This window comes from Treponema sp. OMZ 798 (assembly GCF_024181385.1).
GTDB lineage: Bacteria > Spirochaetota > Spirochaetia > Treponematales > Treponemataceae > Treponema_B.
Window position 1 is genome coordinate 1,557,003 of the sequence record NZ_CP051305.1, and the last position, 57,671, is coordinate 1,614,673.

Here is a 57,671-nt window from a genome sequence, read left to right on the forward strand (position 1 = left end):
CCGATAAAAAAACTTTACATTCTTCAATATCATACATTTTTGAAAAGTTAATTTTACAATTATAGTAATTATAAAAGGCATCAAACATCTTCTTACCGATAGATTTGTTATATATATTGGACCAAATCAAATCTTCAGTAATACTAAAACCTGATGTTAAATTTTTAAATTCCATAAGTCCGGAATTATTGTACTCACTATAAATCGAAGATATATCCAAATCCAATTTTTCAAAATCATTTTTTAAAACAGGATAAAATAAAAATGATTCGAGTAAAAACAATAAAGCGTCATCGGTATAATCTATATATTTTAGTAAAAGCTCTTGTCCGTTTTTTATTTGCCCCATATAAATTAAAGAACGGGCATACCAAGATTTACATAAGGGCTCTAATTTATCAAAATATAAATTTGCAAAATCAGACGCTGTCTTAAAATTTTCTGCAGCCTTACTAAATTCTCCTATTTGCAAATATACACGTCCTTTCATAAAAAGATATGGAATTTTCCAATCTTGTTCAAAATATTCATCAACAGCAGCGGCTAAACGGTCTAAAAAAGTTATAGATTGTTTTAAATTATTTTGTAAAAAATAAACAATACTAATATTAAACAATGCATCACAGATAAAAGATGTATCATGAGAGTGTTCGGCATTGTCAAGAGCATAAGAAAAATAAGTAATAGCATCGGATATTTTATTTTCCGTTAAATTAAAAAAAGCAAGTAATGAAAAAGCTCTATACTCTCCCGACTCCAATTTATTTTCTTGAAAAAAACCGATTGCAGTTTTTAGATATGCATAAGACTTTGCCGTACTGTCATCTATATTTGCAATAATCGAATTTTGATAATATTTTAATGCATCATAAAAAGTCTCATTTTTATATTTTTTTAAATCTAAACCTTCAATAGAAGAATCCGAATAATTGTGAAATATTGAAGCAAGTAAAAAATCGTGCTTACATTTAAAATTTAAAGAATCAAATATTTTTTCAGCCTCAGAATTTGCATTTAGAATTCCTTTTTTATATTTAGCCCATAAATATTCCGCTATATTCGAATCAGCCGTATTTTTGCCGGGATTAATACGTCTTTCAATAATTTCGGGTAAGCCATAGGGAACGGCATAGATATTATTTTCAACCAAAATAATTCCTATTGAATACATCCAAGCATAAATATCATCAAAAAAATTCTTGCTCTTATTCAATGAAAGCAAAAAATCGGTAATTTCATCGTAAAAAAAGTATTTACCTGAAGAAAGAATAATATATATCAACTGTAATAAATCATCAGGAATATTATATATTGAAGGCAGGGAAGAATCCAAAGCTTCTATTTCTATATATTTATTAACTGCATATATTTTTTCTGCTTCTTCCAAATTTTTTTTATCGTTTATATTATCGATTAAAACTTTTACATATTTTCCGCCATTTTGTTTTTTTATATAATTTTTCAAGTATATTGCAGCATTTGTTAAAAAGGCATCAACAAAATACTGAGGCATATTTTTAGAAAACCTGTGTTTTTTTAGATAGATATAAACATTTTTTGTGGCTAAAAAAGAAGCTCTATCTTCATTACTCATAGCCTTTAAACAATCATTATCTAAAGGATTAGCCAAAATAAAATTATATAAGGCCCAAAAATAATTATCATTCCTATGCAGTATTATTGAAGCATTTTTTTCAATATTTTTATTATAGATTAAATTAATATTTTCAAAAAAATTAAATACATTACATAATAAAAGAGAAGAGTCCGTTTCATCAAAATCAATATATTTTGAAAGCTTATCGGATGCAGCTTTTGAAGCAAACATCCCCGTTTCAGGTATTAATTGCTTTTTATATTGCAATAAGGATTCTAATAAAGTCTCATTTGAAACATCTTCCTCGTAATAATCTGTAATACATCTCACTTCCGATATTTTATTTTTATATGAAACTAATATTTTATTTATATTATATAAAAAACGTGCAGTAGAAAAGGCATAAGCAATTGATTTTTTTTTAAATAAAAAGTAAAAACTGCCTTGAGTCTGCATAAATTCCGCTCCGTTTGATAAAGCTTCTTCTTTTATCAGGTTAATAAAATCGGTAAGGATTTTTAAATTAATTTTACGCAGTTGTCTTTCATATATTATTTCTAAAAAAACACTTAACATGTCCCAGCCCTTGATTTATAAGTAATAATATCATCGATATATTTTTCTTCCATTTTTATATTTTCTTTTTCCCATATCTCACGTTTTTTTTCTTTTAGTTTTGAAATTACTTTGCGTTTTGATGCCGCTTCAATATAAATCTTTCTTTTTTCTTCAATAATTTGCTCTGCAACAACTAATTTTTCCAGCAACTCATCCTTTTTTTTATCCAAAAGGATGGTATAATTTTGGGCATTATGAAGATCCGTTATATCTATTTTATCGGACTCAGGATTAAATTCGGCTCCGGTTTTTACTTTTAACTTAGCAATCTGTTTTAGCTCAATATCTATGTAGTCCTTATGAGCAATAGCATGAGCCAAGTCAATCTCTGCCTGATGTTCATAAAATTCGCGTAAGTTTAAAAGTTTTTCAAGCCGAAACTCAAACCTTTTCATTACTTAACCTCTCGATCCGGTTTATACAATGCAGAGGCTTCAGAACTTTGAGCATATTTTTTTATTGCTCCGACACCCAACCCGGCTTCATCAAATTCTTCGGGAGGAATATCTATACCCGTAATATCCGAAAGTTTTTGTAAGGTATCTTTCAGTTTTGCAGGATCATCCACCTCTTGAGTTAAAAACTCATAAATACGAGGATAGTGGTCGATAGCGTCATCGATTGCGGTGCTGCTTCCTTTTTGATAAGCACCGAGATTTATCATATCTTCGGATTCGGTATAGTCTTTCAGTAAGGTCCGCATACGTTTTGACGCAATTTTTGTATTTTGTCCCGATACTCTGTTTGATAATCTGGAAATGCTTTTTAAAACATTGACGGCAGGGTATTGTCCTCTTTCGGCAAGGTTTCTATCCAATACAATATGACCGTCTAAAATACCTCGGACGGCATCCGAAATGGGCTCATTCATATCGTCGCCTTCTACTAAGACGGTATAAAATCCCGTGATGGAACCTTTTTCGGAAGTACCGCTTCTTTCAAGCAGTTTAGGCAGAGAACTAAAAACACTTGGGGTATAGCCGCGGGTTGCAGGAGGTTCACCTATGGCAAGCCCTATTTCTCTTTGAGCCATAGCAAACCGTGTTACCGAATCAAAAAGAAGCATAACATCTTTTCCTTGATCGCGGAAATATTCTGCAATTGCCGTAGCGGTATATGCGCCTCTTATTCTTGCAAGAGCACTTTGATCCGAGGTTGCACTTACAATTACCGAATGTTTTAAACCTTCAGGACCCAGATCATGTTCAATAAAGTCTAAAACTTCCCTGCCCCGCTCTCCTATAAGAGCAATGACATTTACATCGGCATTTGTGTTTCGCGCTATCATTCCCAGCAGGGTAGATTTTCCTATTCCGGTTCCGGCAAAAATACCCAAACGCTGACCGCGCCCCACAGCCAAAAGGCTGTCGATAGCACGGATGCCTGTAACGATTCTTTGTCTTATGGGCTTACGGGTCATAGCATCCGGAGGAGGGGCTACAACAGGATATCTTTTAGCGGAATAGGGTTCAGGTTTGCCGTCAGCCGACTTACATAAGGCATCAACGACACGGCCCAATAAAACATCGCCTACAGGTACTGATAGGATTTCGCCGCTTGCAATAACAAGATCGCCTATTTTTACACCTTGAACATCGGTATAACTCATCAACTGAACAATAGTTCCGTTTAAGCCCACAACCTCAGCCTTTAATCCATCAGGATTATCATCGGTAATAATCTGGCAAAGCTCCCCTACGGAAGCCACAGGGCCTTCACTTTCAATTAATTTATCGTGAACGCGGACAACGTGTCCTGTAAATTTTATCGGATCGGTTTCTGAGATAGCGTTGGTATATTTATCAAAAAGATCTACCATATCGGTACCCTAAATATTTCCGGTTTTTATCTTTGTTTTAATAGGCGATATTTCCAAAATCTTTTGTTCAAGTTCGTTAAGCTGACTTGCAATGCGTGCATCCACTGCACCGAAATCGGTTTCGATGATACAGCCGCCTTGATCAACTGTGGAATCTTCAACCACCGTAATATTTTTAATATTTTCTGCAGCGGATATAAAGTTTTGAGTATGCTCTGTAGTCATTTTAACATCAGCAAGATTTACTCGGATGACTACATCGCCTCTTCCTTTAACTTTACGCAAGGCATGGACAACATTGGAAACCACAACATTCCTTTGGTTTTCGGAAATAACCTTAACAACCTTTCTTGTCATCAAAAGAACAAGATCCACTATTTGCTGTTCGGTTTCCGAAAGAATTTCTTGGCGCCTATCCATTGTCTTATTTATTATCGTATGAAGACGATCGGTCAGGCGCTGCACTTCAAGATTTCCTTCTTTAAAACCTTCTTCACGGCCGCGGTTAAAACCCTCTTTATATGCATCACGATTTACGGAATCTTTGTTTTTCTCGGAATCGGCTATTATATCTCGGGCTTTTTGCTCGGCTTCGGCTATAATATCCTCGGCTTCTTTTTTTGCATTTTGCGCTATAACTTGAGCCTCATCAGTCTGCCTTTTTACTTCATCAAAGGCAGCATTTTGTGCACCTTGAATAATCTTATCGGCTTCAGCTTTAGCATCGGAAAGCATTCTTTCTTTTTGCTTTTCCCATTCGAGTCTAAAATCTTCAGCTTCTTTTTTTAAGTCTTCAATGGTAGGCCCTTGGTAAACTTCTACCTCTTCTTCAATAATTTCTTCAGGCTCTTCTTGAAAAGTTTTATTCAGCTGTAAAAATACTACATCGTTGTTGTTTTTATTTACCTCAAAGCCTCTAAAAATAGTCTTAGCCATAAGCAATTCTCCGTTTTATTTTATACCAATTCATCCTCTTCGGATCTGGCGATAACAATTTCACCCTTATCCTCCAAGTGCCTGATAATCGAAACAATCTTTTGCTGAGCTTCTTCAACATCTTTAACACGTATCGGGCCCATGTATTCCATTTCATCGCGGAGCATGGCACCGGCGCGCTTGGACATGTTTCTGAATATCTTATCTTGAACCTCGGCATCAACCTGTTTAAGAGCCTTAGCCATTTCATCGTTATTAACTTCGCGCAGAACCTTACTGATGGATCTATCGTCAAGCATAACAATGTCTTCGAATACGAACATCTTCTTCTTGATTTCTTCAGCCAAATCGGGATCTTCATCTTCGAGAGATTCGATAATCGATTTTTCCGAAGAGCGGTCAACAAGGTTAAGAATCTCAACGATACTGTCGACGCCTCCGGCTGCCGTATAATCTTCACTTGAAACCGTAGAAAGTTTCTTTTCCAAAACGCGTTCAACTTCACGGAGAACATCGGGGGAAGTAGTATCCATGGTTGCGACACGTCTTGCAACATCACTTTGAATTTCATCGGGAAGATTTTGCAAAATCACCGATGCCTTTTGCGGCTCAAGGTAGGCAAGAATCAAAGCTATCGTCTGAGGATGCTCTTGCTGAATAAAGTTAAGCAAGTGAGCAGGGTCAGTACGCCTTATAAAATCGAAGGGACGAACTTGAAGAGAACTCGTGAGCCTATTAATTATTTCGATAGCTTTTTGACTTCCGAATGTTTTTTCCAAAACATCCCTTGCATAATCTATACCGCCCGTTGTTATAAAGTTTTGGGCGGTCATTAGATCCTGAAACTCTTGGAGAACGGCATCCTTTAATTCCGCCTCTACTGTTTCGGTTCTTGCAATTTCAAAAACTATTTTTTCGACTTCATCTTCACGAAGCCTTTCCATTATTTTAGCGGAGATTTCACCTCCCAGAGATACTAAAAATATAGCAGCCTTTTGTCTTCCGGTAAGAGAATTAATGTCCTTACCTTTTTTTGCACTGCCTCTTTCTTTTGCAGGTGTTACAGCCATATTATTCCTCCATGAGCCAAGTTCTAATTAAGAGAGCAACATCTTCAGGATGTTCCCTAGCCATATTGATGGCATTTTCTTGAAGCTCCTGCCTTCTTCGCTCTTCAACAGTCATTGAAACATCGGCATCAGCCATCTGCTGATCATACAACATTCTTTCACGCTCCAGCTGTGCTTGACGCAAAAGCTCTTCTTCGCGGAGCCTTTTTCTTCTTTCAAGCTCACGACTTATAATTCTATACAAGATAAAGAGCAATAATATTAGTGCTATACCGGCGAGAGAAAGTAAGAATATAGTTTGTCTTTGCAGTGACTTAAAATATTCTTTATCTTCAAGTTCAAACTGTGAAGACCTGTCTACCATAACATTTAAAACGCTCACAGAATCTTTGCGGCTTGCATCAAATCCTATGGCATCTTTAATTATTTTTTCGGCCTGTTTTATTTCTTCAGGAGAAAGAGGTTTATATTCTCTTTCAATCATCCCGTTCTTAATAATATATTTTCCGTTAACATCCTTTTGCTTTACCCAAAGACCGTCTATGTTTACGGATACGGTTCTTCTTCCCATCTTAGGAAGAAAGTTCTCTTTTATCTGACTTGAGCTTACAAGATGATTTTCTTTTGTAATCGTCTGAGTTGAGCGGCCGACCAAATTTCTTGTATCCTGATAAGAAGGCGGCGTTTGTCCTTCCGTTCCCGTAGGTCCTTGAGGATTGATTCCGCTTCCTTCCCAAATCGTAGTTGCATTTTCGGAGCTTACCGTAACCGATTTTACAACTTCCGAGTCGTCATAAGAAGTTTCAGGATTATCCGGTTTAATAACTATAGGACGTATTTCGGTTGTGTCGGCAGAACGTTCAGACATATCCATGTCAATTTTAACGTTTATATCCCTAACTCTGTCTTCACCGTATATTTTTTGTAAAGGTATCAATATATTTTCACCGTATTGTCTTTCAAGTTTAGATATAAACTTTTGCTGCTTTTCAATTAAAGTTAATCGATCGGCATCTTTCATACCTTCAAAATCGTTTAAAGTAATACCTGAAGTATCTCTTATAGTTATATCTTCATCTTTTAATCCGGGAACCGCAAGCCTCAACATCTTTTGAATACCCTCTACTTTTTTGCGGTTATTGGAAATATCGCTTCCCGGTGCAGGAGAAATTACGACCGTTGCCGTTGCAGGAAGCTGCTCCGATTCAAACAAGGCTTTTTCCGGTATGCGGACAACAACATTTGCATCATCAATATCGTCTAAAGCTTTTAAGTGTCTTCTAACTTCTTCGGTAATGGCACGGCGTAAATCAATCTCACGGTCAAAATCGGTGCGGGAATATCTTTCCACATCGAAGAAAGCCCAAGGACTTGTATTGGTAGGTATCAAGTCTTCACGCATCAATATGGCCCTCATTCTTCGCGCAGTTGTTTCATCTGCAACAGAGATTATACCATCGGAAGAGATTGTAGTTTTTACGTTTTCTTCATTAATGCGCAAGATAATTCGATCCCGCAGATCAACATCGGTTATCGCCATGTCTATTACCGGCACCGAGGTCGGCTTTGAAGACCATCTACTGAGAACGACAACCAGCACCAGAGCAATAACAACTACCCCGATGATGATGCCTTTTTGGAGCTTTGTCCATTTTCCCCAAAGCGTCCCAAACTTTGTTTTTAGATTGTTAAATTTTTCGTTCATGTTTCCCCCCATGTACTGAACGAGCTTTGCAATACTTTAAGGTTAAAGTCTTGCGAGGCTATCTTTTATCTCGTTGTGGTAATATCATTCCAACTTTTTACCAAACGGTCGATTATAGTTTGTGCTAATTTAAGCGACAAACTCGCTTCGGCCATTCCCATCGTTATATCATGAACATCGACCGATTCGGGATCGACAATCATCTGCTCTCCCAATTTATCCATGTTTGTTTGCTTTGCATTCATGCTGTCAAAGGCTTTTAAAATTGTCTGCTCAAAACTTGAAGCTTCTTTATTTACGGCAAGCTCAATCATGTCCGTATTCGAAACCATCTTGGCTCTAAAATTATCGGTAACAACGGCATTAATTTTCGGAACATCTAAAAGGCCGGGTACCGAATTTACATTTGCAACATTTACAGCGTTTACCATTTTTTCCTCCCATCCTCATTTTATCGTGCAATATCCAAGGCTCGTTGGAACATATCCTTTGCACCGTTTACAACAGCAAGGTTTGCTTCATAAGCTCTTGAAGCCGAAATCAAATCAACCATTTCGGTAACTATGTTTACATTGGGATACTCTACATATCCTTCCTTGGGGCCGTACTTTAAGGCCTTAGGATGGCTTGGATCATAAACCCAGCGGGTATCGGAAGTATCTTTTTCTATCGAAAGAACCTTAACTCCCTCGCCTACACCTCTTTCTACATTTTGAGGAGTAAAAGGAGTCTGCCAGTCGATACCGCTTTTCTTTTGACCGACTATTACACGGCTTCTTTTAAAGGGGCCGCCTTCTTGAGTTTCCAAGCTGGAAGCGTTTGCAATATTATTTGATATTACATCTGTTCTAAGACGCTCTACTCCCATTCCGGTAGCTGCAATATTTATACTTGTGAACAATCCCATACTTTTTCCTCCGCTTCCTTATTTTACTTTAAAACCGATTGTACCTGATTGTACTGAAATCCTGCCATCATACTTAAAAGCTGATACTGCATTTGAACCTTCAATACCTTCATGGCCTCATCTTCCGGATTTACATTATTTCCGTTTGCCTTTTCGGAACTCAAATAATCCAAAACACGTACAGGCTCAACCGTTCGATAATCTATAGGCTCATTTGATTTTATGTGCAAGGGATGAGTTGTTGCAAGCTGAAAAGCACCTTTTGCATTTTTTTCGGAATCGAAGGCTCTCTTTAACTCTGATTCAAAATTTACCTCAGTCCGTTTAAAATTAGGAACATCCGCATTTGCAAGGTTGTTCGATGTAACGGTATAGCGCAAAGAGCTTACATCCAAGGCTCTGTGAAGTATATCCGTTGTTCTTAAAAAACTATTAAAACCCATAGTTCACTCCTAAGCATATTTTCGGCAAATTTTAAATACCCCTTAACCATATTATAGAATATATCGGGATAAATCCTGATCCTGTACTATATCCTTTAATCTTTCATCCACATAAGACACATCGATTCTTACGGTTTCACCGCTCATCTCGCTTGCATTAAACGAAATATCTTCCAAAAGCATCTCCATAATCGTATGCAGCCGCCTTGCTCCGATGTTTTCGTTTTTGCTGTTTACATCGGCAGCCAAAAAACTCATTCTATCAATGGCTTCATCCAAAAATTCTATTTTTACGCCTTCGGTTTCCAAAAGTTCCGCATATTGCTTTGTCAAAGCATTTTTAGGTTCAAGGAGAATCCGTTTAAAATCTTCTGCATGAAGGGCTTCAAGCTCTACACGCAAGGGAAAGCGCCCCTGAAACTCCGGAATTAAATCGCTCGGCTTCGATACGCTGAAAGCACCGGCCGCTATAAAAAGAATGTGACGGGTATCTACTACTCCGTATTTTGTAGAAACCTTAGAGCCTTCAACGATTGGAAGAATGTCGCGCTGAACACCTTCTCTTGAAACATCCGGCCCTCCTCCGCGATCGGAGCGGGAAGCGACCTTATCTATTTCGTCGATAAAGATAATTCCCATCTGCTCGACTCTTTGCTTTGCCTCATCCGTAACCTTATCGTGATCGACCATGCGGTCAAGCTGTTCGGTCATTATAATCTCGCGGGCTTCTTTTATGCTTACATTTTTGCGTTTTGATTTTGCGCCTCCCATAATCATATTCGAAATATTCGACATTGCAGATTCGATATCTTCCATATTTGATCCGCCTGCAAAAAATTCGAATGTAGGCATTCCGACCGATGGAGAAACCGTAACCTCAACCATCTTATCTTCGAGCTTACCCTCACGGAGCATTACTCGGAATTTTTCGCGAGTACCGCTCATATCGTTTTCATGCTGAGCCTTATCATCTTCGGCAGGAGCTGCAGAGCTCATACTCGGAATGGCTATCGGTGTCCCGGCGGAGGCATGAGAACTCTCTTGTGCAGGAACGGCAGCGGCCGGTGCAGCAGATTTCTTTTTATTTGAACCGGGTAAAAGCAAATCCAATAAGGATTCTTCCGTGTTTTTTTCTGCCTGTTCTTTTAGTTTTTCCTGCATTTCGCTTTTCACCATTGTGTAGCCCACAGCCATTAGATCCCTGATCATGGATTCGACATCGCGGCCGACATAGCCTACCTCGGTATATTTTGTAGCTTCAACTTTCAAAAAGGGAGCTCCCGACAATTTTGCAAGCCGCCTTGCAATTTCGGTTTTACCCACACCTGTAGGCCCTATCATCAAAATATTTTTAGGAGCTATTTCATCCCTTATTTCTTCCGGCAATTTTAGACGGCGCATTCTGTTACGGAGAGCAATAGCAACGGCCCTCTTTGCCTTGTTTTGTCCTATGATGTATTTATCCAATTCCGCAACAGTTTGCTTAGGCGTCAGCTCTTTTAATTCTTCGTTCATTATATTTCCTCCATAACTATTTTTCCGTTTGTGTAGATGCAGATTTTTCCTGCAATCTGTAAACTCTTTTCTGCAATTTCACGGGCGGAAAGATTTGTGTTTTGCATCAAAGCCAAAGCCGAAGCATAGGCATAGTTTCCTCCGGAGCCTATTGCAAGTACATCTTCTTCAGGCTCTATGACATCTCCGTTACCCGAAATTAAAAGAGTAGTCTTTGCATCGGCGACAAGCAGGAGGGCCTGTAAATTTTTAAGCATCTTATCGGTACGCCAATCCTTTGCAAGCTCTACGGCAGCACGAGTCAGATCGCCTGAAAATTCTTTTACCCGTATTTCGAATTTTTCTAAAAGAGTAAAGGCATCAGCCGTTGCTCCGGCAAAGCCCGTTATAATTTTTCCGTCATAAATTTTTCTTACCTTTCGGGCATTCCCCTTCATAACGGTTTCGCCCATAGTTACCTGCCCGTCTCCGGCCATAACAATTTTTCCGTCTCTACGTACAGCAAGCACTGTCGTACTTCGTATCTTTTTATCCATTTTAAAACTCCTATAAAACTTAGTAGATAAACAGTAAGGCTGAATTTCTGCCGAACTGTTTATCAAACCTCCTATGAATGAGGATGAGCAGTCTTATATAAATTTTGAAGCTGCTCAGCCGTAATATGCGTATATCTTTGCGTAGTGGAAACACTTTCGTGTCCAAGCAATTCCTGTACAACCCTTATATCCGCACCTCTTGTAATTAGAGTAGATGCAAAGCTATGCCTAAAAGCATGGGGTGAAAGATGTTTTAATTCGGGAGATAGTTCAACATATCTGTTTATTATATACCGAATTCCTTTACTTGTTAAGGGCTGAGCTTTTTGATTTATAAAAAGAGCATCCCTTATTTTTCCCTTGTTACCTTTTTGAGCTTGCAGCTTCTGTTTTTCAAGAAGTTCAGCTCTTTCTTCTAAATATGCCTTTAAATAATCCCTTGCAAATTCTGCAAAAAACACCTTTCTTTCTTTTTTTCCTTTTCCAAAAACGATGGCATAAGAAAGAGTTTTATCCAAATCTTTTATATCAAGTCCGGCTAATTCAGAAACACGGCAGCCTGTAGAATAAAGAGAAGCGAATAAGGCAGCATCCCTTGCCTCCCAAAGAATATCCGAATTTGAAGGCAGTTTACAAAATTCTTTAGCCTGTTTAGGAAACATGAACACGGGAAGTTTTTGAGCAAGTTTTAAATTCCTAACAGACGATATGGGATTTGTTGTTGTCAGATTAAACCTTAAAGCATATTTGTAAAAACCTCTGAGCGTAGACATCATCCTGTTGATTGAAGCCGGAGCAATTTTTTTATCTGCAAGTTCTGCGATAAAAATTCTAACATCTGAAGCTTTTAATTCAAAAACATCCAGCTCAAGTTCCTTTAACCATTCTTCAAAAATAATCAAATCGTTTTTATAAGAATCTATTGTTGCTTTTGTAAATTGCCTGACTCCCCCGCTGTAAGTGAGGTAGTTTTCAAATACTTCATTCATTAGTCCTATCTACCTCCACATCTTCTACACCTTCAACTACGCTGTGTAAATAATCGCAATCAGGATTAATACAGGCCTTATAGTTCCCGTTTTTCTTATCATATTTTTCTACCATAAACCATCCGCATTTAGGGCAGGATGCATTTATGGGTTTAAAGTGTGAAATAAAATCGCATTCAGGGAAATGAGTACATCCGTAAAATTCCTTCCCCCTCTTTTTTGATTTACGGGCGATTATGTCACCGCCGCAGCCTTCACGCGGACACTTTGCCAATGGAATCGATTTTGTATTTTTACATTCGGGAAAAGCACTGCAAGCCAAAAATACTCCGAAGCGGCCTAGCTTTTTTACCATCTTGTTTCCGCATTTTTCACAGACAATGTCGGTAACCTCATCCAAGGAGCCCTTAATGCTTTCTACATTTTCCAATGCAGTATCTACTTTTTCTTTAAAAGAGCCGTAAAAACTTTCCATCAGCTTAGGCCATTCTATTTTATTTTCTGCAACTTCGTCCAAGCGGTTTTCCATTCCGGCAGTAAAATTAACGTCGATTATTTCGGAAAAATTTTCTACCAAAAGACTGTTTATAATTCTTCCCAATTGAGTCGGAACAAGCTGCTTATTTGCTCTAGTTACATAATAGCGGTCAAGCAAAACCGAAATAATAGGAGCATAGGTTGAAGGGCGGCCGATTCCTTTTTCTTCAAGCATCTTTACTATACTTGCATCAGTATAACGGGCAGGGCCTTGAGTAAAATGCTGTTCAGGTCTTAATGTTTCAATGCTGATCGCATCCCCGGCCTTCATTGCGGGGAGAGATGTTCCTTTTTCATCTTTTGAAATCAAGGTCTTTGTAACGGTGTAAAAACCTTTTTCGGTTATCTTTGTAGAAGCTGCACGGAAAATTGCGTTCCCCACTTTTATTTCGTAACTCGATGTTTTTGTTTTTGCATTTTTCATTTGGCTTGAAACAAAGCGTTCCCAAATCAAAGAATAAAGTCTTAACTGATCTCGAGTTAAAAATTCTTTTAAATAAGAAGGAGTGTACTCAACATAGGTAGGGCGTATCGCTTCGTGTGCATCTTGAGCTTTTTTCCCTGCTGCATATACATTCGGCTCATCAGGTAATTCTTTAGGATGATTTTCGCTTATCCACTTACGCACGGCATCGATAGCGATATCCGATATTCTAACAGAGTCAGTACGCATATAGGTAATCAAACCTACACGGGTAGAACCGACTGCGACGCCTTCATAAAGCTGCTGGGCTACCTGCATTGTTTTTTTGGAAGTAAAACCTATTCGGTTTGCCGCAACCTGCTGTAATGTAGAAGTTGTAAATGGAGGACGCGGCTTGATGCTTTTTTCCGTAATTTTAATATCGTCGACAAGTGCCGGTAATGAACCCAACTCTTTTATAATTGCATCAACTTCTTTTTGATTTTTTAATTCGGGTTTATTTTCGTTGTACTTTACAAGCTGAGCTTCAAAAGAAGTTTTATTGTATTTAAAATCTCCGTCAAGAGTCCAATACTCATCAGGTATAAAATTTTCAACTTCTTCTTCCCTCTCGCAGATTAAGCGGAGAGCAACAGATTGAACGCGGCCTGCCGATAGGCCGTTTTTTACTTTTTGCCAAAGAAGAGGAGATAAGTTATATCCTACAAGCCTATCTAAAACCCTTCTCGATTTTTGAGCATTTACCTTTCCCATATCGATATCCATAGGATTTTTTACGGCTTCTTGAATTGCATTGGGAGTAATTTCATTAAAAACAATTCTTTTTATAGGTGAAGAACATTCTTCAAGCAAGGCCTCATGTAAATGAAAGGCTATCGCTTCTCCTTCACGGTCATTATCACTTGCAAGAAAGACACCTGAAGATTTTTTTGCTTCTTTTTTTAGTTCTTTTAAAATTTTAGCCCGTCCCCTAACCGTGATATACTCAGGCGTAAAATTATTTTCTATATCTATTGCCAATCTGGACTTAGGCAAATCTATCAGATGCCCCATTGAGGCTCTGACTATATAATCGTTACCTAAATATTTTTCGATAGTCTTAGCCTTTGCAGGAGACTCTACTATAACCAAGCAATGCTGTTTTGTTTTTTTTGCAGTACGTTTAGTTTTCTTTGTTTCATCCAATGTTTTTTCCATAAATCAACACCTCATAATCTATAAATTGGTAAACAGCATATTTTGCTGATCTTTTTTTAAATGACTTTCTGTAGGATATTGCCAATCATGCATAATATCATCTATACATTTTATAGCAAAGGCACCTTGTTCGTAAAGACTAAGACACCCCTCATTTTGTAAAGAATGTAAAATAGGCTCACATACATAAACATCCCTGCCCTGCTCTAAGGCAAAATCTGCGGTAATAAGAGCCCCCGATTTTTTCGGAGCTTCAACAATTAAAACGGAACGCGAAAGCCCCGAAATAATTCTATTGCGTTCGGGAAAACGGTAAGAAAGGGGCTCTGTTCCCGGAGCATATTCACTTAAAATACAGCCGTCCGATTCTAAAATACTTGCAGCAAGTTTTTTATTTGAGCGGGGATAAATCATTTCAGGCCCGCAAGCCAAAACAGCTACAGTTTTTCCCATACCTTCAAGACAGCCCCTGTGAGAAAAAGCATCTATACCGAAGGCTAATCCAGACACTACAGGAATATTTTTTTCGCCGGCTTCTTTTCCCAAATTTAAGGCTTGCGCAATTCCTTCTCCCGTAGGCCGTCTGGTTCCTACCATTGCAAGCATGGGCTGTTCGGGAGACAGAAGATTTCCGCGATAAAAAACCGTAAATGGATGATCGGGAATTTCTCTAAGCTGCGGAGGGAATCCTGAATCATAGAAATAAAGCATTCTCACATCATATGAATTCATAATTTTTATACTTGAATCCGTAAGAGAATTAAGTAAATCCTTATCCCATTTTTTAGGTCTTACTTGCCGGCCGATAATTTCGGAAATATCTTTTATCGAAAGCGATACAAGAGAAGATAAGGAGTCAAGCTTTTCGGAAAGAAGAAGTTTTTCTTTTCCTTTAAGAAAATAACAATGAGATAATCCTATATACAATCTTTCTTTTTCGGATATATTCATTCTTTTATTTTCCTCCCGAGCTCCTAATCTCCCTAATATTAGTTTCCGCCTTTGCTTTTTTTTCTGCACTGCTTGAAATTTCGATAATGCGCTCATAAACTGCAATAGCTTTTTCATTTTCACCCGTCATATAATAAGCAGCACCGAGTAAAAATAAATGATCTATAGGCTTCTTTTCCCACTCGGCAATTTTTTCTAAAATGGGAATCGCATCTGCAGGTCTGTTTAATTCGAATATATACAATACCGACAAAGCATAAACAGCTTTTGAATGTTTAGGATCTATTTCAAGTGCACGGGTATAGGCGGAAACGGCAAGAGAAAAATATCTTTTTTTCTCTATATCGGTTCCCGTCAATTCAAAATCCAAAGAATTCTTTGCCGTTAAACTTGCAGCAAGCCCGGCTTGATAAAATAAATTTTGATTCTCGGGATAGTACTCTAAAGCTGTTTGAAAAGCCTTTAATGCTTTTTTATACATTTTTTGATCCATATATCTTGATCCGAGTATTTTATACCAAATGCCTATTCTTCCTTCTGCAATAATTATATCGTCAACTCTTTTTTCATACTTCTTTATGGCATCCTTTAATTCGGCCTCCGTATTCGGATTACTTACTCCCTCTTCCAGCTCCTGCAGTCTGCGGATACTTGTAACCTTATTACAGCCTACCAATATAAGAATTAACAACAAAGTAATTATTACAAGAAAAAAACTTTTTTTCATTTTATACCTCTTTCTAACTTTTTAGTATCAAAAAATTTATTATGATACATTTGCAAAGATTTATCCTCGATATGCGTATAAACTTGAGTGGTAGAAATATCGGAATGCCCCAAAAGACATTGTACGGATCTCAAATCAGCCCCTCCGGCAAGCAAGTGAGTGGCATAAGAATGCCTTAAAGTATGTACCTTTGTTTCAATACCGGAAAAATTCGAAAGTTCATTTATTCTTTTCCAAATTCCCTTTCTGGTTAAAACAGCTCCCCTGTTATTTAAAAATACGGAACCGGAAGTCAAAGTATTTTCAGGATGTTTAGGCTTTACTAATTCGGTACGGGCTTCAAGTATATATTGTTTCAACCAATACTTTGCAGCCCTTCCAAAAGGAACAATTCTTTCTTTGTTGCCTTTTCCCGTAACCTTAATTAAATCTTCATCATAAAAAATATCTTCCAGTTTTAAATTAACAATTTCACTTACTCTAAGACCTGCCGAATAAATAAGCTCAAATAGAGCCCTGTCTCTAATATTATTAGGCGAATCCAAAGGAATTGCAGCAAAAAGACTGTCGACCTCATCGGGAGATAAAACTCTGGGTAAGGTTTTTTCTCTTTTAGGTCTTTCAATACCTTCACTCGGATTATCTTTTCTAACTCCTTCAATAATCAAAAATCGAAAAAAGGAATTAAGAGCTGCAATATCCTTGGCTATGGTTTTAGCCATAATTCCGGATTCGGATCTATGCAAAATAAAATTAATACAGTCGACTTCAGACGCATTTTCAATTAAGGCATCGGACATATACTCTTGAAATAATTGCAAAGTATTAATATAAGTTTGAGCTGTTGTCTTAGAATGAGATTCTGCTGAAATTAAAAATCCGTAAAAAGCCCTAAGCTGTATCTTTGTCAGTTTATTTTCCCCCTTATCTTAAAATATTTTGATTCCTATAATATGCAGGAGTTTCCAAATCACTTTCCATCGGCGGAACAATAGAACTAAAAGAAGGCTTTCTTTCTGCAACATAGATCTCTTCATAGTTTTTTTCGGAAGCGCTCTCACTTCTATTTCTTAATCCAAGTCCTGAAAGAGTAGGAGGCGTTGTTTTATTTACCTTAGTCCACTCCCTAGATGTCATAAAAGAATCATCTGTGAAGACCAAGTTTTCTGCATTGTCACGAATAGGCTTACGGTTAGATGCTGCATCATCAATAGGAAACTTATCGTTTGATCTAAAACCAGTTGCAATCAGAGTAACAACAACTTTGTTTTCTACAGAAGGATCTATGGTTGTACCGAAAAAAGTAGCAACATCAGGATCAGCTCCGGCATTAATTATATTCATGATTTCTTCAAGCTCATGCATGGTTAGTTTTTCGCTTCCGCAAATATTTACCAAAAGCTTTTTGGCACCTTCAACCCTGGCTTCTTCAAGTAAAGGATTGTTAAGTGCATTTGTTGCCGCATCCACCGCCCTATTTTGTCCTTCACCTATACCTACACCCATATGAGCATTACCCTGCTCCTTCATTACAGCCTTTACATCCGCTAAATCAACATTAATTTCTCCATGCTGATAAATTAAATCGGAGATGCCTTGAACAGCCTGACGCAAAACATCATCAGCCTTTTTAAAAGCTTCCACAACAGGTGTTGAAGGATCTACCATGTTTAATAAGTGTTGATTCGGAATAGTAATTACTGTGTCTACGGATTCTCTTAATTTCTTAATTCCTTCCTCTGCAAGACTCATTCTTTTACGGCCTTCAAATGCAAAAGGTTTTGTAACTACTGCAACAGTTAATATTCCTTGTTCTTTGGCAATTTCGGCAATAACGGGAGCTGAACCGGTACCTGTACCTCCGCCCATACCTGCCGTTATAAAAAGCATATCCGCATCTTTGATTGCATTTGCAATTATTTCGCGATCTTCGATAGCAGCCTGCTCCCCGATTCCGGGATCTCCTCCTGAACCCAACCCCTTAGTGATCTTTGTTCCTATAGGTAATTTTAATGGAGCATTTGAATGACTTAAAGCCTGCAAGTCGGTATTTGCAACTATAAAGTCAACGTACCTCATACTGCTGGACATCATCCTGTTTACGGCATTTGAACCGCCTCCTCCTGCACCTATAACCTTGATTATAGCCGGAGTACCTGCATCAACAACTTCATCATTTACCTTGTCTTCCATTACTTCATATAACATACCAATAACCCTCCCGTATGCAATTTTAAAATAGTTCTTTTATAAAATTTTTTATTTTTGAAAAAACAAGTCCCGAATTTTCTTTTCTTGAACTTGAAACCAACCCTAACTTATTTTGATCATCCAATCTATGCAATATTAATCCCAAAACTGTAGCGAACTCCGGGCTTCTATATTGCCCTACAACTCCTCCTATAGTTGAAGGAATTCCAAGTCTGGCAGATTGCATACCGAATATTTCATCCGCTAATTCCGTTGTGCCGTTTAACAAGGCTCCGCCTCCGCATATTACAACAGAACCGCCGAGGCGGGAACCTTGCATAAGACTATCCACCTTATTTTTTACCATTACAAAAATTTCAGCCATGCGGGCTTGCAATATTTCGCAGATCTCACTTCTATAAATTTCTTCAGGTCCTCTTCCTCCAAAAGCCGGAATCAAAACCTGTTCATCATGTTCAACAAAGGGCATCCAACAACATCCGCTTGATATTTTTATTTTTTCTGCCATATCAAAGGGAATACTTTTTACTATTGCAAGATCGTTGGTAACCTGTATTCCTCCGACAGGTAAGGAGGCCGTAATTACAGGCCCTCCGTTTTGCATAACAACTATGTCGGTAGTACCCGCTCCAATATCTATTAAAATAGAACCAAGCTCTTGTTCATCATTTGTCATAACAGCTCTTACATCTGCCAAACCGTTATGCATTAAACCGTCTATATTTAAATTAGCTCTTTGAACACAGTTGGGTATATTTTTCATAGATGTAGCTACACCTGTTATTAAATGAACCTCGGCTTCAAGTCTGGTACCTATCATATTTAACGGATCTTTAATTCCACGCTGCTTGTCTACCGTATAGGACTGAGGAACCACATGAATTATTTCTCTGTCTCCTGTGAACTCAACAGCCTGTGCAGAATTAATTACGGCATCTATATCGGAGCGGTCAATTTCCTTATTATTTTTACCCTTATCTCTTATAGGGAAAACTCCTCTAGAATTAATTCCCTCTATGTGAACTCCGCCCAATCCGACGGTGCAATTAAAAATATCTATACCGGACATAACCTCAGCTTCATCGACAGCCTTATTTATACCCTGAACGGTATTCTCTATATTAGTGATAATACCCCTATGCATACCTGTCGATTCACTCATACCGATACCCGTAATCTGTAAATGACCTTCTTCATTTTTTTCGGCAACAACAACGCGAATGTTTTTACTACCGATATCCAAACCTACGATTATATCATCACTCATCTTTAGCCTCTCTTTTTATATAAACGGCATTAGCACCACGCAGATCAATTCCAACAATATTTTTTTCTAAATTTATATCCTTAAGTACATCAAGAATAAGAATCATATATTGTAAAGATTCTTCAGTCAAAAATTTATTGGTTATAACCGATAATCTGCTTTTTACAGGATAAAGAATCAAATCATAACCTCCATATTTTTTAGGCTGAATTTTTATTTCGGATATTTCATTTAATAAAACAGGATGTTTTTTTTGTAAAATATCCAATTGAACAAAAAGCTGAGAAAGTTTTTCGTTAATCTGCATTCCTTCACGAGGATTTTTAAATGTTAGTCCCGTAATAATCGGCAAATTTGATTGAATTATAGGAGAACCTATCCTAAAAACAACACCATAGCCGTCAATTTCCATTGGAACTGTTCTTCCTTCAACTTCCGTAAAAGCCAAGGCAACAGCCTTTCTTTCAACTATCTTAATTAAAACCTTATCGGGGAATTTTTTTTCTACGGTAGCCGATGCAATTCCGGGATATGATACAAGTTTTTTAGAAACCTCGGAAGAATTTACCGAGAGCCATTTGGTATTATTGCCGATTCCTGCGAGTTTTTTTACTTCTATAGAACTTAAATCGGAACAACCGGAAATATTTATTGCCGCTATAGAACTATAGGGCAAAATTATTGCATAATAGACAGCTTCACCCAATAAAAGCAAAACAAAACTGATAATAAGAAATCTAATTGCCGCCGATTTAAGCTTTGATGATTTATTATCATTAATAGCCTTCTCTTTAACATATGCATCATTCAAATATTCATCTTTTTTCCAAGTATACAAAATATCAGCCATCTATTTCTCCTTTTTATTTACATATCCTGATGCATTTAAAATTAGCCCGCATAAAGAAAACGTAACTACCAATGATGAACCGCCCGATGAAAAAAAAGGAAGCGGTATTCCGGTTGCAGGAAGCAGTTTTGAAACAACAGCACAATTTAAAAGAGATTGAGATACGATGCAGCTTACAGCTCCAAAAGAAACATAAGCACCGAATCTGCTCTTACAACCAAAAGCTATTCTATATCCGAAAATTGCAAAAAAGGCAAGCAAGGCAATATAAAACACTACACCGATAAATCCCATTTCTTCAGCCCAAACTACAAATATAAAATCGGAATATATTTCAGGTACGCTTGCTATTTTACGTAATCCGTTACCCAATCCTTGTCCCCAAACGCCTCCGCTTGTTAAAGCATTAAGGGCGGCCTGTATTTGAAAACTTGAATCTAAAGGACTTCTTGAAGGATCCAAAAACGACAAAACTCTTTCCATTCTATATTCTTTTGTTATAATCATTAAAACAAAGATTGGAGCAAAACTTAAAAAACCTTTAATAAACCACAATATCGGCACACCCGCTATGAAGAACATTAAGCCGCCGATAAAAAATATAAACATTGAAGAAGAAAAATCATTTTCCAAATAAACCAAAAGAGCAAATACGGATATTATTATAAAAGGCGTAATAATCGAAACTAAAGGCTGATCATAGTTACCGTTTTTTTTGTCGAAAAAATTGGCTAAGAATAAAATCAATGAAAGTTTTAAAAGCTCCGAAGGTTGAAACATAAAACCTGCAATATTTACCCATCTGGAAGCACCGTTTCTTTCTTCTCCGATTCCGGGAATAAAAGGAAGCAGACAAAAAATAAAAGTTACAAGCATAATAAAAGGAAGCATTTTTCTTATTGTAGAAAAATCTACAAAGAGAAAAAAGGTCATGGCAATGATGCCTGCAATAAAATGCTTTATCTGTTTACTGACAAAATAAAGATGATTATCAAAAAAACGTTGAGCATAATGAATAGAACCTGAATACAAGGTTGCAAAGCCTACACCGAAAAGGAGAAGAACAGACATTGCAAAAACAAAATCATACTTTTCGGAGTGAATATTTTTCTTTGCAATAATATGTTTCACCATTTAAACCTCCCTCTCTTTTAAAACAGATTCCAATCTTTCAAGCTCCATTGATCTTGAACCCTTTAATAAAACAAAATCATCTTTAGATAAATTTTCTTTAAGCCGTTCTTTTAAGGCATCAAATTGATTTGTTTTAAACTTATATATTTTTTTTGAAGAGGAAAGTTTTAAATCTTCAAAAGCGGAAAAAATATCATCTCCAAAAAAATATAAATTATCTGCATCGGAATTCAAAGCAGCTTCAATAATTTTTTTGTGTTCATACTCTGACTCTGCGCCGAGCTCAAGCATTGAAGCCAAGACATAATGTTTTGCATATTCGGTATTTATAGAGTCGCAAAACTCTATTGAGCTTTTCATCGAATGGGGATTTGCATTATAGCAATCTAAAAAATAGGTTACAAAGCCGTGCAAAACCTGCGATCTACCAAACAGGGGCCGCACGGCTTCTAAACCCGATTTAATTTCCTTAGCCGAAAAACCTTTCTTTTCCGCCAAGGCTATACATAAAAGAGCATTTTTTACATTATAAACTCCGGGTAATGGAAATAAAATTTCTTCTCCTTTATAAAAAATTTTAGAACCTGATACACCGGCATCTTCAATCCTTTGAACCAATGAAGAATCATTATCTGAAACCGTAAAAACAGAACCGTGAGAAACATTTTTTAAAAATTCCTTAAACTCACAATCAGGAATAAAGCCCAGAGCATCATCATTAAAATATGAAAAAATTTCTTTTTTTTCCTCAGCTATAGCCTGTTTTGTGCCGAGAATACCGATATGGGCAGTTCCTATATTTGTAATTATAGCGGCGTTTGGTAAAAGAACACTTGCTATTTCGGCTATTTCACCTCTGCGGTTCATACCGAGCTCGAATATACCGGCCTCATGTTCGGGACGAACCTCAAAAACGGAAAGAGGCAAACCAGTTTCGGAATTTAAATTACCCTTTGTCGAAACGGTATTATATTTTTGAGAATATATCGAAGATAAAATTTCTTTTGTAGTTGTTTTACCGCTCGATCCCGTAATACCTATCTTATAAAGATTAGGAAATTTCGATAAATAATATCTTGCAGCATCCTGTAGAGCTTTTAAATTATTATTTACGGCAATACACGAAGCATTGTAGATTTTGCACAGGGACAGCAATGCAGTTTTATTTTCATTAAGATGTTCAAAGTCAACGGCAAAAAATTTAGCACCATTCTTTAAAGCAGACTCTATATAAATATGTCCATCCTGCTTTTCACCGCGTAAAGGAATAAAGAGAGAATTGTCTTTTACATTTCGGCTGTCTATAACTACCGACGAAAACGCATTCGAGGAATCGGATTTATAAACAAGCTTTCCATCGGTGCTTCTAAGCAATTCCTCAAGGGTCATAAGAGAATAATCTAAATCTTTGTTCTCTTTTTCTCTATCCATCCTTATTCTCCTTTGAAATTGAAATCCTCAAAATTTCAGCCGACAAAGCCTTCCTCATTTTTAACTCTTCAACAGCAATCCTTTCGATACGTTCAGGCTTAGATAAAATTGAAATACCGGAAATCTTCTTTTTATTTTCCTCAATAATTTTAGACTGCTCTTTATTATAGTCAGTCAAATCTTTTTCGATGCTTGTATAACGCGAAGATTGTAAAACCACCGCAAATAAAAAAAGAGGAATAAACAATGTTAAGACCACAGCAAGTATTTTTTTCATTTTAATTCTCCCGATAATCAATTTTACGCACAACCCTAAGGCGGGCACTTCTCGACGGAGGATTCAGCCTTATTTCCTCATCAGAAGCCTTAACAGCCTTTTTTGTTAAAACTTCAGCCCTAGGCTTGCCCCCGCACTTACATATCGGCATATTTTCAGGACAGGTACAGTTTTTCCCCAAGTCTTTAAAATACATCTTTACAATTCTATCCTCAAGAGAATGAAAAGTAATAACACCAAGCTTACCATTAGGAGCAAGGACAGAAAAAGCAAGCTCCAAAAGGCGGGGCAATCTTTCCAACTCTCCATTGACTGCAATCCTAAGAGCCTGAAAGGTTTTTGTCGCAGGATGAATCTTTCCGTGCCTGTAGTTTTGAGGAACAGCCTTATAAATACAATCAGCCAGTTCCTTTGCATTGGTAAAACTCGAAACCTTTCTTTGTTCAAGTATTCGGGAAGCTATCTTCCTTGAGTAACGCTCTTCACCGTAATTAAAAATTAAATCCGCCAAATCTTTTTCATTATAAGAATTGACAATATCCGCAGCGCTTACACTAAGGTCAGGATTTAACCGCATATCCAAGGGTTCAGCCGAAGAAAAAGAAAACCCCCTTCCCGACTTTATATAGTGGAACATGGATATACCCAGATCCAAAAGAATTAAATCGGGGGGAGCAGAGTCTTTTGGGTAATTTTTAAAAAAATCATCAGACCAGCCTAAGTGAAACAGGACACGCTCAGCGAAGGGCTTCAGCCTTTCCTTTGCCCGTTCTTGAATAGAAGCATCGGCATCAACACCTACAGCATTAAGTTGAGGATATCTTTTTAAAAAAGCTTCAGTATGCCCGCCCTCTCCCAATGTTCCGTCTACAAAAAGATTATGGGAAGCATCAGGTTTTAAGAGCTCAAGACATTCTTCAAGCAAGACCGATGTATGAACTGGCTGCATAAAATTTAAAAACCTATTTCCCCCAAAGCCTCGGCAGCTTCAGAAAAATCCGGCTCACTCTCCTTTAAATATTTTTCATATTGCTTTAGGTCCCACAATTCAAAGCATTTACCGAGACCTAAAATAATGCAGTCTTTTTCGAGCCCGGCGCAGTCCCTAAGGCTCTGGGGGATAGATATACGGCCGTTCTTGTCAATCTCAAGCTCTTGGGCAGGGGCAATTAAACGCCTCATAACAAGCAAGGATTGCGCTTTAAACAAAGAAGTTTTCTTCATGATTTCATCCGAAAACTTTTTCCACTTATCCGCAGTAAAAATCCAAAGACAGTTGCCTACACCGCGTGTAATAACCAAATTTGAGTCGGGTAATTCTGCACGGATCTTTGCAGGGAACATAATTCTTCCTTTTTCGTCAAGAGTATTCTTATATTCTCCGGTCATTGCAAAATTACCCACTTTTTACTACTTTCTCCCACTTAAACCCATTTTACCATAAAAATTTAGAATGTCAAGCGGTTTATATCAAAAAAGTGCATTTTTTTTAGATTTTTTAGTCTTTTTTTAAACTACTTGAAAAAAAACAAACTTTCTTCTATTATTTACCAATATTTTAAAGTGAATTTAGGAGATTTTTATGCAATACAAACAATCAAATGTTTCCGATAACTACTTTGGAACCATAGTAGCAGATCCATATAGATGGCTTGAAGACGACAACGCGCCGGAGGTCATAGCCTGGGTAAAAGAAGAAAACAAGAAAACGGAAGAATTTTTATCAAAAATTCCTTTTCGGGCAGAATTAAAAAAACGCCTCGAAGAAATTTGGGACTACGAAAAGCGCTCCGGTCTTTTTAAGGCAGGAGACTTTTATTACTTTTTTAGAACTGAAGGCCTGCAAAACCAAAGCATAATGTACCGGCAAAAGGGACAGGAAAAGGCAGAAAGCTCTCCCGAAGTTTTTTTTGACCCGAACACTCTAAGCCCGGATGGAACCATAGCCTTAAAGAATATAGCATTTTCCAAAGACGGAAAATACATGGCCTACTCCGTATCCGGAAGCGGCTCTGACTGGGAAGAAATCTTTGTCTTCGATGCCGAAAAGAAAACCGGCACAGAAGAACACATACATTGGGTCAAATTTTCCAATATCGCATGGTACAAGGACGGCTTTTTTTACAGCTCATATGATGCTCCGGATAAAGGCAAAGCCTTAACCGAAAAAAATGAATTTCAAAAGCTAAAATACCACAAACTTGGAACAAAAGAAAGCGAAGACATTCTCATATTTGAAGATAAGGAACATCCCCTGCGCTCCTTTTCTGCAAGCACAACTGAAGACGAGAAAACCATCCTTGTTACGGCCTTTGAAGTAGGAAACGAGGGAAGCATGCTCTTTGTTGCAGATTTAAGCGAGGGTCTGCCAAAAAGCTTTAAACAATACAATACGCATTTTAACGATAATGTGTGGCCGCTTGAAACGGACAATCGATTCTTATATTTATTGACAAATCACAAATCCCCCCTTTACCGCATAATCAAGACACCCCTAAATGCGGCAGATGAAAAAAATATCGAAGAAGTTATTCCCGAACAAGACTGTCTTTTATCGAGTGCAGCCCTTTGCGGAGGAAAGCTGCTTACGGTTTATCTGCGGGATGTTCAAGATGAGGTCTTTATCCATGATCTAAACGGAAAAAATAAAACAAGGGTTGACCTTCCGAAAAACGGAAGCATAGGTTTTTCGGGAGCCCGAAAAAATGAAGATCTGATATTTTTCAACTTTACTTCTTATACAACTCCCAACAAAATCATAAGGTACGATATAAAAACAAACAGCCTAAAAGATTTTTTTGTTCCGGCTATCCCTATTGATACGGACCTGTTTAAATGCGAACAAGTCTTTTTTAAGAGCAAGGACGGAACAAAGATTCCCATGCACATTGTTTCAAAAAAAGACATTAAGCTCGACGGAAACAATCCTACCCTTATGTACGGCTACGGAGGCTTTGCTATTTCTCTCCCGCCAGCCTTTTCTCCTGCCCGAATGGCTTTTTTAGAAAAAGGAGGCATTTTTGTCTGCGTAAATTTACGCGGCGGTCTTGAATACGGAGAAGAATGGCACTCAGCCGGAAAAAAGATGAAAAAACAAAATGTCTTCGATGATTTTATTTCGGCAGGAGAATATTTGATAGAACAAAAATATACTTCAAATAAAAAGCTCGCAATTCAAGGCGGTTCAAACGGAGGTCTTTTAATAGGAGCCGTAACAAACCGGCGCCCAGATCTTTTTGCAGTTGCAATTCCCCAGGTTGGAGTTTTGGATATGCTCCGCTACCAGCATTTTACCATAGGCTGGGCTTGGGTCGATGAATACGGAAGCAGCGAGGACAGTAAGGATATGTTCGAGTACCTTTACGCCTACTCTCCCCTCCATAACGTGAAAGCAGGAATCGATTATCCTTCCATTATGGTATGTACAGGAGACCATGACGACAGGGTTGTTCCTGCACACTCCTTTAAGTATGCCCAAGCCTTGCAAGACACCTACAAGGGAGAAAACCCGATACTAATCCGCATAACCGAAAAAGCAGGTCACGGAGCAGGGAAACCCACGGCAAAGATAATAGAAGAAACAGCGGATATTTACGCCTTCATCTTTAAACAAACAGGACATAAAATTTAAACCTGTAATGAGAGCCTTAAAAATTACCTTTTAAGGCTCTCTAATTTTCTTCCGGTTTTCCAAACTTTTTTAGCATGGGCTGAATTGCATAGCTCAATAAAAGAAGGGCTATGCCGAAAACCAATGAAGTAATCACCTTCGATAAAATATTTAAGGTGCTTAGGTCGACAACAATCAGCTTTGCAGCGACAAAAATTATCAGCCCAAGCGAAATATAAACCATCTTGGCCCTTCCCTTCCGCAAATAATAAATAAAAGAAACTATCGAATAAAAGGCCCAAAGAAGGGTTAAGACTCCGCCGTTGTTTATGGGAAGGTAAATATCCACAAAGCTCAAAAAAACAAAGATAAGACTGATAACTGCAAAATAAAGGATTTGAGGCAGCTTTAACATCTTAAAGAACGCAATTAAAATAAGTGCATTTAAAATATTTATCACAACCGAAAGAATATCTACATTCCAAATTTTGATGAGGACTGTATCTTGGTGAGGCATACGGCTGTAAACAAATCCGTAATAAAAAAACGCAATGACAATCAAAAATATCCTGCCTATGTTTAAAGTTATCTTATCCTTACTTATTTTATTTTTATAAAATTTATCCAAAGCCAAAATAAAAAGCCCCGAAAGTAAAATTCCGTATCTAAATTCTTCTGCAGCAATCGAAAAATCGGCCAGCATAATCTTAACCATAAAAACAAAAAAGCAAAGCCTGTAAAAAAATCGGGCATTTTCGGTTTTTTCTTTTATTAAAGAAAGAGCATAAAGAGAAAAGCTCATAGCCGCTTCAATTCCCAAAAAAAGAAATAAATAAGAGCTGTTTAATCCCAAAAAGTAATTTAAAGTGTAAGCAAGAGAAAAGATAAACAAAATAAAAACTTCAGCATCTATTGCCCTTTCATAGTACCACCCTTTTTTTAGTTTATGATGCATAAGGTTATAAAGAGCTACTAGCGCAAGAATAAGACCTTGAACAAAAAATTCCGTACTTTTGATATCAAACTTATACAAGACCGCAATCAAAAATATAAGGGCATAAGCTTGAAAAACAAAACCCTGATAAGCCCTTTTAAATTTTTCTTTTTGAACAAAGATAGATAGCGCCATCGGAACAAGATAAAAACTTCCTTCAAGTAAAAATCTTAAAGCGCTCAGACGACCACCGTCTTTTAAAAGAGAGGCTATAGCCATCATATAAGCCGTTCCAAAAAGAATATGCAGCAAGACAAACACCTTAGTTTCTTCGCGCTTGCGGAAAAGCCAAAATCCTAAAAAAGCTATGCTGAGTATAAGAACCGGCTGAACATCATAGGTAAATCTATCTACCACCGTTACATAAAGAGAAATCAGGACTCCTGCAAGGTAAATAAGTCCCAAGTTATCCATTCTTTTTTTTCTGAAGGCAAGATAAGCTAAAACTATATAGAAAAAAGAAAAAATAAGGTAGGCAGTACTTTGAGGTGCAAATTTATAAACCGAAAGTTTATAGGTTAAAAATAAGGAAAAGCCCAAATTTAAAACCGCAAGAGCGGGCGACAAAATTTTATCTTTTTTCTTTTCATCATCCTTTAAATAAAAATAAAGATCGGGAATGGTGTGCACGGCCATCAACAAAAGAATAAGGCCGAAAAACAAAACCACATCCTCTACATTTAAAGGCGTGATAAGTAAAAGACGGGTTAAAATTCCTAAAAATGAAATTAAGGAGGTAAACTGTAAGAGTCTCCATCGTTTAAAAAAGTAAACAGTCGATGAAAGCACAGAAACGGCAAGTACATAGAGCCCGAAGCCTGTCAAGCCCAAAAAGCCCAAATCTACGGCAAAGGGTATTATGAGAGCACCGAGCAAGCCGATTATAGATATCGATGAAGAAGCCGTCATAATCGAAAGAGTGTAAGAAAGGGCTGTAATCAAACTCAAAAATATAAAGGCAGAAAAATCGCCTAAAAGGCCGTACCTTAAATAGGCTGCGTAGGCCGTAATATAAAAAACGGCTATACCGCCCCCGAATAGAACCTGACTTAAAAGAAGGCGGGATTTTGCCGAGCTTCTAAACCCGAAAAAGCAAAGAGCCACGCCGATCAAACCGCCTATAATCAAAGCAACTTCTTGGGTTATATATCCCTTGTCATAGCTTAATTTAAAGATAAAGCCCACCCCGATCAAAAGCAGGATAATTCCCAGCTTACTGATAATGGATTCGATAGAAAAAAATTTTTTGATATACAGAGAAATGGCAGAATGTTTTTCTTTAATTTCTGCTTTTGCCGAACCTTCGCAGGATTCTTTTATAAAAGAATAAGTTGCATCTTCTTCCTCTTGTGAGGCTTCAGCGGCCTTAATCCATGCTCCGGATTCCGGCTCAGTATTTACAGCTTTAATCTCTTCATTGATAGGATTCTGCTCCTCAGTCTCAGGAGAAACATTATCGAAGGAACGAAATTTAAATTCCAAATCCGAAATCTTACTTTTTAAACGAATAATCTCTTCTTTTTGCTCTTTTATTTGAAAAGCATTTTTGATAGGAAATATAATAATATATAATATAAGGGCAATTGCAATAAGAACAACTAATACCATAACCTAACTCCGTCTTAAAGAGCTAGATACTATCATTTTTTTTAAAATAATGCAAGAATGAATTAAAAAGAAAGGAACAAAAAAAAAGCCAGGCAGCATCCTACTTTCCCACTTGATCAGCAGTATCATCGGCGTAAGAGAGCTTGACTTCCGTGTTCGGGATGGGAACGGGTATTACCTCTCCACTATGGCCACCTGGCAATAATAAACAAAATAAGGACTTAAAACATTAATAGCTTTAAGTGTACTAAAGATGAGAACGAAGAAGAAAATCATATCTCATTAATGAAAAAAGAAACAATAATATGGTCAAGCCTCACGACTTATTAGTATTGGTCGGCTTAACACATTACTGTGCTTAGACCTCCAACCTATCAACCTTGTAGTGTGCAAGGAGTCTTTAGGAGGGTTAAACCCTCAGGGATACGTAGTCTTGAGGCGGGCTTCCCACTTAGATGCCTTCAGCGGTTATCCCTTCCGAACTTAGCTACCCGGCAATTACCCTTGGCAGGATAACCGGTACACCAGAGGTTCGTCCATTTCGGTCCTCTCGTACTAAAAACAGCTCCTCTCACGTATCCAACGCCCATAGCAGATAGGGACCGAACTGTCTCGCGACGTTCTGAACCCAGCTCACGTACCGCTTTAATTGGCGAACAGCCAAACCCTTGGGACCTGCTTCAGCCCCAGGATGCGATGAGCCGACATCGAGGTGCCAAACATTCCCGTCGATGTGAACTCTTGGGGAATATCAGCCTGTTATCCCCGGAGTACCTTTTATCCGTTAAGTGACGGCGCTTCCACTCGCTACCGCCAGATCATTAAGACCTACTTTCGTATCTGCTTGAGCTGTCACTCTCGCAGTTAAGCCTCCTTGTGCCTTTACACTCGCTGCGCCGATTTCCAACCGGCGTGAGGAGACCTTCGCGCACCTCCGTTACTCTTTAGGAGGCGACCGCCCCAGTCAAACCGCCTGCCTATCACTGTCCCGCTTCCGGTTTCACGGACAGCGGTTAGAAACCTGATTTATCAAGGGTGGTATTTCACATTTCGGCTCCACCCAACCTAACGGTCAAGCTTCATAGCCTCCCACCTATTCTACACATGATAAACCAAGTCCCAATAATAAGTTGCGGTGAAGGTTCACGGGGTCTTTCCGTCTAACTATGGGTAACCGGCTTCTTTACCGGTATATAAATTTCACCGAGTCTCGCGTTGAGACAGTGCCCAGAATCGTTACACCATTCGTGCGGGTCGGAACTTACCCGACAAGGAATTTCGCTACCTTAGGACCGTTATAGTTACGGCCGCCGTTTACCGGGGCTTCAATTCAAAGCTTCACATTGCTGCTAACCTCTCCTCTTAACCTTCCGGCACCGGGCAGGTGTCACCACCTATACGTCCCATTGCTGGTTCGCAGATGGCTGTGTTTTTGATAAACAGTCGCCTGGGCCTGCTTTCTGCCACCTCCACTTTTTATAAAAGGAGGTCACACTTTTTCCGAAGTTACGTGTGCATTTTGCCGAATTCCTTAACGCGAGTTCTCTCGAGCGCCTTAGATTTCTCATCCCATCTACCTGTGTCGGTTTACGGTACGGTCTTTTATAACCTAGCCTTAGACAGTATTTCCCGGCACCTTGATTACGCCCGCTTCGTTCCACCGTAGTGTCCCTCGCTGTCGCAGCTTACCTTGGACGACGGATTTGCCTATCATCCTTTTTAACGGCTCGCTTACTTTGACCGGCATCCGTTAGCCGGCCGGGTTTCACCTCATGCGTCCTGCCATCGAAATTATAAAAGGTATCGGAATATGAACCGATTTCCCATCGACTACGACCTTCGTCCTCGCCTTAGGGGCCGACTTACCCTGGGGAGATTACCTTTACCCAGGAAACCTTAGATTTTCGGCGGGGAGGGATCTCACCTCCCTTTTCGTTACTTATACCTGCATTCTCTCTTCCATCTCCTCCAGAATCCCTCGCGGGTATTCCTTCTTCAGTTAATGGAATGCTCCCCTACCGCCTTACGCATTAATCGCGTAAGACCCGTAGCTTCGGTATACTGCTTAGCCCCGTTACATTATCTGCGCATGGACACTCGACCAGTGAGCTGTTACGCACTCTTTAAAGGAATTGCTGCTTCTAAGCCAACCTCCTGGCTGTCTTTGTATCCACACTTCATTTCACACTCAAGCAGTATTTGGGGACCTTAGCTGACGGTCTGGGCTGTTTCCCTTTTGACTACGAACCTTAGCGCACGCAGTCTCACTCCCATACGTTGATTATCGGCATTCAGAGTTTAACTGGGTTTGGTAGGCTTTGACGCCCCCTAGTCCAACTAGTGCTTTACCTCCGATAATTTTGTATGAGGCTGTCCCTAAAGGCATTTCGGGGAGAACCAGCTATTTCCGGGTTTGATTAGCCTTTCACTCCTAGTCACAAGTCATCCATACCTTTTTTAACAGATTATAGTTCGGTCCTCCACAGCGTTTTACCGCTGCTTCAACCTGCTCATGACTAGATCACTCCGGCTTCGGGTCTACGACATGCAACTATTCGCCCTATTAAGACTCGGTTTCCCTTAGGCTCCGGAACTTCTATTCCTTAACCTCGCTGCATATCGTAACTCGCAGGCTCATTCTACAAAAGGCACGCTACCACCCTTAAAGGGCTGTAACATCTTGTTGGTTTACGGTTTCAGGTTCTATTTCACTCCCCTTACTGGGGTTCTTTTCACCTTTCCCTCACGGTACTTGTTCACTATCGGTAGCTAAGTAGTATTTAGCCTTGGATCGTGGTCGACCCGGTTTCCGACAGGGTTTCTCGTGCCCCGCCGTACTCAGGTACTGCATCAACAAGTCCGATTTATTTCGCTTACGGGGGTTTCACCCTCTTCGCCAGGCTTTCCCAAAACCTTTCTGCTATAAATCGAATTTGTAACTTGTCGGTCCTACGCCGATGCAGCCCTACAACTCCCTCAAAAGGGTTTAGGCTCCTCCAATTTCGCTCGCCGCTACTTTCGGAATCTCTTACTTGATTTCTTTTCCTTGAGTTACTTAGATGGTTCAGTTCACTCAGTATCGCTTTACCTCTCTATTTTATTCAAGAGTGTAATGTCAGTATCACTACTGACGGGTTACCCCATTCGGCTATTTCCGTATCACAGGATGTGTGCTCCTACACGGAACTTTTCGCAGCTTACCACGGCCTTCTTCGCCTCTTAGCTCCATAGGCATTCGCCATAAACCTATATTCGCTTGACCATATTATTGTCCCTTCTTTCTTACTCTTTTCAAAAAGAAGTTTTGTATTTTTTTATTTTTCTTTTACGCCTAAAAGTCTTAAAACTTTTAAACGCCTTCGTTCCCTTCCCTAGTTATGTCAAATATCTGTTCGCCTTTTCTTGATGATTGGGCGAATAAAAACCTTGTCGTTAAACAAGGTATTTTATGGAGATAAGGGGATTCGAACCCCTGACCTACGGCTTGCAAAGCCGCCGCTCTAGCCAGCTGAGCTATATCCCCTCAGTTGCTTATTTATATAAAAAAGAGTTTCAGGAAAGAACGAAAAGGAAGTATCAAATTGTCTTGTGTACTTCAAGACTGATAGAAGGTTAAAAACAACCTTCAAATACCCTTTCTCATAGAAAGGAGGTGATCCAGCCGCACCTTCCGGTACGGCTACCTTGTTACGACTTCACCCTCCTTACCAAACGTACCTTCGGCACCGTCCTCCCTTACGGGTTAGACTAGCGACTTCGGGTACCCTCGACTCGGATGGTGTGACGGGCGGTGTGTACAAGGCCCAGGAACGTATTCACCGCACCGTGCTGATGTGCGATTACTAGCGATTCCAACTTCATGAAGTCGAGTTTCAGACTTCAATCCGGACTACGATTGCTTTTTTGCGTTTTGCTTGACCTCGCGGTGTCGCTTCGATTTGTAGCAACCATTGTAGCACGTGTGTAGCCCTGGACGTAAGGGCCATGATGACTTGACGTCATCCCCACCTTCCTCCGATTTGTCATCGGCAGTTCCGCCAGAGTCCTCAGCTTTACCTGTTAGTAACTGGCAGTAGGGGTTGCGCTCGTTGCGGGACTTAACCCAACACCTCACGGCACGAGCTGACGACAGCCATGCAGCACCTGTCAAGAGCCGTATTGCTACGCTGCCATATCTCTATGTCATTGCTCTTGATGTCAAACCCAGGTAAGGTTTCTCGCGTATCATCGAATTAAACCACATGCTCCACCGCTTGTGTGGGCCCCCGTCAATTCCTTTGAGTTTCACCCTTGCGGGCATACTTCCCAGGCGGTACACTTAATGCGTTTGCGCCGGCACCGAAGCTCTTGCCCCGACACCTAGTGTACATCGTTTACTGTGCGGACTACCAGGGTATCTAATCCTGTTTGCTCCCCGCACCTTCGTATATCAGCGTCAATCATCGGCCAGAAACCCGCCTTCGCCACCGGTGTTCTTCCAAATATCTACAGATTCCACCCCTACACTTGGAATTCCGGTTTCCCCTCCGTGATTCAAGTCAAGCAGTACCCAATGCAGTTTACGAGTTGAGCTCGTAGATTTCACACCGGGCTTACCTAACCGCCTACATACCCTTTACGCCCAATAATTCCGAACAACGCTCGCCCCTTACGTGTTACCGCGGCTGCTGGCACGTAATTAGCCGGGGCTTATTCGCATGACTACCGTCATCTCACAGGCATTCCCTCCTGTGTTTATTCTTCATCTGCAAAAGAATTTTACAACCTTTCGGCCTTCTTCATTCACACGGCGTCGCTCCGTCAGACTTTCGTCCATTGCGGAAGATTCTTAGCTGCTGCCTCCCGTAGGAGTTTGGGCCGTATCTCAGTCCCAATGTGTCCGTTCACCCTCTCAGGCCGGATACCCATCGTTGCCTTGGTGGGCCTTTACCTCACCAACTAGCTAATGGGACGCGGGCCCATCCTGAAGCGGAGCCGTAGCTCCTTTCCTCATTTACCTTTATGTAAATGAGCACATTCGGTATTATCTAATATTTCTACTAGCTATCCCCATCTTCAGGGCAGGTCACCCACGCGTTACTCACCAGTCCGCCACTCTAGGGGAGAGCAAGCTCTCCCTTACCGTTCGACTTGCATGCTTAAGACGCGCCGCCAGCGTTCGTTCTGAGCCAGGATCAAACTCTCCATCATTATTATTTCAATCCGCCCTTAAAGAGCGGTTGATTTCTTAACGTAAGTTTGTCCTTAACATGTTAAGGAATTTGGTAAAAGCTAATCAGCTAGCCTTTACCGGTTATTTTTGATACTTTCCTTACCAAAAGCTTTACGCTTTGGCTATTTTTGTTCTTTCCCTTCCCTCTTAGTTTCAAATATCATTCGCCGGCAACTTGTGAAAGTTGTTTAGCGAGCAAAAAGGAGTATACATTATTTTCTCACTTTTTGTCAAGAGCTTTTTAAAAGTTTTTTTAACTTTTTTTAACCTTTCTGCAAGTTTCTTACCTTGCAAAAATAAAGAGCCTTACCTTCATTCAAAGAGTAAGACCTTCAAAACTTTTCTAGTATTTTCTACAGTTTTCTAAGCTCACCGCCGTAACCGACGGTGAGAGCGAATATAGCCCATTCCGTAACTTTTGTCAAGTACTTTTTATAAGGTTTTTATAAAATTCTAATAAATTTTAATACTCTCCGGGTTTTAAAATTACCGTAAAAAGACTTTCCTGATTCTTGTCCCTATAAACAAAATTCATATTCAGTTTGTCCTTTCTAAACTGCTCAACATTGGTTTGACCTTTAAATTGGGTACTCAGAGCTTCCTTTGTTGCAGCCTCAATCAAACTCCAAGTCTCGGCACTATTATCTTCCTTAGCCATCCCTATAAACGAGTAAACATATTGAAGAGTATGAGTGCTTTCAATATATTCTACTGAATCAAGCTGAATATCATCCCCTATCTTTGTAGGGCACTGCTTATTCAAGGCCTCTGCCATAGTTTTGTACTTTTTGAACTCACTCTTTCCATTCTCTTTTGTACAAGCAGAAAAAAATAAAAAACACAGCATCAAAACAAAAAGACTTACCTTTTTAATCATTTTAATTTCTCCTTAAGATTTATAAACAAATTTCTTACATTTGTTGTCAATTTGATTCTATCATAATAAATAAAAATATATAAGAGCTTATTAAATAATAATTTGAACACCGAAAGTATTAGGAATTCTGCTGCACAAAAAAACTTGACGGTAAGGCATTACTATGGTATAATCGACATTAAATTAAGAGTTCAGTATATATAAAAACTGCGCTCTATAGGAGGATTTTATGATTATTGGTATTCCTAAGGAAATCATGCATGGAGAAGACCGTGTTGCCGCTACCCCGGAAACATGCGAGCTTCTGGTTAAAGATGGGCACAAGGTTTTGGTAGAAAAAGGGGCCGGTGAAGGCGCCTATTTCCATGATCCGGAATACGAAAAGGCCGGAGCGGAAATTGTTTCGGATGTAAAAAAACTTTTTTCCGATTCGGAAATAATTTTAAAGGTAAAAGAACCCCTTTATAATGATGCAATGGGCTGTCACGAAATCGATATGATGCACAAAGGACAGTATCTTATCACTTTCATTCACCCTGCAGCTCCGGTTAACCACGAGATGGTTAAAAATATGGCAAAACAAGGCGTTATTTCTTTAACCCTAGACGGTGTTCCGCGAATTTCGAGAGCACAAAACATGGATGCTCTTACTTCGATGAGTACCTGTGCAGGTTACAAAGGAATTTTAATTGCTGCAAACCTCTTGCCGCGCTTTATCCCTCAAATTTTCTGTGCTGTCGGTATGATTAAACCCATGAACGTTTTAATCGTTGGAACAGGCGTAGGCGGCTTACAGGCTCTCGCAACTGCCAAAAGACTCGGAGCCGTAACATACGCAGCCGATATCCGTCCTGCAGCCCGTGAACAGGCTCAGTCTTTGGGAGCCAAGATAATCGACTTAGGTGTTCCCGAAGAAGAAGCAATCGGTGAAGGCGGTTATGCCCTTCATCTTAAAAAAGAAACATTAGAAAACGAAAGAAAGATGCTCAGCTCCCACATTAAGGACATGGACATAATCTTCCTTTCAGCCCTTGTTCCGGGAAAATTAGCACCTGTTATTGTTACAGAAGAAATGGTAAAAACCATGAAACCGGGCTCTGTAATCGTTGATATTTCGATCGACCAAGGCGGAAACTGCGAGTTGACACCTCCGGGCGAAGTTCTTAAAAAACATAATGTACACCTTGTAGGTATTAAAAATATACCGGGACTTCTTCCTTCAAGCTCTACATGGATGTTTGCCCAAAACATCTGCAACCTCACCCGCTATCTTATCAAGGACGGAAAAATCGAGCTTGACCGAAACGACGATATCGTCAAGGGTATTCTTACCACTATTGACGGCGAAATCGTTCATAAGGGCGCCAGGGAGGCCATGGGTATATGAGTCTGGAATTGATACTGGTTCTTGTCTTTGTTGTAACCACCCTTATAGGCTACAAACTGATCAAGAACGTACCAAGCCTTTTACATACCCCGCTTATGTCGGGTATGAATGCCTTGTCCGGCATTACTATCTTGGCGACCATGACAGCTACGGCAGCAGCAATTGCAACAGGAAGTAAGATTTTCGGCTGCATAGGAATCATTTGTGCTACAATAAATGTAGTTGCAGGCTTCGGTCTTACAGACAGAATGCTTAAAATGTTTAAAACAGGCAACGAATCTAAAGAGGAAACAAAATGACGGACACGCTTTATTATATTATTTGCGGAGTACTCAGCATCGGGGTTCTTTTAGGAATTAACATGATGAGTAAGGTAAAGTCTGCAGTTAAGGGAAACCGCTTAAGCGCCCTTTGTATGCTGGCGGCCGTATGCGTAACTCTTTATAAATATCAAATTTTTTCTGCCGGAATGATGTGGGCGGGGCTTGCAATAGGAACTGCGATTGGGATTATTTTAACATTTAAGGTTAAGATGATTACCATGCCCCAAACAGTAGCCTTACTTAACGGCTTAGGAGGAGCAGCTTCGGCTGTTGCAGCCCTCTTAACCTTAGCAGCAGTAAATCCTAATGCGGGAGTTTTTGTTATAGTTACGGGCGGAATAGCCTTGGCTGTAGGAGCCCTAACCTTTTCAGGCAGCTTGATTGCCGCAGGAAAGCTTCACAAGATGCTGCCTCAAAAGCCGACGGTTTTACCGGCTCACCAAGCTTTGACTACTGTAAGCTTTTTAGGAATGATTATCTTTATTGTTCTTCTTCCTATTAAGCCTGAGCTGATGATGAGCATTTCGATTGCAGGACTTGTTATAAGCCTTCTTTTCGGCATTTTCTTTGCAATACGCGTAGGCGGAGCGGACATGCCGATTACGATTTCTCTTTTAAATTCCACATCGGGTGTTGCCGCCTCAATTGCCGGTATGGCAATTGGAGATATTCTCTTGGTTTCGGTCGGAGGCATAGTCGGAGCTTCGGGGCTCTTGCTTACCCAGATTATGTGCAGGGCAATGAATAGAAGTCTTGCTTCAATTCTTTTCAGCAAGGCAGCTTCCCCAGCTAAACCGGCAAAGCCTGCAAATACCGAAAAACCGGAGAAGGCATCCTCAAAAGAAGCAGAAGAGAAGCAAGGCCCGAAAGCGGAAGAAGCAAAGCACGCTCAAAAAGAGATTACTGCAACAGGCCATGCAGATAAATCTCAACTGCCTGCATGGTTTAGCGATGCTAAGGAAATAATCTTTATTCCCGGCTACGGAATGGCCCTTTCACAGGCCCAAGGCTTGGTAAAACAGCTGGCAGATAAGCTCGAATCAATGGGGAAAAACGTGCGGTTCGCCATTCATCCCGTTGCAGGAAGAATGCCCGGTCACATGAACGTACTCCTTTGCGAGGTTGACATCCCCTACGACAAGCTCTACGAAATGGAAACCATAAATCCCGATTTTGACAAGACGGATTTGGCTATCATAATCGGAGCAAGCGACGTAGTAAACCCTGCCGCAAATACGGCGGAAGGTACTCCTATTTACGGAATGCCTGTCTTGGCTGCAGAAAAGGCTAAAAAGCTCATAATCTGCAACTTCGACCTCCAGCCCGGCTATGCGGGAGTTCCCAACCCCTTGTATGAGCCTAATCCCAACACCATGATGCTTTTAGGCGATGCAAAGGAAAGCATAAACACCATGCTCGACTCTCTTAGAACTAAGAGTGCAAGCGGCGGAGCATCAGTCAGTACAGGAGGCGGTAACACGGGTGAGGCTGCAAGCGGTAACCAACCGGCTGAAGCTCAAATCGGCCCTTGGTTCAGCGAAGCAAGGGAAATCATAGTTATCCCCGGCTACGGCATGGCTCTTTCACAGGCCCAAGGCTTGGTAAAACAGCTGGCAGATAAGCTCGAATCAATGGGAAAAAATGTGCGGTTCGCCATTCATCCCGTTGCAGGAAGAATGCCCGGCCACATGAACGTGCTTTTGTGCGAGGTTGACATTCCATATGATAAGCTCTACGAAATGGAAACCATAAACCCGGACTTCGACAAGACGGATTTAGCTATTATAATCGGAGCAAGCGATGTTGTAAACCCTGCCGCGAATACGGCGGAAGGAACACCCATATACGGAATGCCTGTTTTGGCTGCAGAAAAGGCTAAAAAGCTCATAATCTGTAACTTCGACCTCCAGCCCGGCTATGCAGGAGTGCCAAACCCCTTGTATGAGCCTAATCCCAACACCATGATGCTCTTAGGCGATGCAAAGGACAGTTTAAACAGGATATTGGAAAACCTATAAATTAAAGGGGCCTTAAAAAGCCCCTTTTTAAATTCTCTTAATCTTTTTTTTGGAATACCGATAATCTACACCGAGGACTATTATGTTAAAAAAATACATAGGCTGTATATTATTTTGCATTTTTTTAGGAGCCGCCTTCGCCGACACGGCAGCCTTTGCCTGTTTTCAAAATAAGGAAGCTCACGAAAAATGCAGAAATATTACAGAAATTTTTGAAGATACTCTTTTTGACAAGTTTTTTGATGAAGGCTTTATCGCTACAAGCATTCCGGTAACCGAAATAAAATCGGAAAATGATATTTCGCTTGCAGAAATAAAATCTTTTTTTGAAGAAGGCCCAAATTACATGATTATTTTTTATATGCAATATGGGAAAGAACTACTATTTAACAAAAAAACGGAGTTAAAAGAAGCTGATTGGCAAAAACTGACTGTCCGTATGGTGGATTATGTTAGCGAAAAAGAGATATACAAAAAAACTATAGATATCACGAAGCTAAAAGAAAAGGACGTAGAAAAAAAAGCCGAAAAATTGGCGGATCAAATATCAAAAGAAATATTCGAGGCAATTAGCAGGAGATAAGGAGAGGGATATGAACAAAAAAGTTTTATTTTCACTGATATTCATTATATCGTTTTCATGTATATGGGCGGTTTGGGAAGGCAACGGAGGCATAGGCTCTCCTACCGATTTTCCCTCTGAAGGCTTATTTGTCAGAAGCGATATGTTTCCGAAACATACTCTTTTGGAAATAACAAACCTTGAAAAAAATGTTAAGGCCAGGGCCGTCGTTATAGGGCCTTCGGGAATTCCGGGTCTTTTGGTCAGTCTCTCTCCCGAATTAGGAGAAAAACTAAACGTTCCCAGAGGCAAGGTTATCAGAATAAGAGTCCTTACGCCCAGCCCGGTAAATGAAGACGACGGTAAAAGCGTTTCAGCAGGACCTGAGTCTCAAGACCTAGATACCAACCCGGCCCTATTTGTAGCATCCCATTCCGATTTGCCTAATACAAATCTAAAAAAAGAAGAAAATAAACCGGTATCTGAAAATACGGACGGAGATACAATTCTCTATGATGAGGTTGAAAACCCTGTTGATGAAACCGAAAATCCTGAAACAGTTGAAGCTGTTCCCGCAGTAGAAGAAGTTTCTATAGCAGAAGAGCTTCCGCCTGCAGAGCCTCCTATTGAAAACACAGCTACAGCGGAAGAAGTTCCTAATGTAGAAGCTATACTTGATCCGGTAGTTGAAGAACCTGAAGAGGTTGAGCCTATAGCCGAAACCTATATGGAACCGGCAAATGAAAATCCTCCCATAACGGTAGATCCTATAACTGAACCTGCAGCAAAACCTGAAGCCGCTCCGGCTCCGGTAACCGAGGTATCGGAACCGCAAGAACCTGAACAAACTCAAGAAGTTGTAGAAAGCGTTGAAGTTGTAGATCCTGTAGTAGAGCCTGTTTACACAGCACTGGCTGAAGAAAAAACTGTTGACAGCATTGCTTCAGCTAGTCCAAAAAATGTTCCTATGGCCGAAAAAAAGGAAGAAGAGGCTGCTCCGGTTGAAGAAATACCCGCTGAAGAAGATACGGGCTCATACGATGAAGCCGATTCGGATATATACAATGTTGCAAGTGAAGAAAAAATTGAAGAAAGCTCTATAGCGATTCTCAATGAACCCAAAACTGTTTCAAGTAAACTTGAAAAGGGCAAAACCTATGTTCAAATTGTTGTTTATAATGATAAGTACAACCGCGATGAGGTCGTAAAAAAATATGGGAAAAACTATCCTATAGTGATAGAAGAAAGTTTTGTAAAAAATAACACAAGATATACCATATTCATAGGACCTTTACAGCCTCAAGAAACAGGAGCCGTTCTTGAACGCTTTAAGCAATTAGGCTTTAAAGATGCTTTTCTAAGGAAAGGAAAATAGAATCAATTAATTGGTAATGAGCAATGGGTAATTGGTAATCGGTAATTAAACCGATTACACATTGCTCAATTTATCTATATTTTATCCCCCATAAGTAATCCTTTTAATCTCAGGCAATGTTTATTTATCTCAAGCCACCCCCTTGCCGTTTTAGTTTTTTTTTTGTATCTTATGTTAAAGATAATAAAATAAACTCACATAGATTCTTAAGGAGAGCTAAAATGGCTAAACAATTATTGTTTAATGAAGAGGCTAGAAAAAGCCTGCTTGCCGGTGTTGAACAAATTTCAAATGCAGTAAAGGTTACACTCGGCCCCAAGGGACGAAACGTTCTTATCGATAAGAGTTTCGGTGCCCCTACAGTTACAAAGGACGGCGTATCTGTAGCACGAGAAGTAGAACTTGAAAACAAATTTGAAAATATGGGTGCCCAGCTTTTAAAAGAAGTTGCAACAAAGACAAATGATGTTGCAGGTGACGGAACCACAACAGCTACCGTTCTTGCATACTCCATGGTAAAAGAAGGCTTAAAGGCCGTAGCTGCCGGAATGACCCCGCTTGAATTAAAGCGAGGTATCGACAAGGCTGTAGCTATCGCCGTTGAAGATATCCAAAAAAATTCAAAAGAAATTAAGGGTTCTGAAGAAGTTGCCCACGTTGCCTCAGTTTCTGCAAATAACGATGCTGAAATCGGTAAGATCATCGCCGATGCTATCGCCAAGGTAGGAAAGGACGGCGTTATCGACGTAGGCGAAGCCCAGACAATGGAAACCGTTACCGACTATGTAGAAGGTATGCAGTTCGACAGAGGTTATATTTCTTCTTATTTTGTAACAGACAGGGACAGAATGGAAACCGTTTTTGAAAATCCCTACATCCTCATCTACGATAAATCAATCTCAACAATGAAAGACCTTCTCCCCCTCTTAGAGCAGGTAGCCCAGTCAGGCCGCCCCCTTTTAATCATTGCAGAAGATGTTGAAGGCGAAGCCCTTGCAACCTTGGTTGTAAACAGCCTCCGAGGTGCATTAAAGACCTGTGCAGTTAAGGCCCCCGGTTTCGGTGACAGAAGAAAGGAAATGCTTGAAGACATTGCCGTTTTAACGGGCGGACAGGTAGTTTCGGAAGAATTAGGCTTCAAACTTGAGGCTGCTCAAATTTCAATGTTGGGACAAGCCAAAAGCATTAAGATCGATAAAGACAACACTATGATTATCGACGGAGCCGGAAAATCCAAGGACATTAAGGACAGGGTTTCCCAGATTAAGGCCCAGCTTGATGCAACCGATTCCGAATACGACAGCGAAAAGCTAAGAGAAAGATTGGCTAAGCTCTCAGGCGGTGTTGCCGTTATCAAGATCGGAGCAGTAACCGAAGTTGAAATGAAAGAGAAAAAGCACAGAGTTGAAGATGCTCTTTCGGCAACAAGAGCCGCTATCGAAGAAGGTATTGTTGCAGGAGGCGGTCTTGCAATGATTCAGGCTATCTCAGCCTTAGAAAAAGCAGATATGAGCTCTCTTACAGAGGATGAAAAAGTAGGCTTTAAGATTGTAAAGCGAGCCCTCGAAGAGCCTATCCGCCAAATTGCAGAAAATGCAGGCTTGGACGGAGCAGTTATTGCAGAAAAAGCTAAGGAAAAGAAGGGCATAGGCTTTGATGCCGCTAAGATGGAATGGACAGACATGGTAAAGGCCGGAATCATTGACCCCGCCAAGGTTACCCGCTCTGCCTTGCAAAACGCAGCTTCTATTGCAAGCCTTCTTTTAACAACAGAATGTGCAATTACGGATATTCCTGAAAAAGCAGCAGGACCTGCAATGCCCTCACCCGACATGGGCGGCATGGGTATGTACTAGAATTTTAGTTCACCCTATGAGGGTATGTACCAGAATTTAAGCTTACCCTATGCGCGGGAATGTACTAAGTCTTTAGATTCATAAAAAAGAGCCTTGTATTTAATAATACGAGGCTTTTTTTATTTTAAAATTACAATAAATTTATCTTGCTATTTTTTTAAATATATATTACAATGGCCTTATGAGTGATGATATAATATCGGAATTGGGCATTAATACATCTGAAAGTGATACGGTAGAGCTTGATTCACTAACTTTGGAAGCCTTAAAAAAAGGGCCCATAGATATTTTCAATAATCTATACCTAGGTGAAACAAGACCTCATTCTCTTATTCTGTGTATTGATGTACGCGGATTCAGCAGTTTTATGCGTGATAATGATGAACCTATAGTTTTTAGTTTGATTAAGTCCTTTACATCAAATTTCCTTTCATGTATCAATCAATTCGGCTATAACTGTTCTTATTACAAGTTATTGGGAGACGGAGCACTGGTAATATGGGACAAACTGGATGGTGTTGCAATCAAAGAAGCTGTTACGGTTTTTACAACATTTATAGAATTTGCCGATGAAGAATTATTTAAAGACCATAAAAACCTTTCAATTGGAGGTGCTTTGGTTTTGGATAAGGTTTACAAGTATGAGATATCGGCTGAAGCTTCACAATTAATGTACCGCGATTATGTCGGTTACGGTATAAACCTTGCCTGCCGCCTTCAAAACCTGGCAGAAGGAGGGGAGCTCATTGTAAGCAAAAAATTAGTTGATATCGGGGCTATATATGCGAAAAAAAGTAAAGATATGGAGACCATAAAAAAACTTAGAGAACTTAAAGGTGTTAAAGAAGAGGATAGAGAAGATATATATTTGTATGAAGGTATCAACCCGAAAATTATTTCGATATTTAAAGTTTTAAGCCTAGATTTTTAAATTAGGGCTTGACATAAATGAGTATTTTTTATATACTCAAAGCTCTTACGGCGGTATAGCTCAGTTGGCAGAGCAAACGGCTCATATCCGTTAGGTCATAGGTTCAAGCCCTATTGCCGCTAGCTTGTTTTAAAGGCACTCAAATGAGTGCCTTTTTTTATTGTTTATTTCACATTTCTATAGCTTATATAGACTTACACGATTATCAAGTAAAGCACTATTTCACTTTATTTTGTTTATTTTCCTTATATTTTGTTTTATTTTTGCCGATATTGTAAGTGCTATGTAAACTATATGGAAGCTGTCAAACTTACTAAATGAGGAGATTATGAGCGTAAAACTATGGATTAACCGCAATAAAATATATCTTAGTATATATATCGGCGGTAAAAGGTGGAGGGAAAGCACGGGACTGACTGTTACTCCCAATAAAGAACAAAATAAGATTGTTATGGATATGGCAGAAGTTTTGAGGAGCAAAAGGGAGGTGTCTTTGATTGCCGTAAGTAACGGTTTATCGGATCCGGAGCTTACAAAAATAACGGTTCTTGAATATGTAAAAAAAGCGGCCGCAGAAAAAAACAAAAAGCACCCGCTTCATAAGGTAGTTTTGTGGATTGAAAAAATATCGCCTACCTTAAGAATGGATGCCTTAACCCCGACTTGGTTTGAGAACTTCCAAAAAACACTGCAAAGAGAAACTAAACTTTCACCCTACACTTGCGAAAACTACGCTGCATCCTTACGTACTCTTTTTAAAAAGGCCGTAAGAGACGGGGTATTGGTTAAGGATCCTACACTCGGAGTTAAACACATACCCTGCCCCGAAAGCATCAAAGAATTCTTAATGCCGGAAGATATCCGAAAACTTGCTGCAGAACCCATAGGCGGGATTTTAGGGGCAGACGTTAAAAAGGCTTTTTTGTTTGCCTGCTGCACGGGCTTGAGAATAAGCGACTTGAAAAGCTTAAAATGGGGAGGCGTATCTTTTGAAAAAAAGACACTTACAAAGATTCAGCAAAAAACAAAGAGGGCCGTATATCTACCTATCAAAGATGAGGCTATAGCCTTTTTGAATCTTCTTGCAGAAGAAAACCCGAACAGGACGGACGAGGACTTTATATTCCCTCATGTTGCAACAACCGGCACTAACATGAATCAGTACTTAATCGAATGGGGAAAGCGGGCCGGAGTAAGGCAAAAAATAGGCTGGCACTTGGCAAGACATACCCACGCTACCCTGCTTTTGGAGTCCGGGGCGGACTTGTACACGGTTCAAAAACTTTTGGGGCATACCAAGATAAGCACCACCGCACAGTATACACAGGTTACGGACAGAAAGAAAAAAGAAGCTATCGACTTATTGCCTGATTACGGGATTATAGGGGATTAGGAATAAATATCGCATATCATATAGTCTAATTCAAAACTTCTACCTGCAACATAAAAACCTGAATTTTTGTAGATTTTTACAATATCCCTATTGCCGGACTGATCATCGGCATCAAGGGTTATATAGCGGATATTAAGATTTTTATTTAAAATTTTTGTTATTAAGTTTTTAACAAGCAATATGATGAATTTTACTATATGACTATAATTTTCTGCAAAGTATAACGATGAGGCGAGGTAATGTATTTTTATGGCCCCTGCAGTATCAATATGAGTTGGTACATTATCCGGCCTATTTTCGTTATAAAAGCTTATCATATCCGGGCCTATAGAAAAATAAGCACAGATGTCCTTTTTTTCTATATCATCTTTTCGATAAATGAGATATGTTTTAGCAACACCGTATTTATCGTATTCCAGGGCTAAAGAAGATCCGGAACTGCTTGCAGGGTTTATAAAGTCGGTATACATGCCGTATTCTGAGGTAAAATTAGATACATCGGTTTTACTATTTAAAATAGCAATTTTAAAATCCGAAAGATGCTTTGATACGTCAATCTTGCTCATTATTCAATTCTTCCCAGAACCGGCTGTATTGTTCTACGGACTTTCGGGCGGCTTCTTTTTGCTCTTCGGTGGGAGGATTCATTTGACATTTACAAAAATACGCTATTGTTTCGGGGTTGCGTAGTATTGTAGGTTTTATAGGTTTGAATTGCGAATAATCCATAGCTTTTTCTCCTTAATTTTAATCTAGCACCTAGGCCGCCTTTTGTCAATACTTTTTTTACAATTTTTAATGGTTTTTACGATATAAAAATTATCGGGATTATTTATCTTTTTTCTTTGTAATTTTCTTCCATAAAAATACACAGAGTGCTAGGTATCCTAAATTTAGCAAAGAGAACAAAATACCCAATCTGTATACCGGCCCTATCAAGGATTACGCCTAAGCCTCCAAAAATCACAAAATATAATACTATACATAATAATACAGCTAAAAAATAACGCATTTTATACCTCCAATTATTTTTTTATTATAACTAAGCTTTTTAATCCTGATATTTCCAAAGTTCGTCTGCATCCCAGAGTTCTTTTGCCGGCTCATAACCATTCTCATAGGCTTGCTTTATCCAATATGCAGCTTGTTTTTTGTCAGCCAGTATTCCATCTCCATAATAATACATAAGAGCAAGATTAAACTGTGCATATGCAACACCTTTTTCGGCAGATTTTGTATACCAATATAGAGCTTGTTTTTTATCTACTAGAGTTCCTTCTCCATTATAATACATAAGAGCAAGATTAAATTGTGCTTTTGCATTTTCATTTTCAGCAACTTTTTTTATCCAATAAAAGGCTTCTCCTTTGTCAATTGAAACCCCTTCACCATAATAATACCTTTTAAATAGATCAAATTGAGCTTCTGCATCACCATTTTTAGCTTTTTTTTGGATTTCAAGAAAAGACAGTTCTTGATCTAAGTTTTTGCCTTTTTGATCTAAGGGTATTTTTTTATCTTGCCTAGGTTTATAAATATAAAAATTAATAAGGTAATAATACCTTTTAATACTACTAAGAACTCCTGTAAAAGTATCAGCAAATGAATTGAAGGCATCCATAGGTCCGGCTCTACCTGATCGATTATAGTTATAGTTATAAGAATTTGAAGAAACTATTTCATCATACTCAATTACTTTAGGTATTATTATTACATCATGATAGCCTTTTTCTGCAATTTCATTTACCGATTTTATTATTAGATCATCATAAGATAAGTGAGTTCTTGTTTGGAGGGTAAGAAGAGTTACATACTCAAGATTGCTTGTATCCTGATTTTCAGGGGCTATTATAATATTACTATTTTCATACTCCCGGCTTAAAGTTGTACAGCTCAATAACAACAAACATAAAGAAATAAAAAAAATATATTTTTTCCTTTCAGACATTCCCCCCCCTTAACCATCGATTATAATCTTCTATAATTTAATACTTTCACCTCAACCAATACGGGAATTTTCCATCGCGGAAACTTCGGATTGCTTTCTATCTATAAAACTTTGGATTAAATCATCCACGACTTTTTTATCTATATCATCTAAAAGATGAATTCTTTTAATTAACTCAATATCTTCAGGAGCAATGGCTATTCCTGATGAAGGCTCTATGCCGGTAACAAGATATTCGACCGTTGTATCCAGGGCCTTAGCTATTCTAACAGCTATATCGGCAGTAGGAATTGAGCCACGAATACTAAAATAATTGTCTATGGATCGCTTTCCAACTCCAGATAGAGCAGCTAATTCTTTAACTATATATCCTTTTTCATCCATTAAAGCTCTAAGCCTTGTTTTGAAATTTGCTTCCATATCCTATTTATCGGCTATTTTACCACAAAAATTGTAAAAAATGTAAAAAAAGTATTGACAATACTTCTTTTTTAGCTATAATTTATTATAGTACTTCAAAAGAAGTACTAAGAGGAGAAAAAACTATGATCATGAACATGCAGCAAGTTATGGACCTTACCGGGTACACACGGTCTTATATCTATAACCTTGTGTATAAAAAGATGATACCCGTCCACAAGCCTACGGGCGGAAGGCTCTTTTTTGTAAAAGAAGAGATCGAACAATGGCTTATGGGAGGCCGTCAGCTTACAAGCCAAGAGCTTAATGCAACGGCCGATAAAATCTTATTAGAAATGGGAGTCCGCAGAACCCAAAGGAGGAGTAGATGAAAAGGCAGATTAGCTATTACCGCAAGCAGGTAGATTATAAAAACATTCACACCCACGGCGACATAACCGAGGCCGTTATTTTTAACACCCCCGAATTAACCTATAAATACCATGTTTTTATTTTGCACAACGGAAAGCAGACAGAAAAGCTTTACCGCCGGAGCCTATCCGGGGCAAAAAAATCGGCTTATAAGCAGCTGCAAGTGCCTCACAAAAGAGAGCAAGCCTTGCTTACAGACGAGAAAAAGACTAAGCCTGTTTTTGTTAAGATTGACGGCCGAAAGGTGGAAGTGCCGAACTCTATCGAAATAGCAATAAGGGGGTAAAGTATGAAAACAGGAGCAAACTTTTATGCAAGCATGAACGAGGTGCTTGATAATTTAAACGGTAATATTATCGAGTTAAAAGGGGCTTATGAGTCACACAACCCTATCAAGACTCATATAGAAAAGATTTATGAGGCAATCAACAAGAATTTTATTGAGGCTAGAAATCTTTTAAAAGAAGAATTAAGCCTTGAATTGAACAAGAATTTTTAACGGAGGCGAGAAAGAGTGAAAACGTCAAAACAATGGAGCGAAAAACGCAAGACCGTTTTAGGGGTTACCTTGACCTTTCCAAGTATTGAAGAAAAGCAAAGAGCCGTTGAGTTTTTAACCTCAAGAGGCAGAAAGCCGGCATCATACATGCTTTATCTTTTGGATGAAGCTATGGAAAAAGCAGGAGCCAAAAAAGTGGTAATCGGCGAACCTATAGATTATAGACTATAGATTACAAGCTTTAACAATGAAAACAATCTATACGGTAGAATCGGAGCTTTTGAATCAAAGGATCACGATTACCGAGACAGACGGCAAGTACGAGATAGACACAGAGGACGGAGTGCACTATTCCGATAAAGAAGTTTTTTTATGCTGCTTTGCAGATCCAAGGCCTAAGTTTCCCAAAAGGGTACATAGGATAAAAAAGCTTTTTGACGGAGAAGTAACCGGCATCGAATTTTTAAAAGACCATTAAGAGGAGAAAAACAAATGGCAGAAAGAAAAACTATTTTAGTTTCGGAAATTTTACCGAACCTTGACAGGAAGATGGGAGGCTACGGCAACATAGACACCTTAGCCGCTTCAATCAGAGCCATAGGACTTATCAATCCTATTACCGTAAGGCATGAATCGGGGGATAACGAATTCCCTTATACGATTATTGCAGGAAGAAGGAGGCTTGAAGCCGTAAAAAAACTAGGCTTAAAAAATATTGAGGCTGTCGTTTATGGCGAGGATGAAAGTATTCCTGATGAGGAAATCGCCCTTGCCGAAAATGTCAACCGATTGGACATGCACCCCGTAGATGAGGGGGCTAATTTTAAAAAACTTCTTAAAGAAGGAAAAACGATTGACGAGTTATCCAAAACCTTTGACCGCTCGCCCGCACATATTTACCAGCGAATGAAGCTTACAGAGCTTACCGACAACATGAAAGATTTTTTTAAAAATGGAAAAATAAGCATATCGCAGGCCGCAAAAATTGCATGTTTACCTACTGAAGTGCAAGAAAATATTTATGATGAAATTTCAAAAGATACATGGTTCAGCGGTTATGCCGATTATGCTATCAGAAGATATGCTAAAAACAGGTTGGATTTTCCTTGCAGTCTTTGTAAGGATTGCACGAAAAGAACTAGGTATACAGATAACAATCTTTTTCCGGAACTTAACGAAAGGGATGACTATTGCCTTGATCCGGAATGTTACGAAAAGGAAAAGATAAAATTATATAAAGAAAGAATAAAAGAAGGCGTAAGCAATTACGGCGATCTTGATTTTCTTTTTGTAAACGGAGTAGAAAAAGAATATTTAATACCCTTACAAAAATTCTTTGATTTTAAAATAGATCTTTGCAGTTTTAAGGATTATACGCAGCTTGATCCGGAGCGTGATTTTAATTCATTAAACGATGAGGTAAGGGCTTGTCTTGTTCCTTGGTATGATGTTATCGATGACAAAATGAAATATGTGATTACATATGAAGATTATAACAAATATTTTAGGAAGAACCGAGAAGTAAACGAAGAAGAAAAACTTATTATTGAATCTCTTCCTGATGAATACAAGGAAGAGGCGATAAAAAAGGTGAGTAAAGAACAGCTATTCACTTACAGCATGGAACATAAAGCTAAAACAAACACGCTTTGTTCTTTATTAAAAAAAGAATTTTTAAAACCCAACCCTTCCTTTTATTTATCGGATGATTTTTTTGATTATCTTATTAATAACGGTAATAACGAGTTTATTTGTAATGCTTTTAAAATTATGACGGAAAGCAATCTTAATAACTTAAAGGATACAAAGAGATTTAATTTTAAACATATAGATTTTTTGAACTTATTTTTTTACACCTATATTTTAAGAGTTGCTGATTCCATTCTCTATAAAGATCTTGATGAAACCATACCGCTTTTAGGCCTTGATGTTAAAGAAGCCAACAAAATATTTAATGAAGAATTAAAAAATATTGTAATCGAAAATTTAAAAAAAGCCCCGGAAGATGATGAAGAAGATTATGATGAATCGGACGCAGAAACAGAAGATGAAGAGTCGGAAGATGAGGATCTTACCGATGATTCTTTTCGGAGCGAAGAAGACGAGGACGGAGAGAAAGTATGTTACATTTAAAGACGGAAGATCAAACTGCAGATTGGACGGGCGAACCGTTTATGATTACGAATCTATTTATAATTATATCCGGAGCAAGGATTTTTTTACTTCAAAAGATATTAGAGCTTTTACAGGAGCCGGTGAAGGCTCAGTGCAAGGAATTATCACAACTTTATCACTCACCTACCCGATCTACGAAAAGGGTTATGGAAAATACGCATTACTTAAAGACGAGGACTTATAAATGGCAGACGGTAAAACTTTAACATGGAGAAAATTCCCAAGAGATACAATCACAAACCCGGCACTTCTTTTTATTGCCAAGAAACTACCTAAAGAAAGGCAGCACCAAGTTTTTACATTATTTGTTGCTTTGTATTGCAATGCCGATGATGACGGCGTTGTAGACTTAAGCGATTTAGCGGTCTTTTCTTATACATGCATAATGAGCGAAGATGATCTTGTTGATTTGCTTTATCGGTTTTTAGACCGCCATATAATAGAAGAAATTACCATTAACGGCGTACAGGCTTACAGGATAGCCGGATGGCTTGATCCTTATCCCGGGCGGATGACTGCTGCAGAAAAACAGGCCGCCTATAGAAACCGCCTTGCCGAAAAAAAGCCTCCCGAAAAGCGAAGTTTTTTAGGTTCAAGAGGAAGGCATCCCGTTCCTGAAGCAAACCCTATAGAGGCCCCGGAGGTTGAGCCTTACGATGAGACGGAGGCTATCTATGCCGAAGCTGCCGAATTAAGCGATGATGAGATACAGGCTCTTTTTTTACGCTTAGAAAAAGAAGATGAGCCGGAGGCCGCGGCCGAAACGGCCCAAGTGCAGGAACCGGCGGCCGCCGAAAATCCTAAAAGCGTTACCGAGCGTTACCGTGAGGTAACGCCCGTTACCCAAGAAAAAAAGCCGGTAACACCCGTTACCGGCGAAAATTTCAAGGTAACACGCGAAAACGGCGAGGTAACGCAGCGTTACCCGACACTCCCTAAGACAGAAGAGACAGACAGAAGAGATAGAGACAGACAGACAGAAAAGACAGAGGGAGAAGAGATAGAGACAGAAGAAAGAGAGATGAGAGATAGAGAGACGGAGAGAGAAATAGACATAGGAGAGACAGAAAGAGAGGATACGGAACAGAAAAAGAGAAAGGGGAGAAAGAGAAAAGACAAGACACACATAGATAGAGCTGCTAGTCCTGCCCCGACAGGAGAGATCCCGAAAGAGAGGGAGGCAGAGGAGAAAGAAACAGACGAGCCGCCCGAGCGAGACATAGGAGAACCGGCTGAGCCTACAGAGTCTGGACCACCGGCTGCACTTGCGGAAGATGCAGAAAAGACAAAAAGAGAGGCAGACCGGAAGCGTGCGTGTTTTAAGATTTTTTTGAAATTTTTTAGCGATAAAAACCCGATGGGTTTTGTCGACGAAGAAGCCGAGCTTGTAGCTTGTGCAGAATTGGCAAAAAGAATGACAAAACTGGAGGATAAAAAAAATAATGCCGAAATTATTGCCTGCCAGTTTACGAATTCTTTTAACCGTCTTTTAAAAAAGGGCGGTTATTTTGAAAACATGCCATGCACGCCTCAAATGCTTTTAAAACCCGGCAATTATTCTAAGGTTTTTTATTCCGTTTCTCAAATCCTTCATCCGAAAGATGCCGGAGGGGCTCATTGGGCCGCCGAATTTAATAAAATTACGAAGGAGGAGGCAAAAAAGAACCTTGAGGAGGCTGCAAAGGAGTATGGACTGGATCCTAACGATAAGGACTTATTGAAAAAGATGGTTGCAAGTGAAATTCAAAAAAGAAAAGGTTAAGGAATGGCAAAGATAGCGAAGGCAAAGGAGGAGAGCAAGGCAAAAATAAAGCCTAAGGTTGAAGATTGGGCAGAAGATTTAAACGAGCAACAGAGGCTTTTTGTGCTTTATTACTGCACGGATGAGTTTTGTTTTTTAAACGGAACGAAAACGTACAGAAAAGCTTATCCCAAATGCCGGAGCGATGAAGCGGCCGCAACCGCAGCATCAAAATTGCTAAGAATTGCTAAGGTAAAAAAGAGTATCAGAATGTTATTAAAATTGACGAGGGAAACAGAAGATGAGCTTGCTGCCTATAAGATTTTACACACTTATGAGACTTTAGCCTTTTATAACCCCGCAGACATAATAACGGACACGGGAGCGTTACTAAAACCTTTAAGCGAGCTAGGACCGCTTGCTGTTTGCGTAGAACAGATACAAACCTTTTATACCAAGGGTGGCTTTCCTTGCACTGTTGTGAAGCTTGCTAACAGGCATAAAGCTTTGGCTGTCTTAATGAAGTACTTAAGCCTTGTCAAGCCCGAAATCAATATGGAGGCCATGATGCCGGTTGCTATGATTACCGACAAAACGGCTATTGCCGATTGGCAGACGGAAACTAAAACGAGTTAAGAGGATCATATGATTATTTGGAAACCGACTAAAAAACAATCACTAGCCTTGCAATGCCCTGCTTTCGAGCTTTTCTATGGAGGAGCTGCCGGAGGAGGCAAAACGGACTTTTTGCTTATGGATTTTTTAGGCGGTTGTAATAAGCATAGGGAAAACTGGAGGGGGATTTTATTCCGTAGAACTTATAAAGAATTAGAGGACATTATAATAAGGGCTAAGGAGCTTTATATTCCTATGGGAGCTGTTTATAAGAAAACCGATAATGTTTTTAATTTTCCGACAGGTTCATTTTTAAGATTGAGGTACTTGGAAAGAGATGATGATGTAAGCAATTATCAAGGCCATCAGTATACATGGATAGGCTTTGATGAGTTAGGCAATTATTCCAGCGACTATTGCTGGAGATATATGATGAGCCGATGCCGAAGTGCTAAGGGTATTCCTTGTTATATGCGAGGAACGGGGAACCCCGGAGGCGTGGGGCACGGCTGGTTAAAGAAAAGGTTTATCGATAATCAAAACCCGAATACAATTTATACGGACAATGACGGGAATACAAGGTGTTTTATTCCGAGTAGATTGGATGATAACGATTATTTAATAAAGAATGACAAAAGCTATGAAAAGCGATTACGCCTTTTGCCTAAGTATCTTTATGAGGCTTTAAGAAAAGGTAACTGGGATATTATTGCCGGAAGTGCTTTTGAGGAGTTTAGCCGAGAAAGCCATGTAATTAAACCCATCGCCCTTGATCCGGGTGTATGGTTTAAGTTTTGTTCTATGGACTGGGGATATTCAAGGCCTTTTAGTATAGGCTGGTGGGCAGTATCAAGAGACGGACGAATGATTAGATACCGTGAGCTTTACGGCTGCGAAAAGGGCGAAGCGAATAAGGGAGTCAGGCGTAGTGCCGGAAGCATTGCAAAAGAAGCTTACGCCTTATCCATTGCCGAGGGTGTGAACACGATGGTTGCAGATCCGGCAGTTTGGGGTAAGGTGGATGACGGACCTTCAATCGCTGATAAGTTTGAAGCTGAAGGCTGGAAGATGGTTAAGGCCGATAACGATAGACTTAACGGCAAGATGCAGTTCCATCAGTTATTAAAGAGTAAGGGAGAAGACGGGAAGCCTATGCTTTTAGTCTTTGATACATGCTTTGATTTTATACGCACGATACCGCTATTACTTCCAAGCACTACACGGCCTGAAGATATAGATACAACATTGGAGGATCACATCTATGATGAAACACGTTATGCGATTATGAGCGAATACGCAAGGCACCCGGGCAGGGCCTTAGAAAAACAAAACGGACAATGGAATTTTAGAAACAAGCGGACAAGAGGCACAAGCTTTGATCCGTATGGGTAAATATTTTTTTAATAGGAGAAGATGAAAAATGAAAAAGATTGATTATTGGGATTTAGCCGACAGTGAGCGTTTGTATTATACAAGCGTAAATGAAGCAGTTGAGGAAATTTTAAAAAAATTCCAAAAAGAAGAAAGAGAAATACCGAAAGTCTTAACATTAACAGGTTTTGCAAAAATGGAGCCCGATGTAAAAGGTGAGGCGGCTTGTCTTTTAGATGATTTTCTACAATCTTTGGATTGTAATTTTAATTATTTCGATGACGTTGCTACAGAACCCACAGAAAGAATGAAAAAGGCGGCAGAAAAGTTTGTAAGGGAAGTATTAAAAGATTATGAAGTTTCTAATTGCGAGCCTGTTTGTACAAAAGAAGTGAATATCAAACTATGGATTAAAAGACATCCTGATTGGGATAAATAAAAGGAGATATAGTTTATGGAATTTGATAAATCAAGAGTTTACACGGCGGTAAACGCCGATGAGTTGAAAGTTGGGAGTAAATGTTTTTATAGCTGGAATTTAAAGGACTTAAAATATTCTGTTGAACATGACAGGCAACAGGATATAGGTATAGTTACAGAGATTTATGATGAAAGTAATCCTTGGAGATTTCAGATAAACTTTGATATTGATAGAGAGGATATAAGCGATGGAGCTTATGCTCTTATATATCTTCTTGAGCCGCCCCAATTTAACTCTTTTTCAACCTTGGAAAAGATGAAAGAATATATTTTTAGGTTTGGAAATACAATAAAATCAAAAAATGATGAAGAACAATACCTAATGATCGGAAATAGTCTTGATGGAAATGTTTTATTAAAATCAATCAATAATAATGAAATTAAAGAAGTTCCTATTTACGAATTGGTATATGATTATGTATTTATATCTAATGGGTATCCCTTCGGAGAAAATAAAGAAATAGAAAGGTTGTGTAAAAAATCTTAAGGAGTAAAAATATGAGTAATGAAACCGAGATTAACAATCTTTTAATAGGCGATTGTAGAAATCTACTTCCCTCTCTTCCTGATAAGCTCGTTCAATGCGTAGTTACAAGCCCTCCTTATTTTAACTTACGGGATTATGGAGTAGAAGGTCAAATAGGATTAGAGGACTCAGTAGAGGATTATGTTAATTCCTTAGTCAATGTATTCCGTGAGGTAAAGCGGATATTAAAAGATGATGGCACCTTATGGCTTAATCTTGGAGATAGTTATGCAGGAAGCGGCAAGAACAGGAACGCAAAAGGCATAGACTATGGACTTAAAGAAGAATATGAAGATGCACGCCATAAAGGCAGAAGACGAGGAATAATTAAAAAAACGCCTCTTTCCGGGAAACTCAAGCATAAAGATTTAATAGGTGTTCCTTGGAGAGTTGCATTTGCTCTGCAGGATGACGGCTGGTATTTAAGACAGGATATTATTTGGAATAAACCTAATGTCATGCCGGAAGCAGTAAAAGACAGATGTACTAAAAGCCATGAGTATATTTTTCTTTTATCAAAAAATAAAAAATACTATTTTGATAATGAAGCCATTAAAGAACCGGTAGTAAGCATAAAGGGAAACAATAAAACTTTTAGAAACGGCGGAGTTTATACAAAAAAACAGAGCTATTTTAATTCTAAAAAAATAGAAGCAGAAACACATGGTAACAAGCCAAATGAAAGTGGTAAACGCAACAAACGAGACGTGTGGACAATTCCGACAAATCCATATACAGAAGCTCATTTTGCGGTTTTCCCTCCGGCTTTGATACAACCTTGTATTTTAGCTGGAAGCCGTGAAGGAGATATTATACTTGATCCATTTTTTGGTTCAGGTACTGTGGCAGAGGTAGCAGCTTTATTTAACAGGAACTGGATAGGAATAGACATAAACGAAGAATATACCCCTCTGTATAAAAAGAGATTAGGATTATTTTCTTAAAAAATTTTTTAATTCTTTTTTTTAAGTTATGTAACAGAAAAATTTTATTTTGATAGAATGTCGGTATGGAAACTAAAAAGGACGGTAAAGAATTATTAGCCGATATAAAGGCTCTTTTTGACATTCTAAAAGATAAGCGCTCTATGCATGAGGCGGAATGGCAGGATGTTTGTACTTATATAGGCTCTAATGTTTTTGATTGGGATGAGAACAAGGCCGAAATTAAAAGGCCGAAGCGTCATACCGGCCGGCCGTCCGAATATCTTAAAAAGTTGGTATCGGGGCTTATGGGTTACACCATAAGTCCCAATGTTACGTGGTTAAAGCTATCTTTAAACAATAACGAAATGCTTGAATATGCAGGGGTTAAAGATTGGTTAGAACAATCTGAAAAAGCCTTGTATGAGGAGTTCAACAGGAACAATTTATATAGTCAAGTGTCTTTGTTTATAAGCAATGCTGCATCTTTCGGACACGGCGTTATGCTTATAGATGAAAAGAAAGAGAACGCTATAAGGTTTTTAACTATAGCAGAACCCGAAATTTATATTGCAGAAAACGAATACGGAGATATTGATACCGTCTTTAGATATTTTTCTATGACTGTAAAAAACATTATAGCCCGTTTTGGTGAAGAAAACGTAAGCGAGCAGATCAAAAACGATGCAAAGGACATTAAGGGTAAGAATAAAGAGATCAAAATCTTACACGCAGTATTGCCTAGAGATGATTATGATGAAAGCAAGCTCGACAGTAAAAATATGGAGTTTGCAAGCTATTATATAGATATGGACAATAACACGATCTTAGAAGAATCGGGTTATTTTGAATTGCCTTACAGTATTTTTATTTGGGAAAAAGAAACCTCATCAGCTTACGGAGGAAGCCCTGCAAGAGAGGCTATCCCCGATATGAGACTTTTAAACAAGGTAGAAGAAGCAAGGTTAAAGCTCGCTCAGCTAGTGTCTGAGCCGCCTATGAATGTACCTGATTCTATGAGAGGTTTTGAATCGGTTGTTCCTGCAGGATATAACTATTATGAAAGGCCAGATATGATAATGACACCTATCAACATAGGGGCTAACTTTCCTATCACGCTTGAAACCATACAGGATATAGAGTCGAGATTAAGGGATAAGTTCCATGTCGATTTTATGCTTATGTTGCAGGCTCAAACGGCTCAAAAGACAGCAACGGAAGTTATAGAATTGCAGGGCGAAAAGTCAGCTCTTTTATCAAGCTTAATTGTCAATC

The 57,671-nt window shown here is 39.1% G+C and carries 54 protein-coding genes, 2 tRNA genes and 3 rRNA genes (2 of these 59 cut by a window edge); 24 read left to right on the plus strand and 35 right to left on the minus strand.

What is annotated here, in order from left to right; genetic code table 11:
* The 24 genes from E4O07_RS07355 to mraZ all read right to left on the minus strand — a co-directional run.
* On the minus strand, positions 1–2,173 hold the 5' portion of the coding sequence (locus tag E4O07_RS07355; RefSeq protein ID WP_253684817.1) for a tetratricopeptide repeat protein. It extends 260 nt beyond the left edge of the window; the window shows 2,173 of its 2,433 coding nt (coding positions 1–2,173); its start codon is at positions 2,171–2,173; its stop codon lies beyond the left edge, outside the window.
* Entirely contained in the window at positions 2,167–2,610 is a 444-nt protein-coding gene (gene fliJ, locus E4O07_RS07360) for a flagellar export protein FliJ (RefSeq protein WP_253684818.1), read from the minus strand. The genes E4O07_RS07355 and fliJ overlap by 7 nt, the downstream gene beginning before the upstream one ends.
* Complete coding sequence (fliI, locus tag E4O07_RS07365; protein ID WP_253684819.1) at positions 2,610–4,034, minus strand: flagellar protein export ATPase FliI; 1,425 nt, start codon at positions 4,032–4,034, stop codon at positions 2,610–2,612. The genes fliJ and fliI overlap by 1 nt, the downstream gene beginning before the upstream one ends.
* A 9-nt stretch (positions 4,035–4,043) precedes the next feature.
* Positions 4,044–4,970: a flagellar assembly protein FliH gene (gene fliH / locus E4O07_RS07370; RefSeq protein WP_253684820.1), complete on the minus strand. Its 927-nt coding sequence runs from the start codon at positions 4,968–4,970 to the stop codon at positions 4,044–4,046.
* A 20-nt stretch (positions 4,971–4,990) separates the two neighbouring features.
* Positions 4,991–6,040 (minus strand): flagellar motor switch protein FliG, encoded by a 1,050-nt coding sequence (fliG, locus tag E4O07_RS07375; protein ID WP_253684821.1) that lies wholly within the window; start codon positions 6,038–6,040, stop codon positions 4,991–4,993.
* 1 nt (position 6,041) lies between these two features.
* On the minus strand, positions 6,042–7,745 hold the full coding sequence (gene fliF / locus E4O07_RS07380; protein ID WP_253684822.1) for a flagellar basal-body MS-ring/collar protein FliF: 1,704 nt from the start codon (positions 7,743–7,745) through the stop codon (positions 6,042–6,044).
* Between the two features lie 65 nt (positions 7,746–7,810).
* Complete coding sequence (gene fliE, locus E4O07_RS07385; RefSeq protein ID WP_253684823.1) at positions 7,811–8,176, minus strand: flagellar hook-basal body complex protein FliE; 366 nt, start codon at positions 8,174–8,176, stop codon at positions 7,811–7,813.
* Between the two features lie 20 nt (positions 8,177–8,196).
* Positions 8,197–8,652 carry a flagellar basal body rod protein FlgC gene (gene flgC / locus E4O07_RS07390; protein ID WP_253684824.1) on the minus strand — a complete coding sequence of 152 codons (456 nt, stop codon included), beginning with the start codon at positions 8,650–8,652 and terminating at the stop codon, positions 8,197–8,199.
* A 23-nt stretch (positions 8,653–8,675) separates the two neighbouring features.
* Positions 8,676–9,095, minus strand: coding sequence for a flagellar basal body rod protein FlgB (gene flgB / locus E4O07_RS07395; RefSeq protein WP_253684825.1), 420 nt, complete (start codon positions 9,093–9,095; stop codon positions 8,676–8,678).
* 51 nt (positions 9,096–9,146) lie between these two features.
* On the minus strand, positions 9,147–10,610 hold the full coding sequence (gene hslU, locus E4O07_RS07400) for an ATP-dependent protease ATPase subunit HslU (RefSeq protein ID WP_253684826.1): 1,464 nt from the start codon (positions 10,608–10,610) through the stop codon (positions 9,147–9,149).
* Entirely contained in the window at positions 10,610–11,146 is a 537-nt protein-coding gene (hslV, locus tag E4O07_RS07405; RefSeq protein WP_253679685.1) for an ATP-dependent protease subunit HslV, read from the minus strand. The genes hslU and hslV overlap by 1 nt, the downstream gene beginning before the upstream one ends.
* Before the next feature lie 71 nt (positions 11,147–11,217).
* Entirely contained in the window at positions 11,218–12,135 is a 918-nt protein-coding gene (gene xerC / locus E4O07_RS07410) for a tyrosine recombinase XerC (protein WP_253684827.1), read from the minus strand.
* Complete coding sequence (topA, locus tag E4O07_RS07415) at positions 12,128–14,293, minus strand: type I DNA topoisomerase (RefSeq protein ID WP_253684828.1); 2,166 nt, start codon at positions 14,291–14,293, stop codon at positions 12,128–12,130. Before topA ends, xerC begins: the two co-directional genes overlap by 8 nt.
* 18 nt (positions 14,294–14,311) lie before the next feature.
* On the minus strand, positions 14,312–15,244 hold the full coding sequence (gene dprA / locus E4O07_RS07420; RefSeq protein WP_253684829.1) for a DNA-processing protein DprA: 933 nt from the start codon (positions 15,242–15,244) through the stop codon (positions 14,312–14,314).
* A gap of 4 nt (positions 15,245–15,248) precedes the next feature.
* Positions 15,249–15,971 carry a tetratricopeptide repeat protein gene (locus E4O07_RS07425; protein WP_253684830.1) on the minus strand — a complete coding sequence of 241 codons (723 nt, stop codon included), beginning with the start codon at positions 15,969–15,971 and terminating at the stop codon, positions 15,249–15,251.
* A complete protein-coding gene (locus tag E4O07_RS07430) occupies positions 15,968–16,882 on the minus strand; it encodes a site-specific tyrosine recombinase (RefSeq protein WP_253688127.1) in 915 nt (304 codons plus the stop codon). The genes E4O07_RS07425 and E4O07_RS07430 overlap by 4 nt, the downstream gene beginning before the upstream one ends.
* Positions 16,883–16,895: 13 nt before the next feature.
* Entirely contained in the window at positions 16,896–18,179 is a 1,284-nt protein-coding gene (gene ftsZ, locus E4O07_RS07435) for a cell division protein FtsZ (RefSeq protein WP_253684831.1), read from the minus strand.
* 25 nt (positions 18,180–18,204) lie between these two features.
* Entirely contained in the window at positions 18,205–19,449 is a 1,245-nt protein-coding gene (gene ftsA, locus E4O07_RS07440) for a cell division protein FtsA (RefSeq protein WP_253684832.1), read from the minus strand.
* Positions 19,442–20,299, minus strand: coding sequence for a cell division protein FtsQ/DivIB (locus tag E4O07_RS07445; protein WP_253684833.1), 858 nt, complete (start codon positions 20,297–20,299; stop codon positions 19,442–19,444). Before E4O07_RS07445 ends, ftsA begins: the two co-directional genes overlap by 8 nt.
* A complete protein-coding gene (gene ftsW, locus E4O07_RS07450) occupies positions 20,300–21,433 on the minus strand; it encodes a putative lipid II flippase FtsW (protein WP_253684834.1) in 1,134 nt (377 codons plus the stop codon).
* Positions 21,434–22,864 (minus strand): UDP-N-acetylmuramoyl-tripeptide--D-alanyl-D-alanine ligase, encoded by a 1,431-nt coding sequence (gene murF, locus E4O07_RS07455; RefSeq protein ID WP_253684835.1) that lies wholly within the window; start codon positions 22,862–22,864, stop codon positions 21,434–21,436.
* A complete protein-coding gene (locus E4O07_RS07460) occupies positions 22,857–23,141 on the minus strand; it encodes an FtsB/FtsL family cell division protein (protein WP_253684836.1) in 285 nt (94 codons plus the stop codon). Before E4O07_RS07460 ends, murF begins: the two co-directional genes overlap by 8 nt.
* Position 23,142: 1 nt before the next feature.
* Complete coding sequence (gene rsmH, locus E4O07_RS07465; RefSeq protein ID WP_253684837.1) at positions 23,143–24,090, minus strand: 16S rRNA (cytosine(1402)-N(4))-methyltransferase RsmH; 948 nt, start codon at positions 24,088–24,090, stop codon at positions 23,143–23,145.
* A 5-nt stretch (positions 24,091–24,095) separates the two neighbouring features.
* Positions 24,096–24,530 (minus strand): division/cell wall cluster transcriptional repressor MraZ, encoded by a 435-nt coding sequence (mraZ, locus tag E4O07_RS07470; protein ID WP_253688128.1) that lies wholly within the window; start codon positions 24,528–24,530, stop codon positions 24,096–24,098.
* A gap of 193 nt (positions 24,531–24,723) precedes the next feature.
* Here mraZ and E4O07_RS07475 point away from each other — a divergent pair, with 193 nt between their 5' ends.
* The gene (locus tag E4O07_RS07475; RefSeq protein ID WP_253684838.1) at positions 24,724–26,772 is read left to right on the plus strand and encodes a prolyl oligopeptidase family serine peptidase; all 2,049 of its coding nucleotides are present in this window, start codon (positions 24,724–24,726) and stop codon (positions 26,770–26,772) included.
* A gap of 40 nt (positions 26,773–26,812) precedes the next feature.
* On the opposite strand, the gene E4O07_RS07480 is transcribed toward E4O07_RS07475, so the two are convergent.
* From E4O07_RS07480 to E4O07_RS07505, 6 genes are all read right to left on the minus strand, one after another.
* Positions 26,813–29,353 carry a DUF2339 domain-containing protein gene (locus E4O07_RS07480; RefSeq protein ID WP_253684839.1) on the minus strand — a complete coding sequence of 847 codons (2,541 nt, stop codon included), beginning with the start codon at positions 29,351–29,353 and terminating at the stop codon, positions 26,813–26,815.
* An 87-nt stretch (positions 29,354–29,440) separates the two neighbouring features.
* Positions 29,441–29,552, minus strand: a 5S ribosomal RNA gene (rrf, locus tag E4O07_RS07485).
* A 106-nt stretch (positions 29,553–29,658) separates the two neighbouring features.
* Positions 29,659–32,615, minus strand: a 23S ribosomal RNA gene (locus tag E4O07_RS07490).
* A gap of 187 nt (positions 32,616–32,802) precedes the next feature.
* Positions 32,803–32,876, minus strand: a tRNA-Ala gene (locus tag E4O07_RS07495).
* 122 nt (positions 32,877–32,998) lie between these two features.
* Positions 32,999–34,543, minus strand: a 16S ribosomal RNA gene (locus E4O07_RS07500).
* Together the 16S, 23S and 5S rRNA genes with 1 tRNA gene alongside form the textbook arrangement of a ribosomal RNA operon.
* A 485-nt stretch (positions 34,544–35,028) precedes the next feature.
* A complete protein-coding gene (locus E4O07_RS07505; protein ID WP_253684840.1) occupies positions 35,029–35,442 on the minus strand; it encodes a hypothetical protein in 414 nt (137 codons plus the stop codon).
* Positions 35,443–35,671: 229 nt separating this feature from the next.
* Here E4O07_RS07505 and E4O07_RS07510 point away from each other — a divergent pair, with 229 nt between their 5' ends.
* The 9 genes from E4O07_RS07510 to E4O07_RS07550 all read left to right on the plus strand — a co-directional run bounded on the left by E4O07_RS07510 (position 35,672) and on the right by E4O07_RS07550 (position 45,287).
* Positions 35,672–36,829 (plus strand): NAD(P) transhydrogenase subunit alpha, encoded by a 1,158-nt coding sequence (locus E4O07_RS07510; RefSeq protein WP_253684841.1) that lies wholly within the window; start codon positions 35,672–35,674, stop codon positions 36,827–36,829.
* Complete coding sequence (locus E4O07_RS07515) at positions 36,826–37,128, plus strand: NAD(P) transhydrogenase subunit alpha part 2 (RefSeq protein WP_253684842.1); 303 nt, start codon at positions 36,826–36,828, stop codon at positions 37,126–37,128. The genes E4O07_RS07510 and E4O07_RS07515 overlap by 4 nt, the downstream gene beginning before the upstream one ends.
* Entirely contained in the window at positions 37,125–39,170 is a 2,046-nt protein-coding gene (locus E4O07_RS07520) for an NAD(P)(+) transhydrogenase (Re/Si-specific) subunit beta (protein WP_253684843.1), read from the plus strand. The genes E4O07_RS07515 and E4O07_RS07520 overlap by 4 nt, the downstream gene beginning before the upstream one ends.
* 82 nt (positions 39,171–39,252) lie before the next feature.
* Complete coding sequence (locus E4O07_RS07525) at positions 39,253–39,753, plus strand: hypothetical protein (protein WP_253684844.1); 501 nt, start codon at positions 39,253–39,255, stop codon at positions 39,751–39,753.
* 10 nt (positions 39,754–39,763) lie between these two features.
* Positions 39,764–41,107 (plus strand): SPOR domain-containing protein, encoded by a 1,344-nt coding sequence (locus E4O07_RS07530; protein WP_253684845.1) that lies wholly within the window; start codon positions 39,764–39,766, stop codon positions 41,105–41,107.
* A gap of 221 nt (positions 41,108–41,328) precedes the next feature.
* Positions 41,329–42,963, plus strand: coding sequence for a chaperonin GroEL (gene groL / locus E4O07_RS07535; RefSeq protein WP_253684846.1), 1,635 nt, complete (start codon positions 41,329–41,331; stop codon positions 42,961–42,963).
* 181 nt (positions 42,964–43,144) lie between these two features.
* On the plus strand, positions 43,145–43,894 hold the full coding sequence (locus E4O07_RS07540) for a hypothetical protein (protein WP_253684847.1): 750 nt from the start codon (positions 43,145–43,147) through the stop codon (positions 43,892–43,894).
* Positions 43,895–43,943: 49 nt separating this feature from the next.
* Positions 43,944–44,016, plus strand: a tRNA-Met gene (locus E4O07_RS07545).
* A gap of 206 nt (positions 44,017–44,222) precedes the next feature.
* A complete protein-coding gene (locus E4O07_RS07550) occupies positions 44,223–45,287 on the plus strand; it encodes a site-specific integrase (RefSeq protein ID WP_253684848.1) in 1,065 nt (354 codons plus the stop codon).
* On the opposite strand, the gene E4O07_RS07555 is transcribed toward E4O07_RS07550, so the two are convergent.
* From E4O07_RS07555 to E4O07_RS07575, 5 genes are all read right to left on the minus strand, one after another.
* Positions 45,284–45,853, minus strand: coding sequence for a hypothetical protein (locus tag E4O07_RS07555; RefSeq protein ID WP_253684849.1), 570 nt, complete (start codon positions 45,851–45,853; stop codon positions 45,284–45,286). The two genes, E4O07_RS07550 and E4O07_RS07555, sit on opposite strands and share 4 nt — an antisense overlap.
* Positions 45,840–46,016 carry a hypothetical protein gene (locus E4O07_RS07560; RefSeq protein WP_253684850.1) on the minus strand — a complete coding sequence of 59 codons (177 nt, stop codon included), beginning with the start codon at positions 46,014–46,016 and terminating at the stop codon, positions 45,840–45,842. Before E4O07_RS07560 ends, E4O07_RS07555 begins: the two co-directional genes overlap by 14 nt.
* 103 nt (positions 46,017–46,119) lie before the next feature.
* A complete protein-coding gene (locus E4O07_RS07565; RefSeq protein WP_253684851.1) occupies positions 46,120–46,299 on the minus strand; it encodes a hypothetical protein in 180 nt (59 codons plus the stop codon).
* Positions 46,300–46,338: 39 nt separating this feature from the next.
* A complete protein-coding gene (locus E4O07_RS07570) occupies positions 46,339–47,235 on the minus strand; it encodes a tetratricopeptide repeat protein (RefSeq protein WP_253684852.1) in 897 nt (298 codons plus the stop codon).
* 51 nt (positions 47,236–47,286) lie between these two features.
* Positions 47,287–47,655, minus strand: a complete 369-nt coding sequence (locus tag E4O07_RS07575) for a helix-turn-helix domain-containing protein (RefSeq protein ID WP_253684853.1) — start codon at positions 47,653–47,655, stop codon at positions 47,287–47,289.
* A gap of 125 nt (positions 47,656–47,780) precedes the next feature.
* Here E4O07_RS07575 and E4O07_RS07580 point away from each other — a divergent pair, with 125 nt between their 5' ends.
* From E4O07_RS07580 to E4O07_RS07645, 14 genes are all read left to right on the plus strand, one after another.
* Entirely contained in the window at positions 47,781–48,026 is a 246-nt protein-coding gene (locus E4O07_RS07580; protein ID WP_253684854.1) for a helix-turn-helix transcriptional regulator, read from the plus strand.
* Complete coding sequence (locus E4O07_RS07585) at positions 48,023–48,352, plus strand: hypothetical protein (RefSeq protein ID WP_253684855.1); 330 nt, start codon at positions 48,023–48,025, stop codon at positions 48,350–48,352. Before E4O07_RS07580 ends, E4O07_RS07585 begins: the two co-directional genes overlap by 4 nt.
* Positions 48,353–48,355: 3 nt before the next feature.
* Positions 48,356–48,565, plus strand: coding sequence for a hypothetical protein (locus E4O07_RS07590; protein WP_253684856.1), 210 nt, complete (start codon positions 48,356–48,358; stop codon positions 48,563–48,565).
* Positions 48,566–48,580: 15 nt separating this feature from the next.
* On the plus strand, positions 48,581–48,796 hold the full coding sequence (locus tag E4O07_RS07595) for a hypothetical protein (RefSeq protein ID WP_253684857.1): 216 nt from the start codon (positions 48,581–48,583) through the stop codon (positions 48,794–48,796).
* 16 nt (positions 48,797–48,812) lie between these two features.
* On the plus strand, positions 48,813–49,043 hold the full coding sequence (locus tag E4O07_RS07600) for a hypothetical protein (RefSeq protein ID WP_253684858.1): 231 nt from the start codon (positions 48,813–48,815) through the stop codon (positions 49,041–49,043).
* A gap of 14 nt (positions 49,044–49,057) precedes the next feature.
* Positions 49,058–50,698 carry a ParB/RepB/Spo0J family partition protein gene (locus E4O07_RS07605; RefSeq protein ID WP_253684859.1) on the plus strand — a complete coding sequence of 547 codons (1,641 nt, stop codon included), beginning with the start codon at positions 49,058–49,060 and terminating at the stop codon, positions 50,696–50,698.
* Entirely contained in the window at positions 50,686–50,946 is a 261-nt protein-coding gene (locus tag E4O07_RS07610; RefSeq protein WP_253684860.1) for a hypothetical protein, read from the plus strand. Before E4O07_RS07605 ends, E4O07_RS07610 begins: the two co-directional genes overlap by 13 nt.
* Entirely contained in the window at positions 50,925–52,502 is a 1,578-nt protein-coding gene (locus E4O07_RS07615) for a prolipoprotein diacylglyceryl transferase (RefSeq protein ID WP_253684861.1), read from the plus strand. The genes E4O07_RS07610 and E4O07_RS07615 overlap by 22 nt, the downstream gene beginning before the upstream one ends.
* A 3-nt stretch (positions 52,503–52,505) precedes the next feature.
* Complete coding sequence (locus tag E4O07_RS07620; RefSeq protein ID WP_253684862.1) at positions 52,506–53,117, plus strand: terminase small subunit; 612 nt, start codon at positions 52,506–52,508, stop codon at positions 53,115–53,117.
* Between the two features lie 9 nt (positions 53,118–53,126).
* The gene (locus E4O07_RS07625; protein WP_253684863.1) at positions 53,127–54,488 is read left to right on the plus strand and encodes a terminase; all 1,362 of its coding nucleotides are present in this window, start codon (positions 53,127–53,129) and stop codon (positions 54,486–54,488) included.
* 28 nt (positions 54,489–54,516) lie between these two features.
* Positions 54,517–54,906, plus strand: a complete 390-nt coding sequence (locus E4O07_RS07630; protein WP_253684864.1) for a hypothetical protein — start codon at positions 54,517–54,519, stop codon at positions 54,904–54,906.
* A gap of 15 nt (positions 54,907–54,921) precedes the next feature.
* The gene (locus E4O07_RS07635) at positions 54,922–55,434 is read left to right on the plus strand and encodes a hypothetical protein (RefSeq protein WP_253684865.1); all 513 of its coding nucleotides are present in this window, start codon (positions 54,922–54,924) and stop codon (positions 55,432–55,434) included.
* Between the two features lie 11 nt (positions 55,435–55,445).
* Positions 55,446–56,417: a DNA-methyltransferase gene (locus E4O07_RS07640; protein ID WP_253684866.1), complete on the plus strand. Its 972-nt coding sequence runs from the start codon at positions 55,446–55,448 to the stop codon at positions 56,415–56,417.
* A 65-nt stretch (positions 56,418–56,482) separates the two neighbouring features.
* Positions 56,483–57,671: the 5' portion of a portal protein gene (locus E4O07_RS07645; RefSeq protein WP_253684867.1), read on the plus strand. It continues 494 nt past the right edge of the window; the window shows 1,189 of its 1,683 coding nt (coding positions 1–1,189); the start codon lies at positions 56,483–56,485; its stop codon lies beyond the right edge, outside the window.

Bases quoted from the DNA above. Each gene is read 5' to 3' on its own strand.
- E4O07_RS07445 (WP_253684833.1), bottom strand. From the start codon at position 20,299: ATGGCTGATATTTTGTATACTTGGAAAAAAGATGAATATTTGAATGAT.
- E4O07_RS07475 (WP_253684838.1), top strand. From the start codon at position 24,724: ATGCAATACAAACAATCAAATGTTTCCGATAACTACTTTGGAACCATA.
- E4O07_RS07625 (WP_253684863.1), top strand. From the start codon at position 53,127: ATGATTATTTGGAAACCGACTAAAAAACAATCACTAGCCTTGCAATGC.
- E4O07_RS07605 (WP_253684859.1), top strand. From the start codon at position 49,058: ATGGCAGAAAGAAAAACTATTTTAGTTTCGGAAATTTTACCGAACCTT.
- ftsA (WP_253684832.1), bottom strand. From the start codon at position 19,449: ATGAGTGATGATATAATCGTAGGTTTGGATATCGGTAGTAAAAACATT.
- flgC (WP_253684824.1), bottom strand. From the start codon at position 8,652: ATGGGATTGTTCACAAGTATAAATATTGCAGCTACCGGAATGGGAGTA.
- ftsZ (WP_253684831.1), bottom strand. From the start codon at position 18,179: ATGTTATATGAAGTAATGGAAGACAAGGTAAATGATGAAGTTGTTGAT.
- E4O07_RS07555 (WP_253684849.1), bottom strand. From the start codon at position 45,853: ATGAGCAAGATTGACGTATCAAAGCATCTTTCGGATTTTAAAATTGCT.
- E4O07_RS07520 (WP_253684843.1), top strand. From the start codon at position 37,125: ATGACGGACACGCTTTATTATATTATTTGCGGAGTACTCAGCATCGGG.
- E4O07_RS07515 (WP_253684842.1), top strand. From the start codon at position 36,826: ATGAGTCTGGAATTGATACTGGTTCTTGTCTTTGTTGTAACCACCCTT.
- E4O07_RS07615 (WP_253684861.1), top strand. From the start codon at position 50,925: ATGGCAGACGGTAAAACTTTAACATGGAGAAAATTCCCAAGAGATACA.
- E4O07_RS07585 (WP_253684855.1), top strand. From the start codon at position 48,023: ATGAAAAGGCAGATTAGCTATTACCGCAAGCAGGTAGATTATAAAAAC.
- E4O07_RS07550 (WP_253684848.1), top strand. From the start codon at position 44,223: ATGAGCGTAAAACTATGGATTAACCGCAATAAAATATATCTTAGTATA.
- rsmH (WP_253684837.1), bottom strand. From the start codon at position 24,090: ATGCAGCCAGTTCATACATCGGTCTTGCTTGAAGAATGTCTTGAGCTC.
- E4O07_RS07580 (WP_253684854.1), top strand. From the start codon at position 47,781: ATGATCATGAACATGCAGCAAGTTATGGACCTTACCGGGTACACACGG.
- E4O07_RS07530 (WP_253684845.1), top strand. From the start codon at position 39,764: ATGAACAAAAAAGTTTTATTTTCACTGATATTCATTATATCGTTTTCA.
- E4O07_RS07610 (WP_253684860.1), top strand. From the start codon at position 50,686: ATGTTACATTTAAAGACGGAAGATCAAACTGCAGATTGGACGGGCGAA.
- groL (WP_253684846.1), top strand. From the start codon at position 41,329: ATGGCTAAACAATTATTGTTTAATGAAGAGGCTAGAAAAAGCCTGCTT.
- E4O07_RS07620 (WP_253684862.1), top strand. From the start codon at position 52,506: ATGGCAAAGATAGCGAAGGCAAAGGAGGAGAGCAAGGCAAAAATAAAG.
- E4O07_RS07425 (WP_253684830.1), bottom strand. From the start codon at position 15,971: ATGAAAAAAAGTTTTTTTCTTGTAATAATTACTTTGTTGTTAATTCTT.
- hslV (WP_253679685.1), bottom strand. From the start codon at position 11,146: ATGGATAAAAAGATACGAAGTACGACAGTGCTTGCTGTACGTAGAGAC.
- dprA (WP_253684829.1), bottom strand. From the start codon at position 15,244: ATGAATATATCCGAAAAAGAAAGATTGTATATAGGATTATCTCATTGT.
- E4O07_RS07480 (WP_253684839.1), bottom strand. From the start codon at position 29,353: ATGGTATTAGTTGTTCTTATTGCAATTGCCCTTATATTATATATTATT.
- E4O07_RS07630 (WP_253684864.1), top strand. From the start codon at position 54,517: ATGAAAAAGATTGATTATTGGGATTTAGCCGACAGTGAGCGTTTGTAT.
- E4O07_RS07565 (WP_253684851.1), bottom strand. From the start codon at position 46,299: ATGCGTTATTTTTTAGCTGTATTATTATGTATAGTATTATATTTTGTG.
- E4O07_RS07635 (WP_253684865.1), top strand. From the start codon at position 54,922: ATGGAATTTGATAAATCAAGAGTTTACACGGCGGTAAACGCCGATGAG.
- E4O07_RS07575 (WP_253684853.1), bottom strand. From the start codon at position 47,655: ATGGAAGCAAATTTCAAAACAAGGCTTAGAGCTTTAATGGATGAAAAA.
- mraZ (WP_253688128.1), bottom strand. From the start codon at position 24,530: ATGACCGGAGAATATAAGAATACTCTTGACGAAAAAGGAAGAATTATG.
- flgB (WP_253684825.1), bottom strand. From the start codon at position 9,095: ATGGGTTTTAATAGTTTTTTAAGAACAACGGATATACTTCACAGAGCC.
- murF (WP_253684835.1), bottom strand. From the start codon at position 22,864: ATGGATAGAGAAAAAGAGAACAAAGATTTAGATTATTCTCTTATGACC.
- fliG (WP_253684821.1), bottom strand. From the start codon at position 6,040: ATGGCTGTAACACCTGCAAAAGAAAGAGGCAGTGCAAAAAAAGGTAAG.
- E4O07_RS07525 (WP_253684844.1), top strand. From the start codon at position 39,253: ATGTTAAAAAAATACATAGGCTGTATATTATTTTGCATTTTTTTAGGA.
- E4O07_RS07570 (WP_253684852.1), bottom strand. From the start codon at position 47,235: ATGTCTGAAAGGAAAAAATATATTTTTTTTATTTCTTTATGTTTGTTG.
- topA (WP_253684828.1), bottom strand. From the start codon at position 14,293: ATGGAAAAAACATTGGATGAAACAAAGAAAACTAAACGTACTGCAAAA.
- fliI (WP_253684819.1), bottom strand. From the start codon at position 4,034: ATGGTAGATCTTTTTGATAAATATACCAACGCTATCTCAGAAACCGAT.
- E4O07_RS07460 (WP_253684836.1), bottom strand. From the start codon at position 23,141: ATGAAAAAAATACTTGCTGTGGTCTTAACATTGTTTATTCCTCTTTTT.
- fliH (WP_253684820.1), bottom strand. From the start codon at position 4,970: ATGGCTAAGACTATTTTTAGAGGCTTTGAGGTAAATAAAAACAACAAC.
- fliF (WP_253684822.1), bottom strand. From the start codon at position 7,745: ATGAACGAAAAATTTAACAATCTAAAAACAAAGTTTGGGACGCTTTGG.
- E4O07_RS07640 (WP_253684866.1), top strand. From the start codon at position 55,446: ATGAGTAATGAAACCGAGATTAACAATCTTTTAATAGGCGATTGTAGA.
- fliE (WP_253684823.1), bottom strand. From the start codon at position 8,176: ATGGTAAACGCTGTAAATGTTGCAAATGTAAATTCGGTACCCGGCCTT.
- E4O07_RS07510 (WP_253684841.1), top strand. From the start codon at position 35,672: ATGATTATTGGTATTCCTAAGGAAATCATGCATGGAGAAGACCGTGTT.
- E4O07_RS07590 (WP_253684856.1), top strand. From the start codon at position 48,356: ATGAAAACAGGAGCAAACTTTTATGCAAGCATGAACGAGGTGCTTGAT.
- xerC (WP_253684827.1), bottom strand. From the start codon at position 12,135: ATGAATGAAGTATTTGAAAACTACCTCACTTACAGCGGGGGAGTCAGG.
- E4O07_RS07540 (WP_253684847.1), top strand. From the start codon at position 43,145: ATGAGTGATGATATAATATCGGAATTGGGCATTAATACATCTGAAAGT.
- hslU (WP_253684826.1), bottom strand. From the start codon at position 10,610: ATGAACGAAGAATTAAAAGAGCTGACGCCTAAGCAAACTGTTGCGGAA.
- E4O07_RS07560 (WP_253684850.1), bottom strand. From the start codon at position 46,016: ATGGATTATTCGCAATTCAAACCTATAAAACCTACAATACTACGCAAC.
- E4O07_RS07600 (WP_253684858.1), top strand. From the start codon at position 48,813: ATGAAAACAATCTATACGGTAGAATCGGAGCTTTTGAATCAAAGGATC.
- fliJ (WP_253684818.1), bottom strand. From the start codon at position 2,610: ATGAAAAGGTTTGAGTTTCGGCTTGAAAAACTTTTAAACTTACGCGAA.
- E4O07_RS07505 (WP_253684840.1), bottom strand. From the start codon at position 35,442: ATGATTAAAAAGGTAAGTCTTTTTGTTTTGATGCTGTGTTTTTTATTT.
- ftsW (WP_253684834.1), bottom strand. From the start codon at position 21,433: ATGGTGAAACATATTATTGCAAAGAAAAATATTCACTCCGAAAAGTAT.